The sequence below is a fragment of the Dactylosporangium sp. McL0621 genome (genome assembly GCF_049995355.1).
In the GTDB taxonomy this organism is placed as follows: domain Bacteria; phylum Actinomycetota; class Actinomycetes; order Mycobacteriales; family Micromonosporaceae; genus Dactylosporangium.
In genome coordinates this window covers 6,500,932-6,557,748 of the sequence record NZ_CP188259.1, presented here as the reverse complement: position 1 = coordinate 6,557,748, position 56,817 = coordinate 6,500,932, and the positions used below count along the sequence as shown (strand labels likewise).

Genomic DNA, 56,817 nt, shown 5'->3' with positions numbered 1-56,817 from the left:
TCTTGATGCCCCGGTAGAGGGGCGAGCCGAGCACGGCGAGGTCGGCGTCCGCCTCGGGCGGGGCCGTGGCGGCGGCGTGGCTGCGTGTCATTGGAGTTCCCCCGAATGCTCTTGGATGTCCACGACCGGCGGCTCGAAGCCGTTGAAGTTCGAGGCGTAGACGGTGGTGTAGGCGCCGGCGCTGCCGAGGTGGACCCGGTCGCCGGTGGCCAGTTCGTGTGACAGCTCGACGTCGAAGAGGATCGTGTCCTGGCTGTCGCAGGTGGGCCCGGTCAGCTGGCAGCGCCGCCGGCGCGGGCTGTTCAGCTCGTCGCCGACCGGGAAGCGGAGCTGGTTGGCCGTCTCGAGGCTCTCCATGAGCCCGTTGAAGGCGCCGACGTCCAGGTGTACCCAGCGCCGGCCCAGGCGGTCGGCGACCCCGATGACGGTCGCCACGAGCGTGCCGGCCTCGGCGACGAGGGCGCGGCCGGGCTCGACGACGGCGTGCACCGGATAGCGCAGGGCGGCCAGGCCGGCGTGGATGACCGCGGCGTAGTCCGCCAGCGGAGGGGGGTCGCCGTCGTACCGTGCCGGAAAGCCGCCGCCGAGGTCCACCAGCCGCAGCCGGACGTCCTCGGCCGCGAGCTTGTCCATCAGCTCGCCGACCATCTCCAGCGGCTGGGCCCACGCCCGCGGGTGCATCATCTGCGAGCCGACGTGGAAGGTGACCCCGTACGGGTCGAGGCCGCGGTCGCGGGCGGCGAGCAGCAGCTGCGCGGCGGCGTCCAGGTCGACGCCGAACTTGCCCTCGCTCGGTACCTCGCTGTGCAGGTCGGGCACGGCGAGCCGGACGTACACCGACGCCCCCGGCGCGGCCCGCCCGAGCTTGGCCAGCTCGTCGGCCGAGTCGAAGGCGAACCGGTGCACCCCCGCGGCGAAGGCCCGCTCGATGTGCGTCTCCGGCTTGACCGGGTTGCTGAACAGCACCTCGCCCGCCGGCACGCCGAGCGCGAGCAGCTGCTCCAGCTCGGCCGCCGAGGCGATCTCGAAGCCGCAGCCGAGCCCGGCCAGGTGCCCGACGACCCGCGGGTGCGGATTGCACTTCATCGCGTAGTGCACGGCCACGTCCGGCAGGGCGGCGCGCAGGTCCCGATAGGCGGCGCCGACCCGGGCCAGGTCCATCACGAGCCGGGCGGTCACGCGGATCTCCGGCCGGGGCGCACGGCCGCGGGCCGGGCGGGGGCGGTCTTGCGCGTGGTGGAGCGCGCGCCCGGGGCCGGGCGGGGCGCCGGGCTGCGCACGGGGCGCGCCGGGGCCGGGCGCGTGGCGATGGGCTGCGTGGCCTCGGGGTCGACGACGGCCAGCGGCTGGGTGACCTCGTCGTCGATCACGGCCAGCGGCTGGGTGACCTCGCCGCCGGTGAGCTCGACGGTGTCCTCGTCGGCGCCGGCCGGGACGGTCTCGCGCCGGCGGCGGCGGATCAGCTCGTAGCTGACGATTGCCACGCCGTAGAAGGCGACGTCGGCCATCAGCTTGCCCAGCAGGGTGCCGGTGCCGATGCCGCCGGTGATGTCCGGGCCGAGGTACATGAACAGCGGGCGCAGGGTGGTCGAGTCGAGCACCTCGATCAGTCCGAACTCGGCCAGCAGCAGGCGCGCGGTCGAGGTGGTGGTGCGGCGCAGGTTGTACCCGCGGGCCCGCTCCCGGCGCCACTCCACGGTCGCGATGAGGCCGTAGAAGCCGACGATCTCGCCCGCGGTGCCGGCCAATGCGGCGAGCACCCGATCCGAGAACAAGGCATATATCGCAGCGGTCGCAATAAATGCACTGGCGGTGCCGGCAATTTCCGCGGGGACGTATCGGCGGGCCCACTGCCAGCATTTATCGCGCCATCGCGGGCGCAGCCCAATAGACACTCTCTGCTCGCCCCGTTCGAGCCGACCCCGCACCTGACGCTGTGCCGGGTGAGAAGAATTCACGCCTCACTGCGCCGGGAAAGCTATCACGGACCGTCGATGTCGACAAAACGCTGCCGCACATTACTTTCCGTAGCCGATTTCGGGATAGAACGAATCGGATTCGCGTTCGTGGCATTGATGCTGGTAACCGCGACGCAACTCGTACGTTCGGCCGGGGCGAACCATCCGGACGGCCGTCGGATTCCGGGACAGAAGTAGACGCGTATCGTTAAGCGCGATTTAACGCAGGCCGTTGACGACGAGCGTGCACACGTCGGCCAGCACCGCTTCGCGGCCCGGGCGGTCCCATTCGGCCGCGTGGGCCGGGTCGTGGAAGGCGGCCGTCGCCCAGAAGATCGCGCGCGCGGCGGCCGCGGCGTCGGTGGCCGCGAAGTCGCCCGTGGCGACGCCGTCGGCGACCATGCGCTCGAGCTGGCTCAGCAGCGCGGCGACGTGCTCCGCGGCGACGGTGCTGCTCTCCCCGGCCAGGGCGCGGTAGGTCGCGAACAGCTCCGGGTCGCGGCCGGCGGCCGCGCGCTTGGCCGCGAACATCGCCGAGATCCAGGCCCGCAGGCGCTGCGGGGGCGCCAGGGCGGCGTCGGCGGCGATCGCCTCCAGCGCCGGCAGCGTGCGGCCCACGAAGCGGCGCGTCACCGCCTCGCGCAGGGCCGCCTTCGACGCGAAGTGCCGGTACACCGCGGCGTGGCTGACGCCCAGCGCCCGCGCCACGTCCACGACGGTCGCCTTGGACGGGCCGTGCCGCCGCAGGACCTCTTCGGTGGCGACCAGGATGGTCTCGGCGTCGAGCACGCGGGCGACCCTAGCGCTCGCTGTCGAGCATGGCCATGAGCGGCTTCGCGTACCGGGTGCCGGCGACGGACCGGGGCGGCACCGCGGCCTCGACGGCGGCGAGGTCGGCGGCGCTCAGCACGATCGCGGACGCGTCCACGGCGGAGGCGACGCGCGCCGGGCGGCTGGCGCCGACGAGAGCCACGATGGCGGGGCCGCGCGACAGTACCCACGCGATCGCCAGCTGGGCGACGGTCACGCCGAGGCCGGCGGCGATCGGGCGGAGCCGGTCCACGAGGGCCAGGTTGGCCGGGAGGTTGCCGGCGCCGAACCACGGCAGGTGGCCGACCTCGCCGCCGCCCTGCGTTACAGATTTCAAATTTTGTAATCTGAAAGGAAGGCGAGCACCGCCAGGACCCGCCGGTTCGTGGTGTCGTCGTCGGCCAGGCCCAGCTTGCCGAAGAGCGAGGTGGTGTACTTGCTTATCGCGCTCTCGCTCAGGAAGAGCCGCTGCCCGATCGCCTGGTTGGACAGGCCCTCGGCCATCAGGCTCAGCACGGAGTGCTCCCGCTCGGTGAGCGCCTCCAGGCGCCGCGTCGACGAGCCGCTGGCCAGCAGCTTGGCGATGACCGCCGGGTCCATCGCGGTCCCGCCCGCCGCGACGCGCTCGAGGGCGTCGATGAACTGGTCGGCGTCGAAGACGCTCTCCTTGAGGAAGTACCCGATGCCGCCCGCCCCGTCGGCCAGCAGCTCGCGGGCGTAGAGCTGCTCGACGTGCTGGGACAGGATGAGGATCGGCAGGCCGGGCACCTCGCGGCGGGCGGCCAGCGCGGCCCGCAGGCCCTCGTCGGACTGCCCCGGCGGCATCCGCACGTCGACCACGGCGACGTCGGGCCGGTGGGTCAGCAGCGCCGTGAGGGTCGCCCCGCCGTCGGCCGCGGTCGCGACCACCTCGTGCCCGAACGCCTCGATGAGCCGCACCATGCCGTCGCGCAGCAGGTACAGGTCCTCGGCTACGACGACTCGCACGGCACCGCCATCCGCGCCCGGGTCGGGCCGCCGTCCGGGCTGGTGAGCTCGAGCGTGCCGTCGAACGCGGCGAGCCGGCGGCGCAGCCCGGCGAGCCCGCCCTCGGCCGGCACGGTGGCCCCGCCGCGGCCGTCGTCGCTGACCTCGACCACCAGGTGCGTGCCGTCCCGCCCGATGGCGATGCGGGCCCGGCTCGCCCGGGCGTGCTTGACGGCGTTGGTGAGCAGCTCGGCGACGCCGAAGTACAGCGCCGACTCGATCGGCGGGTCCAGCCGCAGGCGCAGGTCGGTCTCGACGGTCGTCTCGAGCGGGCTGTCCATCGCGAACGCGCGCACCGCGTCGATCAGGCCGCGCTCGTTGAGCACCGGCGGGCTGATGCCCCGCACCAGCTCCCGCAGCTCGCTCAGGGAGGTGGCGGCGCCGGCGCGGGCTTCCCGCAGTACCGCCGCGGCTCTGTCCGGATCGGTGGCCATCAGCTTCTCGGCGGTGGCCAGCGACAGGCCCAGGGCGACCAGGCGGGCCTGGGCCCCGTCGTGCAGGTCGCGCTCGATGCGGCGGATCTCGGCCGCCTGCGCGACGGTGGTGTCGGCGCGCTGGGCGGTCAGCTCCTCGACCCGCCCGGCCAGGCGCATCGCGGGGGAGGGGCGCAGGAACCGGACCGCCACCGGCGCGCCGACCCGCCACGCGAACGGGGCCGCGGCGAGGGCCACGGGCACGCCGAGCAGCCACCACCCCCCGAGGACGGCGAGGCCCAGCGCGACCGGCGGCACCGCCGCGACGACGCCGGCGGCGAACGGGGCGACGAACACGAACGACAGGTCGCGCCGCAGCGCCGGGTCGCCGAGCCGGGTCCGCCACCGCTGCTCCTCGAGCGCGCGCTCGCGGGTGCGGGCGTAGGAGTGGCCGTTCCACCAGTACCCGGTCGACAGCTGGATCACGGGGGCGGGCTCGCGGTACCCGGGCGGGATGACCGTGCCGGTCCACCGCGCGACCAGGGCCCGGACCATGCGGCAGACCGGCCGCACCAGCAGCAGGGTGCCGGCGACGGCCCACAACGCGGGCGCGAACCACGACCACGGGCTGTCGCGCCACAGGTACGCCACCACCACCGCCCCGGCCCAGACGGCCGGGACGAGGAGCGTGACGACGGCGAGGGCGCAGGCCCGCCCGAACCCCACGATCACCTTCATGCCACCACTGTGCACGCCCGGGTGCGCGGGCACGAGTGGGGCTGGACCCACTGAGACGTACGTCCAGCCGCATTACCGCGCGGCCGTCCCGTTCCTAGCTTCAGGTCCATGGAAGACACCGCCCCTCGCCTGTGGTTCGTGGACAACCTCCGCGTCCTGCTCATCTCGCTCGTGGTGCTGCACCACGTGGCCGGCATCTACAGCGGGCTCGACGCCTGGTACTACACCGAGCCGCCGACCAGCGACGCCGAGTCCCTGCTGCTGACCCTGTTCATGCTCGTCAACCAGGCGTGGTTCATGGGCGCGTTCTTCCTGCTCGCCGGCTGCTTCACGCCCGGCTCCCTGGACCGCAAGGGCCCGCGCGCCTTCCTGCGCGACCGGCTGGTCCGCCTCGGCATCCCGTTCGTGGTCTTCTACTTCGCCGTCAACCCGCTGCTGTGGCGCGACTGGCACGGCATCGGATCCGGACCGCTGTGGTTCGTGCTCGCCCTGCTGGTCCTCGACACCGCCTACGCCCTGCTCCGCCCGGCCGGGCCATCGCAGCAACGGCCGCTGCGGTACCGCACCGTGCTCGCCTTCATCGCCGGCCTGGCCCTGGCCACCTGGGCCCTGCGCATCGTCGTCCCGATCGGCTTCTGGGTGCCCGTCATCGACTTCCCGACGAGCGCCTACCTGCCGCAGTACGTGAGCTTCTTCGTGGCCGGCACCGTGGCGGGCGCACCGGGCGGCCGAGTTGCTCGCGGTGGCGCCCGACGGCGCCGAGCGATCCGTTCAAGACCCGGCGGCACCGGGCGCCTGAGACTGCTCGCATGACCGACACCTTCACGCCGGCCCTCGGGCGGCTCGGGCCGATCCGGTTCTACGACCGCGTGGTCGCGTTGACGCGGGAGCGGCTGTGGCGGGCCCTCGCCGCCGCGTACGCCGCGCCGCGCGCCGGGGACGTCATCGTCGACGTCGGGTGCGGGACCGGCACGCTCGCGCTGCTGCTCGCGCGGATCGAGCCGCGGGCCGGGATCGTCGGCGTCGACCCCGACCCGCGCGTGCTGGCGGTGGCGCGGCGCAAGGGCGGGACCGGCGCGGTGCGGTGGCGCGAGGGCCGCGGGGACGCGCTCGTGGCGCTGCTCGGCGCCGGGTCGGCCGACACCGCCGTGTCCAGCCTGGTGCTGCACCAGTGCCCGATGCCGGTGAAGCGGGCCATTCTCGCGTCGATGGCCGGTGTACTGCGACCAGGCGGCCGGATCGTCATCGCCGACTACGGGCGGCAGCGCACCCGGGCGATGCGCCTCGCGTTCCGGACGGTGCAGCTCGCCGACGGCAGGGCCGCTCACGGCGCCGCGACCTCGAGCCGGAGCCAGGCCGCCAGGCTCCCGATCTCGCGCCGGACCGCGGCCGTCTGCGCCTTCGTGAACGGTACGTCCTCGTGCACCGCGTCCACCCGCAGCACGCCCGCGCGGTGGTCGGCGGCCGCGTCGAGCTTGCCGATGAGGCGGTCGCCGTGCAGGATCGGCAGCGCCCAGTAGCCCCAGCGGCGCTTCGCGGCCGGCTTGTACATCTCCAGCTGGTAGTCGAACTCGAACAGCTCGGTCATCCGCTTGCGGTCGTAGACCAGGCGGTCCAGGGGCGAGAGCAGGACGGTACGACCGGAGAAACGGCCCCCGAGCCGCTCCGGGTCCACGCGCCACTCGCCCGGGACGCCCTCGACGACGGCCGGCTCGCCCGCGTCGCCGCCGCGGGCGATGCCCAGGGAGCGCAGGCGGCGCTCGTCGCGGGCGCGGCGGGCCTCCTCCAGCGGGACGACGTCGTCGGGGTAGACGCGCTCGGCGAGGTCCCACAGGCGCTCGGCCCCGCGCCGCCCGGCCGCCGCGACCTCGCCGCGCTGGACCATCGCGTCGAGCATCCGGCCGACGTTGCGGTTGTTCGACCAGCCCGAGGAGCGCCACGACACCACGCACGTGTCGGGCAGCTCCCGCACCGTCAGCGGTCCGTCGGCCCGCAGCCGCGCGAGGATGTCGAGCCGGCAGCCGGTGTTGGCCTCGACCCAGACGCCGAGGCCCTCCTGCCACTCGTGCACCGGCCAGGCGTCCATCTCCGCGCGGTGCAGCGCGATATCCGGCGGTACCAGGATCAGGCCCTGCAGCTCCAGCAGCGCCTGCTCGTCGAGGGCGTCGCGCAGCTCCTGCGGGTCGTACTCCTCGCCGAGCCGGCCCCACAGCACGAGGTCGGCGCTGCGGGCCACGTACGCCGTCGGGTCGTTCTGCAGCTCCCACAGCCCGCGCACGGTCTCGAACAGCCCGGCCGGGCGCTCGGCCGCGAGCAGCTGCGCGCGGACCGCGAGCCGGCGCGCGTCGGCGCGGGACAACGAGTGCATGACCACCGGCCGAGGGTAGAGCTTGGCAAGTGGAACATGGTTCCGCTACGGTTAACGGAACCAGGTTCCGTATCCGGTGAGAGGGGTTCCCGTGGTGAGCTTCGGGATCATGACCGCGCCCATGCAGGTCGAGTACGCCGACATCGTGCGCGTGTGGCGCGAGGCCGACGACGTGCCCGAGCTCGAGCACGCCTGGCTGTTCGACCACCTCATGCCCATCGGGGGCGACCCCGCCGGGCCGATCTTCGAGGGCTGGACGCTGCTGTCGGCGCTCGCGGCGCAGACGCGGCGGCTGCGGCTCGGGCTGCTCGTGACCAGCAACCGGTTCCGTCCGCCGGCGATGCTGGCGAAGATCGCGGCCACCGTGGACGTCGTGTCCGGCGGGCGGCTCGACTTCGGCATCGGGGTCGGTTCGCGGCCGGGCCACCCGCTCGCGCGGCGCGAGTACGACGGGAACGGGCTGCCGTACCTCGACACCGCCGACGCCGTCGAGCGGCTCGACGAGGCGTGCACCGTCATCAAGCGGCTGTGGACCTCAGGCGAGCCGTTCGACTTCGAGGGCCGGCAGATCCGGCTGACGGGGGCGTTCGGCAACCCCAGGCCCGTGCAGCGCCCGCACCCGCCGGTGCTCATCGGCGGCCGCTCGGCGGCGACGCTGCGGCTCGTGGCCCGGCACGCCGACATCTGGAACATCCCCGGCGGCGACCTCGACGAGTGCGTGGCGCGCAGCGCGCTGCTCGACCGGTACTGCGCCGAGATCGGCCGCGACCCGGCCGGGATCACCCGCTCGATCCACCTGCCGGTCGAGTCCTACGAGCGGCCGGAGCCCACGAGGGAGGCGATCGGCGCCGCGGTCGCGGCCGGCTTCGGGCACGTCATCCTCAGCGTGCCGGCGCCGTACCCGGCCGGCGTCGCCCGGTGGGTGGCGGACGAGCTCATCGCCGGCTGATCAGGGGCCGGTGCGGGCGTCGCGGCGGGACTTGAGCAGGGACGCGACGGTCGTGATGGTCAGCGTGCCGACGATGACGCCGAGGGAGAGCGGGATGCCGATGTGCGGGGCCCAGCCGACCGGGTCGCCGCCGTTGACGAACGGCAGCGAGTTGTCGGCGAGGGCCTCGAGGAACAGCTTCACGCCGATGAAGCCGAGGACCACCGCCAGGCCCAGCGACAGGTACACGAGGCGGTCGAGCAGGCCGCCGATGAGGAAGTACAGTTGCCGGAGCCCCATCAGGGCGAACACGTTGACGGTGAAGACCAGGTAGGGCTCGGCGGTGAGTCCGAACACCGCCGGGATCGAGTCCAGGGCGAAGATCAGGTCGGTCGTGCCGATGGCGACGAGGACCGCGACGGTCGGCGTGAGGATCCGGCGCGACCACCGGACCAGCGGGTTCTCCTTGAACTCGTCGCCGTCGGGCTCGCCCTGGGTCGCCAGCTTCACCGCCGTGTACACCAGGAACAGGCTGAAGATGTAGAACACCCACGAGAACCGGCTGATCGCCGCGGCCCCGGCGGCGATGAACCCGCCGCGCAGCACGAGCGCGAGCACGATCCCGACCATGAGCACGCGCTGCTGCTGAGCCCGGGGCACCCGGAACCGCCCCAGAATGATCACGAAGACGATGAGGTTGTCGGCGGACAGGCTGTACTCCGTGAGCCAGCCCGCGAAGAAGGCCCCGGCCGCGTCGCGCCCCCACATGGCCAGCACGAACAGCCCGAACAGCACTGCGAGCGCGATGTAGACACTGACCCAGATCGCCGACTCCCGCACCGACGGCTCATGCGGCCGGCGCGCGACGATGGCCAGGTCGACCAGGAGCATGACGCCCACGCCGGCCAGCGTCGCGGCCCAGACCAAGGCGGTGACGGTCACGACGCACCACCTTACCCGGCGCGGCGAGGGTGACCGGCCCGTTGCCGGGGGTCGTTCCCGGCGCGTCGCCGGTGGGCGGCCGGGGTGATGTGCCGGGCGGGCGTGCCGTGATGCGGCGGCTCCTCACGAACCCCGCCCGGCCGCGCACGCCGGCGGCTGACTTCCGCGTCCAGCGCGCGATCAGATGTCCGGCGGTTCCTGGTCGATTTCGGCCAGGAACCGCTCGGAGCGGCGCGCGAAGAGATGGGCCCCGCGTTCGTCCGATCGGGCGCGGGCTGCTTCGGCGGCGGCACGCACGACGTCGACGGGTTCGCCGCGGGCGTGCAGCAGGCGCGCGCGCAGCAACAGCAGGAGCCCTTCGGCGAAACGCTGGCCGTAGGTGGTGACGGCCCGGTCGGCCCGGTCGAGGGCGGTTGCGGCCCGCCAGGCATGCCGGCCGTACGCTTGGATGATCGGGTCGGCGGACGCCTGTCCTTGCTCGTACGCTCGGCGGGCCCACCTCCCACGGTCCTTCTCGATCGAGGTGTAGGCCCCGACCGGCCGAACGAACAGGAAGTGGACGGCCTCCGTCTCGCGGCCGAGCATGCGGGCCAGGTACTCGGCCCGCTCCAGCAGGTCGAACGTCGAACCGCCGTATCCCGCGTGCCTGCTGGCAACCAGGGTGAGCAGTGACAGCACCGACAGCTCCAGCTCCCGCAGGCCGGCCGTGCGCGCGATCCGGGCGGCCGATTCGAGGTGGCGCCCGGCGGCCGCGAACGCGAGTTTGGTCGCCGCACGGCGCCCGGCACGGGCCAGTGCCTGCGCGGTGCGAGCCGGGCCGGCGGCCCAGAGGTGGTAGGCGAGGCGTTCGGCGACAGACTCGTCGTCCACATGGGTGCGTTCGAGGGCGTCGGCGACCAGCAGATGCAGGTGGACGGTCTGCTGCCGCGTCGTGGTCTCGGTGACCGAACTCGCGGACCAGGTCGTGCGCGAACCGTAGCGAGTCCGGGCTCTCCGGCTTGGTTTCCAGCAGGCCGAGCGCCTGCAGCGGTTCGAGGCGTTGGAGGCAGTCCGCGACGTCGACGCCGCCCGCGGCGGCGAGCAGGGCGAGGTCCACGTCGATCCGACCAGGCACGCACCGCAGCCGGCGACGGTAGTGGCGGAGCAGGGTGAGCGAGCCAAGGCCGCAGAAGGGCCAACCCGGGCTCAGCGGGCCGCGCGCAGCTTCTCCTCGATGGCGGCGGCGAGCTTGTCGGCCGTCTGCTGTACCCCCTTGCCGTAGCCGATGAACAGTTTGTTGGCCAGCGGCACCGCCCAGGCGCCCCGCTGCGCGATGTTGAACACGCGGTAGGTCAGTGCGGCCCCCGCCGGGCCCGGGTCGGCCGCGATCTCCCCGCGGTACCACCAGTGGCCCTGCATCCCCACCACGCCCGGCCGGTGGTCGACGTCGACGTAGGCGCGGCTCTGCGGCGTCAGCATCGACTCGAGCACCCACCCGCCGTCGATCAGCGGCAGGACCGCCGCGAGCGGGGCCGCGATCGGGGCCGTCGCCGTGAACAGGAGCTTCACTCCGCCTCCCGCAGCAGCTCGTCGATGTCGGGCAGGTCGCTCGGGTCGGCCGACCAGGTGAGGCGGCCGGTCCTCAGGTCGGCCAGGAGACCGTCGGTGAAGGCGCGCTCGGCCTCCAGCCGGGAGGCCTCGTACTCCACCTCGACCATGAGAATCCGCGGCAGATGGTCGCGGGTCTCGTCCAGGGCCGCGCGCGCCGCGAGGGCCCGCTCGTGCAGCTGGTTGCGCCGGTGCCGCAGGGCGTCGGCGACCTCGATCGGCGGCAGGCACCCGCAGTACGTGAGCGCGGGCCCGAACAGCGACGAGTCGGTGTCGGGCTGGCTGAGTAACAGGTGCACCCATTCCTGGAGCCGGATGCGGCCCTCTTTGGTCAGCTCGTAGACGGTCCGCTCCGGCCGCGGCCCGTCGCGCGTGGTGTCGACGACGCGCACGTGCCCGGCGGCGAGGAGCCTCTCCACCGCGTGGTACAGGCTGCGGGGCAGGCCCGTCACGAACGTCTTGTGCGTCCGCTCGATCATCAGGTGCATCTCGTAGGTGTGCCGCGCCCCCGTGAGCAGGAGGGCGAGCACGGTCAGCGACGCCATGTCCCGGTCGGCCCTTGCTATGGCAGCTCGCACTATTGCAGTATGCCATAGTAAGGGCGGGCGGGCGACCCGGCGGCGGCGCTGACCGCCGGCGCCGGCTGGGTATGTTGCTGGACCCGGGGGCGGATCGCCAGGCCCAGGCCGACGGCGAGCAGGATCAGGCCGACGGTCATCGCGACGACCATGCTGAAGCGCGACTTCAGCAGGCCGACCGACGCGCCCAGGCCGATGAGGATCAGCACGCCGCCCGCGATCATCAGCGTGATCGACTGCACCGACAGCTTCATGCGGGGAGTATCCACCCGGCGGCGGCCTCGACCGTGTCGCAGGTGTGATCAGGCGGGAGCAAGTCGCGGGGCCAGGGCCGGCCCCCGGCGATCCAGATCGTCGCCAGGCCGGCCGCGCGCCCGCCCGCGATGTCGTCGGCCGGGTTGTCGCCGACCATCCATCCGCCGCCGGCGAGGTCGGCCCCGCACGCGGCGGCCGCGGCGGCGAACAGGGCCCGGTCCGGCTTGCGCACGCCCAGCTCGCCGGAGACGGCCCAGCCGTCGACGGCCCGGTCCAGGCCGGTCCGGCGGATCTTGCCGAGCTGGTTGTCGGCGTGGCCGTTCGTGACGATCCCGACCCGCCGGCCCGCGGCCCGCAGGCCGGTGAGCAGGCTCAGCACCCCGGGCCGGCAGGTGACGAGCTCGGGCATCCGGCGGCGGTACTGCGCCCAGACATCATCGACCAGCCCGAAGCGCGCCCGCACCGCCGCGAAGAAGCCCTCCGAACGGTCCGCTGCCAGGAGCCACTCGAACGCCCCGGCCGGCAGGGAACGGTCGGCGCAGAGCTCGGCCGCCCACCGCCGGAACGCGGCGGACCGGTCGACCAAGGTGTCGTCGAGGTCGAACAGCACCAGGCCGGTCACGGGACGCTAGACCCAGACGGTGGCGAGCCAGACGGCGACGCCCGCCGCGACCAGCAGCCCGATGTTGAGGCCGATCATCCGGGCCTCGCCCCGCGACACGTGCGTGACGATGCCGCCGACCTGGATCAGCACGAGGCCGGCCGCCGCCGCGATCGCGAGCCCGGGCGCGATCCCGGTCAGCGGCGGCAGGATGAGCCCGGCCGCGCCGAGCAGCTCCAGCGCGCCGATGGTGCGCACCAGCGGCATCGGTACCGTGTCGACCCAGCCCATCATCGGCCGCAGCGCCTCCTGGCTCTGGGCCACCTTCTTGCCCCCGGCGTACACGTAGAAGAGTGCGAGCAGCCCGCCGACGATCCAGTACGCGATCTCCATGCCGGCCATGATGCGGCACTATCGGAGGGCGTACAAAAGGCACACGCGTGTGCGTGAGGCACAGGGAGATGTCGTGGAGCAGTTCGAGCACGCATGCATGATCCGGGGCGACGGCGGCCGCACGATCCGGGCCATCCTCGACCAGATCTGCAACAAGTGGACGCTGCTCATCGTGGCGACCCTCGATCAGGGCACCGTGCGCTTCACCGAGCTGCAGCAGCAGATCCCGGGCATCTCCCAGCGGATGCTGACGCTGACCCTGCGCAACCTGGAGCGCGACGGGCTGGTGGCCCGCACGGTGCATGCCGAGGTGCCGCCCCGGGTGGAGTACAACCTGACCGGCATGGGGCAGAGCCTCCTGCCGCCGGCCCTGGCGCTGGCCGGCTGGGCGATGGAGCACGTCCCGCACATCGAGGCCAGCCGAGCCGCCTACGGGAGCCGGACCGGCTGACCCAGCCGCTCGTTCAGCCGCCGCCAGCGCCGCCACTCCCGCGCCGGGACGTCCAGGGCCTCCTCGGCGAAGGCCGGGGCGAGCTCGACGGCCCCCGTCGAGCAGCATCAGCGCGAGCGTGAGGAACGGCCGCGCCTCCTCCTGGACCGGCATCTCAACCGCCGGCACGACATCCGGCGCGACACCTGGCCCGACTTCCCCCCGCGGGCCGTCGCCGCCCTGGCCGAGCTGCCGTTCCGCCCGTGGTGGGAGGCGCTGGCGCCGTAGCGGCACCGGGATGTATCAAACGCGCTCCCCGTCGATCCGTCAGGTCACAGACGTCGATTTGGAGGTTGCGCACCATGCAGACCGTTCGGCTCGGGATCGACTTCGGCACCTCGCACACCGTCGCGGTGCTGGCCCGCCCCGGCGGGCGCGTCGACGCGCTGCTGTTCGAGGCCTCGCCCCTGCTGCCGTCGGCCGTGTACCTCGGCGGCGACGGCACGATGCTCGTCGGCCGCGACGCCGAGCGCAGCGCCCGCATCGAGCCCAGCGCCTACGAGCCGCATCCGAAGCGGCGCATCGACGAGGGCAGCGTCCTGCTCAACGAGCGCGAGGTGCCGGTACCGCGGCTGATCGAGGCCATCCTGCGCCGGGTCGCCGACGAGGCGGTCCGCGTGCTGGGCGGGCCGCCGGGCGCCACCGTGCTCACCCACCCCGCGGGCTGGGGCGCGACCCGGCGGGCGCTGCTGAGCGACGCCGCCGCGGCCGCCGGGCTGCCCGCGGTGAGCCTGGTCGCCGAGCCGGTCGCGGCGGCGATGTACTTCACCGGCGCCCTCGGCCACCGGGTGCCCGAGGGCCACGCCGTCGTCGTGTACGACTTCGGCGGCGGTACCTTCGACGTCAGCGTCCTGCGCCGCACCGGCGACGGCTGGCACGTCGCCGCCGCGGCCGGGCTCGACGACGTCGGCGGCATCGACCTCGACGCCGCGGTGGTCGAGCGGATCCGCGTGGCGGTCGCCGCGCGCGGGCCGGAGCTGTGGCAGCGCCTCGAACGGCCGGGGACCGTCGCCGACCGCCGCCACCGCCGCGCGCTGTGGGAGGACGCCCGGTCGACCAAGGAGCTGCTGAGCCGGGCGGCGACGGCCGGGCTGACGGTACCGCTGCTGGACGTCGACCTGTACCTGACGCGCCCCGAGTTCGAGGCGCTCGCCCGGCCCTGGCTGGACCGGACGGTGGCGCTCACCACGGCGACCCTGTTCGCCAGCGACGTCACCGCCGGGCGGCTCGCGGGCGTGTTCCTGGTGGGTGGCGGGAGCCGGGTGCCGCTCGTGGCCACCCTCCTGCACCAGGCCCTCGGCATCGCGCCGGTGATTCTGGAGCAGCCGGAGATGGTCGTGGCCCAGGGAAGCCTGCTGACGTCGGCGCCGGAACCAGTCCCGGCGCCGACGCCACCCGCGGAACCGCAGCCGGTTCCGGCGTCGACGCCACCACCGGCGTCGCAACCCATTCCGGCGCCGGCGCCACCCGAAACGCCGCAACCAAAGCCGGTTCGCGAGAGAAAATCGGCGCGGTGGGCGCATCTGGCCGCCTTCGCCGCCGTCGCCGCCGTCGGCGGCATCTCACTGCTCGCCCGCGACTCCTACGACGACGTGGCCCCGCCGTTCCTGGCCGGCCTGCTCACCCCGCTCCTGCCCGGCTCCGTGCTCGTCCTCCTGGCCATGGTCGTCGCCATGGTGATCGGCGGCCCGCCCGCCCCGGCGCACCGGGCGCTCGGCCCGGCCGTCGTCGCCGCCGCCGGTACCGTGCTCGGGCTGCTCGTGCTGTGGCCGCTGCGCGACGCCGTCGAGGTGTGGGTCTGGGTGCTCACGGGGTCCGCGGTCGCCATCCTCATCGGCGGCCTCTACGCCGTCGCCCGCCCGGCGCGGCGGGTACGGATCGGGCTGTGGGCCGCGGCCGGCGCCGTGCTGGTGCTGGCCGGCAGCGGCCCGGTCCGGATGCCGTACGTCGCGTTCAACGGCGACCACATGGCCAACGTGCAGCCGCTGAGCGGGGTCATCGCGTACGACGGCGACCCCACCTGGTTCGGCGGGTACCTCTTCGGCGTGGCCCTGATGCTCGCCGCGGCCCTGTCCATCGGCGCCGCCCTGCGCCGGGCGATCGGGCACGCCGCCGGGGTACACCAGAGGATCGGGGCCGTGCTCATCGCCCAGTGCGGCGCGCTGCTGCTGCTCGACGTGGCCTGGCAACGGTCCGAGGACCGCATGGCGGAGGTGACCCACCAGTGGTAATGGTCCACCTTCGTCCGCGTCGACGACGACGGCCTCCCGTGGGTCTGGCTCCTGCTCGCCGTCGCCGCGGTGACCGCCGTCGTCGTACCGTCGCTGGTCCGGTCCGCCCGCGCCCGTCAGTCCGGGGCGGTGAGCGGCTCGAGCAGCTCCGCCGTCGAGCGCTGATCGAAGTGCCGGGCCCAGCCCAGCGGGGTGGCGCCGAAGCGCTGGTCGCGCCGGTCCGGGTCGGCGCCCAGGTCGAGCAGCCGGCGGGCGAGCGCGGTGTCGCCGTTGCCCGCCGCGTGGTGCAGGGCGGTCTCCCAGGCGCCCTCGGCGGGGGCGTCGCCGCGGCCGTAGGCGTTGACGTCGAACCCGAGCCCGGCCAGCAGCGCCACCGTCTCGGCCGAGGCCCGGGCCGCGGCCCACACGAGCAGCCCCGGGTGGCGGCGCCGGGCCTCGGCGGCGGCGCCGGGGTGCTCCGCGGCGACGCGGGCCACCGCCCCCGGGTCGGCCCGGAACGCGGCGGCGACGAGGTCGTGCGCCGGGTCGGGTCCGGGGCGGGGCACCCCACGCTCCCGGAGGTACCCGGCGATGGTGGCGTCGCCGTAGAGCTCGGCCAGCTCGAGCGGCGTGCGGCCGTCGGCCGGGGCCCACGGCGGCCCGTCGTCGGTGAACGGCGCGGCGATGTCGACGCCGTGCCGGTCCAGCAGCCGTACCCGGGCCGCCTGGTGGTGCGTGACGGCCCACCGCAGCTGCACGCGCAGCAGTTGGGCCGGCGTCGGCAGGGTGTCGATGCGGGCCTTCCACGGTCCGCCGTCGCCGGTGCCGAGCCCGTGCTCGAACAGCAGCTCCAGGTGCGAGTCGTCGGGCTCGAACATCCGGTTGTACAGGGCCTGCCCGTCGTTGGGGTCCGCGCCCGCGTCCAGCAGCAGCCGGCCCAGCGCGCGCCAGTGCGGGTGCGGCGGCTGGTGGGCGCGGCCCAGCTCCCCGGCGCCGAAGACCCCCGTCAGCAGCGTGAACGGCATGGGCAGGCCGTCGAAGAGGTACCCGTCGTTGGCGTCGGCCCCGGCGTCGAGCAGGAGCCGGGCGGTCCTGAGCACCGGTTCGGCCGCGATGCCGGGGTCGTGCCGGGAGTACACCAGGCCGAACAGCGGCCGCCAGCCCAGCGGCCCGCCCGGCTGCGACACCAGGCCGGGCCGCGCGGCGAGCAGCCGTCCGACGTCGTCGGGGCGCGCGGCGGCGGCCGCGGCCCAGATGCTGCCGGCGGTCAGGCCGGGGTGCCGCCCGAGCAGCTCGCGCGCCGCCGCCCAGCGCTCCGGCCCGTCCTCCCGGCCGTAGGTCAGGCAGGCGAGCCGGCAGAACTCGTCGGCGGGATGTTGCGCCGGTACCGCCCGGAGCCCGGTGTCCCAGCCGTGCTCGGCGACGGTCCGCACGTAGCGGGTGAGGCGGGGCCAGCTGGCGAACCCGTACTCGCGGGCGACGACGAGCTGGGCCGCGCTGAGCGGCAGGGCGGCGGCCTCGGCGGGCGGCGCGGGGTGGAGCCGGGCGATCCGCGCGACGGCGTCGGCCTCGCCGGCGCGCACCGCCCGTTGCAGGGTGCGGGCCTGGCGGCGGAAGTGCTGCAGGTCGGGTCGTTCGGGCATGCCTCGGGTCGGCACGGCGGACTCCTCTCGTGTGCCTGTGCCCGCTCGTCAGGCCGAAAGGAGAACGATTGTGACGCGTGGTGCGCGCGCCAGGTGGGCTGAGCCCATTCCCGCGGACCGGCGGCTCCCTGGAAGCCGACCCATATTCTAGCGGGCTTCGAACTGCGCGCCGACCGCCGCCGCGATGTCGCCGGGGCTCCGCGTGCCGTCGACCGTGATGACCGTGTAGCCGAGGTCCCGCGCCTGCCCGGCGACGAGCCGGGCGAAGGTCGCGTCGCGCTCCATCCACCGCTCGAACGCCGCCTCGGGGTCGGGGGCCCCGGCGACCAGCGCGCGGGCCCAGGCGCGGTGCCGATAGTGGTGACGCTGGAAGTCCTCGGTGGGCACGATCCAGACCGCCCGCCCGCGCGGCACCGCCAGCCCGGCGAGCAGCTCCGGGAGCAGGGCCGCGCCCTCGGCCACCACGGGCCCGGCGAGCTCGCGCAGCATGAGCGGGAACTCTTCGCGGTACAGCCGCAGGACGTCCTCGACCTGGACGTCGACGGGCTGGGCGAGCCGCTCCCCGACGCTCATCGCGGTGACCTTGCGCATCACCGGCCCGGCGTCGGCGTGCCGGTCGAACGCGTCGTCACAGGAGTACAGCGCCAGCCCCCGCGCGGCGGCGATGAGGCCCGCGACCGTCGACTTGCCCGAGCACGGCGAGCCGCCGATCCACAGGATGGTGTCAGCCGGCGGCATCGGGCAGCTTCGGATACCCGGCGCGCTTCCACTCGGGGCTGTCCGCGAGCTCGGCGAGCCCGTCGCGCTGAGCGGGGGTGCGCGGCGCGGCGACCAGGGCGTCCCAGGGCTCCTCGAGCAGCAACCGGTGCAGGGTGGACTCGTAGAAGTAGGTGCCGCCGTAAGCGAGAACGACGGATTCGTCGGCGCCGTCGTCGGGCCCGGCCCGGTACCGGGCCCACTCGAGGAGCATGCGGATGCGTTCGGCCGGGTCCGGGTACCAGCGCAGGATCGCGATGGCGAGGCGCTCCTGGTGCCGGTCCGGCGAGTGGGTCGCGGCGTCCGCGGCGCGGGTCAGGGCCGGCGGGGCGCAGGCCACCCAGCCGAGGCGGCGACGCTCCAGGGCGGCGGAGTAGCGGGCCAGGTGCTCGCGGACCCGGAGCCGGCCCGGAAGCCCGCGCTCGGCCAGCCAGTCGACGAGGCCGGGGCCGTCGCGCAGCTCCCGTTCGCCGCCGTCGAGCCCGCGCAGGTTGACCTCGTGGTGCAGCGTCCAGCGGGCCACCTCGGCCCCGGCCGCGTCGTGGACGGACACCGCGCCCCAGCCCAGGCATAGGCAGCGCCCCAGCGGCCGGTCGGTGAGCTCGAGCCGGCGGGCCAGCTCGGCGATCTCGTCGCCGGAGACCGTGAGCGGGGGCGCGTCTCCGTCGAGGACGAGCACGGTCGCGGCGGTGCGCAGGATCTGCTCCGGCTGGGTGGTGCTCACGGGAGCTTGAGGTCTCCGATGCGCTGGTCGGGGTCGTTGAGCAGGGCGCTCAGCACGGCAGTGTAGCCGTCCAGGGTCTCCAGCATCGCCGCGCGGGGGTAGATCGTCGGGTTGTAGTTCATCGACGCGCCGCGGCGGTCGTGGCGCACGACCAGGCCCGGCTCGCCGCGCTTGGCCCACAGCCGGGTGGTGTGCTCGTCCAGCGTCGTGCCGGCCGGTTTGCGCGCGCGGGAGCGGTGCTCGCGGCGGTCGGGCGGGGGGTCGTTCGTCGGCGCGGCGGACTGGAACCAGGAGTGGTACAGCAGCAGGAACGGCCACGGGCGCATCGTGTCGAAGCCGGGGTTCACCGCGCGGGCGATCTCGGTGAACGACGCGGTGTGCCGGACCGCCTCGTACATCGCCGCGCGGACCAGGCCGATCCCCTCGGCGAGGGTGGTGTCCGGGCCCATGGTCGTGGCGACGTACACGTTGTTCGTGAACTGCCCGACGAGGTCCTCGGCGCCGGACTCGTCGCGGCCCGCGGTGGCGGTGCCCAGGACCAGCCGCGGCCGGCCGGTGCGGGCGCCCAGCAGGATCCGGTAGGCGGCGAGGTACAGCAGGAACGGCGTGATGCGCTGCGACCGGGCGAAGGCGTGCAGCCGCCCGATGAGCCCGGTCTCGATCGGCCGGCCGAGCGTCGCCTCCGCGGTCACGTCCGGCTGCTGTGGCGAACGCTCGAACGGCCACTCGTCCGGCAGCGGGGTGAGGGTGCGCCGCCAGAACTCGTCCCGGCGGCGCCGATCCGCCGGGCCGAGGTCCGGGTCCGCTGTCGCCGCCGCGTACGACAGCTTCAGCGGGGGCAGCGCCGGGCCGGTGCCGGTGCGCGCCCGGTACGCGGCCCGCAGGTCGCGCAGCAGCACGCCCGTCGACCAGCCGTCGGCGATGAGGTGGAACAGGGTGACGGCGACGATGTGCCGGTCGGGCGCGGTCCGCAGCAGTACGACGCTCCACAGTGGACCGCGCTGCAGGTCGAAGGCTCGGCCGCGCTCGTAGCCGAGGATGCTCCCGCGCAGCAGGTCGCGCCGCGACGCCGGCTCGGCGGTGAGGTCGGTGAACGCGAGCGGCGGCTCGATGCGATCCGGAATACGTATCAGCGGATCGATGCCGACCGAATCAAATACGATTCTCAACGCGTCGTGGCGGGCACATACATCGCCCACGGCCGACCGAAAAGAATTGACGTCAATCGACTCGTCCCACGTTGCTGTCTCGAAGACGTTGTATCCCAGCACGCCCGGGTCCGACGGTGCGAAGCAGGACACGAACTCCCACAGCGCCTCCTGGCTACGCGCCAGCCGAGACGCCCCCCGACTCATGGTCACTGAGCTTTGCGGCGCGCCGTCGGTCTTGTCAAGGGCGGAAGAGGCATTGACGTTTTCGAAAAAACTCGGCCGCCGGGAAAGGCTCGACGATCACGGAGGGGTGAATTACCGTCTTCGGCGTGGCTATCGGGGGATGGCGCCTGCTCCGCAGTGCGGCTAATGCACGGACCGTCGTGGCGGTCGACTTCACCCTGGCCAAGGTCCGGGCCCAGGCCAACTTCGGCGACCTGGCCCCGCACCTGCCGGACGACTGGGCGGTCTGGGGCAGCGACGAGACGGGCTGGCCGGCGGCGCCCGGCGACCCCGCCACGCACCTCGCCGGGTGGCGCGCCCGGACCGCCGCGCTGGGAAACTTTCACGCCGTCCTCGGATTCTGCGCGGGCGCCGCGCTCGCCGGGGCCCTGGCCGGGCCGGACCGGCGGCTGGTGCTGTTCGACCCGGTGGACGTGGACGCCCGCACGATCGCCGGGCATTACGCCGCGGCCGTACGCCGCATGGGGGCCGAGCCCGGGGCCGAGCCGGGCGCCGACGCGGACGACCTCGCCGAGCGCTACGCCGTGGTGGCCCGCAAGACCCTCGGCGAGCAGGGCGTGCCGGACTCGATCGCGGCCGACCTGTGCGCGCGGGTCGCGGCCAACCTGCGGTACCTGGCGATGGGCCGGGCCGCCGGCCTCGGCGGACTCGCGCCGGACCTCGTCGTGCTCTCCCGCGACCACGAGCTGCCGCCCGTCCTGCAGGGCCGGCCGCAGCTGCGCCTCGACGTGCCGCAGGAGAACCTGCTCGCCGACCCGGCCGCGGCCCGCGCGGCGGTGGGGGCATGAGCGCGCTGAGCCGCAAGGAGGAGGCGTTATGGCTGTTCCAGCGCCTCGCCCCCGGCGTCACCGTCGACAACCAGCCGCTCGCGATCCGCACCTCCGCGCCGCTCGACCCGGCCGCCCTGGAGTCCGCGGCCGCTGAGATCCTGCGGCGGTACCCGGCCCTGCGCACCCGCTTCCCGCAGCGCGACGGCGTGCCCTACCGCGAGCCCGCCGACCCGGACCGCGCGACCGTGCCCGTCGCCGTGCTCACCGCGCCCGCGGCCAAGCTCGGCGCCGTGCTCACCGAGCTGGCCCTGCGCCCGTTCGACCTCGCCGCCGAGCTGCCCCTGCGGGTGTACGGCATCGCCCTGGACGAGGGCGGCAGCGTGCTCTGCCTCGTGTCGCACCACATCGTCTTCGACGGGGCGTCGGGCGGGCTGGTCATGCCCGACCTCGCCACCACCTACCACCGGATCGCGAACGGCCAGGCCCCGCCGCCGCCCGCAGCCGGGGCGCGGCTCGAGGAGCCGCCGCCCGCGCCGGACAGCGTGCGGTACTGGCTGAGCCGCCTCGCCGGCGTCGACCCCGCCCGCCTCGCGCTCCCGTCGGCCCGCCCCGAGCCCGCCCGGCCCACGTTCGCCGGCGCCCAGCTCGAGCGCGACCTGCCCCCGGCCCCGCTCGCGCGGCTGCGCGCCCGGCTGCGGGTCACCGACAACATGGCGCTGCTGGCCGTGTTCGCCACCCTGCTCGCCCGCCACGGCGCCGGGCCCGACCTCGTCGTCGGCGTCCCGGTGAACCTGCGCCGCCAGGGCACCCGCGACGCGGTCGGCTACCACGTCAACACCCTGCCGGTCCGCCTCACCGTCGACCTGGGCCGCGGCTTCGACGCGCTCGCCGCGCAGGTCCGCGACCGCATGGCCGAGGCGCTCGACCACGCCGGGGTGTCCTTCGAGCACCTGCTCGGCGGCCTGCCGAACGGCAGCTGGCGCGCGCCGCTGTTCCGGCACATGTTCAACTTCCTCCCCCCGGCCCAGAACGCCCCGCCCGGCGAGCTGCCCGACGCCGAGTGGGTGCCGGTCGACCCCGGCGCCAGCCGCCACGACCTGCAGTTCGTGGTGGTACCCGCGGCCGGGCTGGTGACGCTGCAGGCCGTGTACAGCACCGAGGTCCACGACGAGGCGACCGTCCGCGCGCTCGCCGGGCGCTTCGAGCTGCTGCTGGCGGCGGCCGCGGCCGAACCGGGGCGGCCCCTCGCGGAGCTTCCGATGTGGACGGACGCGGAGCGTGCCCTCGTCGCGCGGGCCAACGCGGGCGCCGGGCGGCCGGTACCGACGCCGACCGTCGCCGCCCGGATCGCCGCCCGGCACGCGCAGGACCCCGACGGGCCCGCGCTCGTCGACCCCGGCGGCACCGTCCACACCCGGCGGTCCCTCGCGGGCCGGGCCGCCGCCGTCCGGGACCGGCTCGCCGCGCAGGGGATCGGCCGCGGGGACGTCGTCGCCGTGTCGCTCCCCCGCGGCGCCGGCCTCGCCGCCGCCGTCCTGGCCGTGTGGTCGCTCGGCGCCGCGTACCTGCCGGCCGACCCGGGCCAGCCCGCCGGTCGCCTCGCGGAGCAGCTGGAGCGGGCCGGGGCGCGGTACACGATTGACGCCGCCGGTAGCGCCACGTGCGACGACACGGCCGGGCTGTACGCCGGGCTCGCCGCCGTCGCCCCGGACGACCTCGCCTACGTCATCTTCACCTCCGGCTCGACCGGGCGGCCCAAGGGCGTCGAGATCCCGCACCGGGCCCTGGCCAACCTCGTGCGCCACTTCGCCGCCGAACTGGCCGTCGTCGCGTCCGACCGGGTGCTGTGGCTGACCACGTTCGGCTTCGACATCTCCGCGCTGGAACTGTTCCTGCCGCTCGCGTACGGCGGCGGCGCCGTCGTCGCGCCCGACGAGGCCCAGACCCGCCCGCCGCTCATGCTGCGGCTCGTCGCCGAGCACGACGTCGCCGTCGTGCAGGCCACCCCGACCATCTGGCGGCTGGCCGCCGGGTCGGTCCGCGACGAGCTGCGCGGCCGGCGGCTGCTGTGCGGCGGGGAGCCGCTCAGCGCCGCGCTCGCCGAGCGGCTGCTGCAGACCGGCGGCCGGCTGTACAACGTCTACGGCCCGACCGAGACGACCATCTGGTCCGCGAGCGCCCCGATCGCCGCCGGCGTCGCCGACCCGGTGGGCATCGGCGCCCCGATCGCCGAGACCTCCTTCCACGTCGTCGACGAGCACGGCCAGGACGCCCCGCCCGGCCTCGTCGGCGAGCTCTGCATCGGCGGCACCGGCCTGGCCCGCGGCTACGCCGGCGCGCCCGACCTGACCGCGCGGCGCTTCCCCGACGACCCGGTCCGCGGCCGGCTGTACCGCACCGGCGACCTCGCCACCTGGCGCGACGACGGCACCGTGACCCTGCTCGGCCGGGCCGACCGGCAGGTGAAGCTGCGCGGCCGGCGGATCGAGCCCGGCGAGGTCGAGGCGGCCCTGGAGCGCCACCCGGCCGTCACCGCCGCCGCCGTCGTCCTCGCCGGCGACCCGCAGGGCGACGGGCGCCTCGTCGGCTACGTACAGCCCGCGACCGTCGACGTCGAGGACGTGCGCCGGCACGCGCGCGAGCACCTGCCGTACTACCTCGTCCCCGCCGGCCTCGTCGCGCTGGACGCCCTGCCGCGCAACGCCAACGGCAAGGTCGACCACCGGGCGCTGCCCGAGCCGCCCGCCCCGGCCGAGCCGGTCCGCGCCGAGCCGTCCGCGGCCGCCGGGCCGCTGGTCGAGCTCTTCCGGGAGATCCTCGGCCGCGCCGACATCGGCCCCCACAGCAACTTCTTCACCAGCGGCGGCCACTCGCTGCTCGCCGCGATCCTGGCCGCCCGCATCGGCCGGGGCGTGTCGCTGCTGGACGTGTTCGACGCGCCGACGCCGGCCGAGCTGGCGGCCCGCCTGGAGGAGGCCGAATGAGAACCGTGCCCGACCTGTTGCGGCAGTCGGCCCGGCTCGTGCCGGACCGGCCCGCGATCGTCCTCGACGGCGGCGAGACGCTCACCTTCGCCGAGCTCGACGCCCGCTCCAACGCGTTCGCCCGCGGCCTGCGCGAGCGCGGCGTCGGCCACGGCGACCGGGTCGCCCTCGCGCTCGGCGGGGCGGCCTGGCCCCGGTACGCGACCGCCTACTTCGCCACCCTCAAGCTCGGCGCCGTCGCCCTGCTCACCGGCGCCCGCTTCGGCGAGGACGAGCTGGCCCGGATCGTCGCCGGCTACCGGGTGGCGCACGTCGTGCGGCCCGGCGACGACCTCGGCGCCGGGCAGCCGGCCGGCCCGCTCGTCGCGGCCGTCGCGCCCGGCGACGCGGCCGAGGTCGTGTTCACCTCCGGCACCACCGACCGGCCCCGCGGCGTCGTGGCCACCCACGCCAACCTGCTGCGCGCCCAGGTCGCCTGGCCGAGCGCGGTGCGCGCCAACCAGCCGTGCGCGCACGCCCTGCCGGTCGGCTCCGTCGCCGCCCAGGCCGTGCTGCTCAACTGCGTCGGCGGCCAGCACACGCTGCTCGCCCAGGCCGCCTTCACCGTGCCCGGGTTCACGGCCATGGTCGCCCGGGAGCGGGCGGTCACCGTCTGCCTGGTGCCCGCCATGGGGCACTGGCTGGTGCGGGCCGCGCCGGGCGAGGCGACCCCGATGCCGTCGGTGAAAGGGGTCAGCTTCTCCGGGGCGCCTTTGCCGGTACCCATCATGGCCGACCTCGCCACCGTGTTCCCGAAGGCCGCGTTCCACAACTTCTACACGTCCACCGAGACGTACCCGGCCCGCGTCGCCACCCGCTTCGACCCGGCCCGCCCGGAGGCGGTGGGCCGGCCGGTCGGCTCCAGCGCCGTGCGCGTCACCGGCCCCGGCGGCGCCGAACTGCCGCCGGGGGAGGCCGGCGAGGTGTGGCTGCGGGCCGGGGGAGCGCCGCCGCGGGAGCTGCTGGACGCGGGGCCGGTCGAGGTCGCCGGCGGCTGGACGCGCACCGGCGACCTCGGCTACGTCGACGCCGGCGGCACGCTGTACCTCACCGGCCGCGCCTCCGACGTCGTCATCGTCGGCGGGTTCAACGTCTCCACCGGCCGCGTGGAGCAGATCCTCAGCCGCCACCCGGCCGTGGCCGAGGCGGCCGTCTGCGGCACCGGGCACCCGGTGCTCGGCGAGATCGTCGCCGCCTTCGTGGTCCTGAGGCCCGGCGGGGCGGACGCCACCACCGCCGCGGACCTGCGCCGGTTCGCGGCCGAGCACCTGACCCGGCCCGAGGTGCCCGCCGTCGTCCGGATCGTCGACGACCTGCCCCGCAACGAGGCGGGCAAAGTCGTGAAGCGGGAGCTGCCGGCCGCGCCGGTCGAGTTCGCCGAGCCGGAGACCGGCCTGGAGCGGGACCTGGCCGCCGTCTGGGCCGAGGTGCTGGGCACCGCCGCCGTCGGTACGACCGACAACTTCTTCGAGATCGGCGGCGACTCGCTCGCCGCCACCCGGATCGCCGCGACCGCCCGCGAACGCCTCGGTGTCGACGTGGACACCATCGCCGTGCTGGAGGCGCCGACCGTCGCCGAGCTGGCCCGGTACATCCTGGAAAGGGAAGCCCGATGAGCGCACCTGTGGATCTGGACACCGCGGCGAAGGTGCTGCGCGAGCACCCCGGCGTGACCGCTGTCGCGCCGCTGCGCGGGCCGGACGGGCGCCGCATCCTCGCCGTCGTGCCCGGCCTCGCCACCGCCCCGGTCGACCTGCGCGACCAGCTGTGGGACGCCGTCGACCCGGCCGAGCTGCCCGACGTGCTCGTCGTCGTCGACGCCCTGCCCGCCGACGCCGCCGCGCTGGACACCGAGGGCCCGGGCAGCCACACGTTCCGCCGGCCGTCCACCCCGACCGAGGAGGACCTCGCCGAGATCTGGGCCGAGACCCTGGGCCGGACCCGGGTCGCCGCCGACGACAACTTCCTCGACCTGGGCGGCGACTCGATGACCGCCGCGCTGCTGCTGGACCTCACCAACGAGCGGCTCGAGACCGACCTGACCCTCGGCGACCTGCTGTCGGCGCCGTCCCTCGCCGCGGTCGCCGGGCTCGTCGACCGCGCCCGCGCGTCCTCATGACCACGACCGAGGCCGTGTACGCCATCGTCGACGAGGTCCTCGAGCGCCCCGCACGCCCCGACGACGACCTGTACGACCTGGGGTTCGACTCGCTGCTCATCGCCCGCACCGCGGCCCGGGTCCGGGAGCGGCTGGGCGTTGACCTGCCCCTGGCCGAGTACTTCAACGCGGGCACCGTCGCCGAGCTCGCGGCGGCCGTGGAGGCGCGCGCATGAGGGCCCCGGTCACCCCGGCCCAGCAGCGCCTGTGGTTCCTGGCCCAGGTCGACCCGGACGCGCTCGACTGGCACATCCCGCTCGCCTACCGGCTCCGCGGCCCCCTCGACGCCCCCGCCCTGGCCGCCGCGCTCGGCGACGTCGTGGCCCGCCACGGCGCGCTGCGCACCCGGTTCCCGCTCGACGGCGCCGGCCCGGTCCAGGAGGTCCTCGACGGCTGGCGGCCGGACGTCCCCATCCGCACCACGACCGCCGCCGGGGCCGGCCCGGCGGTCGCCGCGCTCGCGAACACCCCGTTCGACCTCACCGCCGCCCCGCCGATGCGCGCCGCGATCCTGCGCCTGACCGAGGACGAGCACATCCTGGTCCTCGTCCTGCACCACATCCTGGCCGACGCCTGGTCGATCGGCATCCTGCGCGACGAGCTGGCCAAGGCGTACGCCGGGGCCGGCCTGCCCGGCCTCGCGACCCAGTACGCCGACCTCGCCCGCGCCCCGCGCCCGGACGGCACCGAGACCCTCGCCTACTGGGCGGAGCAGCTCGCGGGCGCCCCGGTGCTGGACCTGCCGACCGACCGGCCCCGCCCGCCCCGGCGCGGTACCGCGGGCGCGTTCGACGGCTTCGAGCTCGGCCCCGGCCGCGCCGCCGACCTGCGCACCCTGGGCCGGGCCGGCCGCACGACGCCGTTCATGACCCTGTTCGCCGCGTACCTCGCCCTGCTCGGCCTCGCCACCGGCCAGGACGACATCAGCGTCGGCACCCCGGTCAGCGGCCGCGACCGGACCGACGCCGAGCCGCTCATCGGGTACTTCCTCGACACCGTCGTGCTGCGCGGCGACCTGGGCGGCGACCCGACCTTCCGGGAGCTGCTGGGCCGGGTGAAGGCGACGGCGCTGGAGGCGTACCAGCACCGCGACGTGCCGTTCGAGGACCTCATCGCGCGCCTGGACGTGCGGCGCGACCCGGCCCGCACCCCGCTGTTCGACACCATGTTCGTCGTGCACGGCGGGGCCGAGGACCACGGGCTCGCGCTGCCGGGGATCACGGCCGAGTACGTCGACCCGGGCCACCGCGCGGTCAAGTTCGACCTCACCTTTGAGTGCTTCGCCGGCGGCGGCGAGCTGAAGGTCGTCGCGCAGTCCCGCCGCGACCTGTTCGACCCGGCGAGCGTGGCCGCCCTGGTGCGCCGCTACGGCGAGCTGCTGCGGCGGGCCGCGCAGGACCCGGACGCGCGCCTGTCGGAGATCTACGCCGCGATGACCGAGGCCGAGCAGGGCCCCTGGGCCTGCGCCCGCTCCACAGTGGACCGGCGGACGCTCGACCTCATCGACTTCGGCTCCAACGCCCCGGCGATCGTCCACGGCGACGCCCGGGTGTCCTATGCGGAGCTCGGCGCCCGCACACCGGAGCTGGGGGAGCACGGCGGCCTGGTCGCCGTCCAGCTCCCGCCGGGCATCGACCTGGTCGCCACCATGCTCGGCGCGTGGCGGGCCGGCGCCGGCTACCTGCCGCTCGACCCCGACGCCCCGCCGCGGCGCGTCGAGGAGCAGCTCGCCGACAGCGGCGCGGGGGTCGTCGTCACGCCGGACGGCGCTCGCGCGACCGGTGGCCGCACGACGGCCAAGCCGATGGCCTACGCCATCTACACCTCCGGCTCCACCGGCCGCCCCAAGGCCGTCGCCGTTCCCCCGGCGGCCCTCGCCGCCCGGGTCGCCTGGATGCGCGAGCGCTACGCGCTCACCCCGGCCGACCGGGTCCTGCAGTTCGCGTCGCCGTCCTTCGACACGTTCGCCGAGGAGGTGTACCCGTGCCTCGCCGCCGGCGCCACCCTCGTCGTCCCCACCGGCGCCCGCGCCGAGCTCCCGGACTTCCTCGCCACCCCGCAGGGGCAGTCGGTCACGGTGCTGGACCTGCCCACCTCCTACTGGCACGAGCTGTGCGCCGACCCGGCCGCCGTCGCCTGGCCGCCCGGCCTGCGGCTGCTGATCCTCGGCGGCGAGCAGGTCCGACCCGACGCCCTCGAACGCTGGTTCGCCCACCTCGGCGAGCGGGTCGAGGTCGTGAACACGTACGGCCCGACCGAGGCCACCATCATCGCCACCACGGCCCGGCTCACCCCGGCCGACACCACCGGCCGCCCGCCGATCGGCCACCCCATCGGCGACACCTGCGTCCACATCACCGGCCTGGGCGGCGCCCCGGTGCCCGACGGCGTCGCCGGCGAGCTGGTCATCGGCGGCCCCGGCGTCGCCGACGGCTACCTCGGCCGCCCGGAGCTCACCGCCGAGCGGTTCGCCGACCTCGGCGGCGTCCGGCACTACCGCACCGGCGACCGGGCCCGCCGCCGCCCCGACGGCGCCTACGAGTTCCTCGGCCGGGCCGACGAGCAGCTCAAGGTCCGCGGGTACCGCATCGAGCCGGGCGAGGTCGAGGCCGCCCTGCTGACCCACCCGGCGATCGGGCACGCGGTCGTCTCCGCGGGCGGCGACGGGCGGCTCGTCGCCCACCTGGTGACCGCGCCCGGCGCGGCGGTCCCCGGCCCCGGCGCGCTGCGGGCCCACCTGGGCGAGCTCCTGCCGCCGTACCTGCACCCGCGCGCCTACGCGACCCTCGACCGGCTGCCGATGACCCGCAACGGCAAGGTCGACCGGGCCGCGCTCCCGCCCGTGGCCGTGGCCGCGGGGGAGGGCCGCGCGCCCGAGGGCGACGGGGAGCGGCTCGTCGCCGAGGTCTGGGCGGAGGTCCTCGGGGTGGCACGGGTCCGGGCCAACGACGACTTCTTCGACCTCGGCGGGCACTCGCTGCTCGCCACGCGGGTCGCCGCGCGGCTGCGGGCGAGCGCCGGGGTCGAGGTACCGCTGCGGACGATCTTCCGCCACACGACCGTCGCCGCCCTCGCGGCCGCGGTCGAGGAGCTGCTCCTGGCCGAGATCGCGGCGCTCGACGACGACGAGGTCCGGCGGCTCCTCGCCGGGGACGCGCGATGATCGGCCCCGGAGCCCGGATCATCGACGCGGTCACCGGCGACGAGTACGCCGGCGACCGGCTCGTCACCGCCATCGCCGCCGAGCCGCTGCCCGCGACCGGCGTGGTGGTGTGCCCGATGCGCGCCGACGCGCCGTCGGTCCTGCGCTACCTCGGCGCCCGGGCCGCCGGCCGGCCCGCGCTCGTGTGCGACCCGGCCGCGGCCGCCGAACTGACGCAGCGCTTCGGGCCGGCCGTGGAGCTGCACCCCGACCTTGCGCTCATGCTCGCGACATCGGGCTCGACCGGCCGCCCCCGGCTCGTGCGGCACTCCGGCGCCGCGGTCGCCGCGGCCGCCACCGCGATCGTCAAGGCGCTACACATCGGCGCCGACGACACCGCCATCACCAGCCTGCCGCTGTTCCACACGCTCGGCCTCAGCGTGCTGCACAGCCACCTGCTCGCGGGCGCCACCGTCGTGCTCGAGCCCCGCGGCGTGCTCGACGCCGGCTTCTGGGGCAGCGTCGAGCGGCACCGGGTCACTGCGGTCACCGGGGTCCCGCACACGTTCGAGCTGCTCGCCCGGCTGCCGTGGGACCCGGCGCGCAGCCCGGGCGTGCGCAGCCTCGCGGTGTCCGGCGGGCGGCTGCGCGACGCGCTCGTCACCCGCTTCGCCGGCGCGATGACCGGGGCCGGCGGCGCGTTCTACTCGATGTACGGCCAGACGGAGGCCGGCTCCCGCATCTGCGTCCTGCCGCCGGAGCACCTGCCGGCCAAGGCCGGCTGCGTCGGGCCGCCCGTCGACGGGATGCGCCTGGCCATCGCCGCCGACGGGGAGGTGGTGTGCCGCTCGGCGACGGTGATGATGGGCTACGCCGACACCGCCGGGGACCTGGCCCGCGGCGACGACTGCGGCGGCGTGCTGCGCACCGGTGACCGCGGCCGCCTCGACGCCGACGGGCACCTGTGGCTGTCCGGGCGGCTGAACCGCATCGGCAAGGCGTACGGCGTGCGCGTCGACCTCGACGCCGTCGAGCACGCCGCCGCGGCGCTCGCGCCCGCCGCGGCCCTCGCCGGCGACGACCGGATCCTCGTCTGGTGCGAGGGCCTGCCCGCCGCCCGCGCGAACGAGGTGGCCGCGCTCGTCGGCCGCGAGCTCGGCATCCACCGCACCGCGGTGCGCGTGACCGCGATCGACCGGCTGCCGCGCCGGGCCAACGGGAAGGTGAACTACGATGCGCTCCCCGTATGAGGAGCTGGGGCTCGCCTTCGGCGACGCCATGGTGCCGTACCTCTACGGCACGGACTGCACGCCCGCGCTCGCCGCCGCGGTCCTCGAGCGGCTCGGCGACGTCGACGCGATCCTGCTCGTCCTCGACGACGGGGTGCGCGGGCACGCCGACGCGGTCGCCGCCGAGCTCGCCCGCCGGGTGCGGGTGGAGCCGGTGGCGGTCGAGGCGGCCGAGCGGCACAAGACCCTGCCGACCGTGCACCACCTGCTGGAGACGGCCGTGGCCCGGGGACTGACCCGCCGGTCCGCGGTCGTCGCGATGGGCGGCGGCACCGTCGGCAACCTCGCCGGGCTGGCCGCGGCGCTGCTGTTCCGCGGTACCCGCCTGGTGCACCTGCCGACCACCCCGGTCGCAGCGTTCGACGCGACCGTCTCGCTCAAGCAGGGCGTGAACCTCAGCGCCGGCAAGAACCTCGCCGGCACCTACTTCGTGCCCGCGCTCATCGCCTGCGACCTGGCCTGGCTGTCCACCATGCCCCGCCACGACCTGCTGACCGGCCTCGCCGAGATGGTCAAGAACGTGCTCGTGGCCGCGCCCGGCCTGGAGCCGAAGCTGGTGCGGGCGCTCGAGGAGCCGCGCCTGGCGCTGCGGGCGCTGCTGGAGATCGGCGTCGAGGCCAAGGCGCCGTACGTGGCCGCCGACCCGCGCGAGCGGGGCGGGGCGCTCATCTTCGAGTACGGCCACACCGCCGGCCACGCCGTCGAGTTCGTCAGCGGCGGCGCGATCCGCCACGGCGAGGCGGTCGCCTGGGGCATGCTCGTCGCCGCCGAGGTCGCCCGCCGCCACCACGGCCTCGCGGCCGACGACGTCGCCGCCCACCACCGGCTCGTGGCCCGGCTCGACCTGCCCGGCGCGGCCACCCGCCTCGACGGCCTCGGCCGCGACGCGATCCGCGCGGCGCTCGCGGCCGACAACAAGCGCGGCTACGGCCCGTGCGCGCCCGGCGAGGTCCTCATGGTGCTGCTCGACTCGGTCGGCCGCACCGTGCCCGGCCCCGCCGGCGGCCCGCCGCTCGTCCCCGTCCCCATCGAGGCCGTCATGGACGCCTTCGAGACCGTAGCGATGAACGCCCTGGAGGCGGTATGAGCGCTCGACTTTTTCGTCACCGGTCCTCACGGGACTCCCGATGAGCGACAAGGGTCTGTCCGTCGTGATCCCGGTCAAGGGCCGGGTGGCGCAGATGCGGCGGCTGCTGGAGAGCCTCCGCCCGGCCGCCGACGCCTGCGCGGAGCCGGTCGAGGTCATCGTCGTCGACGACTCCGGGCCCGCCGACGCCGAGGCCCACCAGGACAGCTGCGCGAGTCTCCAGGCCCGGTACCTGCGCGGACCGAGGCACGTCGGGGCCAAACGCAACGACGGCGTGCGCGCCGCCGCCTACGACCTGATCCTGTTCATCGACTCCGACTGCCTGGCCACCGAGCAGCTGCTCCAGCGGCACGTGCAGACCCTGCGCAACGCCGGCGAAAGCGTCGGGGCGGTCGCCGGCCCGACCTTCGTGCAGGGCGCCGACAACGCGATGTTCCGCATCATGTCCCGCTCCAAGCTGCTCAACTCCGCCTTCGAGTGGCCCGCGCAGGCGCGCCAGGTCGGCTGGGCCACCACCTGCAACCTGGCCGTGCGGCGCGAGGCCTTCGAGGCCGTCGGCGGCTTCGCCGAGCGGCCGCTGACCGTCGTCGGCGGCGAGGACGTCGACCTCGGCCTGCGCCTCACCGAGGCCGGGTACGCCATCGTCTGCGACCGCGAGGCCGTCGTCGTGCACGACAAGAGCAGCATCGAGTCGCTCGGGACGGTGTGCCGGCGCCTGATCACGTACGGGCAGTCCGGCCAGTGGCTCCTCGACGTCCACGCGCGCCGGGGCCGGCCGAAGCTGAACCGGGTCAGCACGCTGTCCGCGACCGCCGTCGCCGGGCCGCTGCTCCTCCCGGCCGTCGCGGCCGTCCTGCTCGCCGTCGACACCCGGGAGCGCCTCGGCGACGACGCCCCGACCGTGCGGGCCCTGGCCGAGTCGATCGCCTGCGCCGGCCTCGACTGGTGCTTCGACCTGGGCGAGTTCATCGCCGCCTGGCAGCTGGGCCGGCCCGACCGCCTGTTCACCGGCTTCGGCTGGACCGACGACCCGGCGTTCGTCTGGAACCGCGAGCCCGCGAAACGGTACGGGGGCTGAGCGTGCGCTTCCACGGCCGGGTCGCCGTTACCCCGCACGACGTCGCCGGATGTTCAGACTGAGGAGCCGTTGTGTCCACTGATGTCGAGCTCTCCGCCGCCCGCGCCGAGCTGCTGCGGCGCCGGCTGCAGGCCCGCCGCCCCGAGGCCGCCGCGCCCGCGGTGCCGCGCCGCGCCGACGACGTACACCCGCCGCTGTCCTTCGCCCAGGAGCGGCTGTGGTTCATGGACCAGCTCGCCCCCGGCACGAGCGCCTACACCGTCCCGATCACAGTCCGGCTCCGCGGCCCCCTCGACGCGCAGCGGCTGCAGGCGGCCCTGGACGCGGTCGTGGCGCGCCACGAGACCCTGCGCACCCGGTTCGTCACCGACGCCGACGGGCGGCCGGCGGCGGTCGTCGACGAGCGGGTGAGCGTGCCGCTGGAGACGCACGCCGAGCCCGGCGAGGCCGCGGTGCGCGCGATCGTCGCCGAGCACGGCGCCCGCCCGTTCGACCTCACCACCGGCCCGCTCGCCCGCGCCGCGCTCGTCCGGATCGCGGAGCGGGAGCACGTCCTCGCGGTCGTGCTGCACCACATCGGCTCCGACGGCTGGTCCATCGACGTGTTCCTGCGGGACCTGCTCAGCGCCTACGACGGCCACGACCTCGCGCCGCTGCCGGTGCGCTACGGCGACTACGCGGCCTGGCAGCGGGCCCGCTACGCCGGCGCCGTGCTCGAGCGCGACCTCGACTACTGGCACGGGCAGCTCGCCGGGGTGGCGCCGCTGGACCTGCCGACCGACCGGCCCCGCCCGCCCGAGCAGCGCTTCGAGGGGGCCGGGCACGTCCTGCGGTACGGCGAGCCGCTCGCCCGCGCCGTCGCCGAGCTCGGCCGCCGCTTCGGCGCCACCCCGTACATGACGCTGCTCGCCGCGTACCAGACGCTGCTGCTGCGGTACTCCCGCCAGGACGACTTCGCCGTCGGCTCCACCGTCGCCGGCCGCACCCTGCCCGAGCTCGAGGGCGTGGTCGGCCTCTTCGCCAACGTGCTCGCCCTGCGCGCCGACCTGTCCGGCGACCCGACCTTCGCCGAGCTCCTCGGGCGGGTCCGCGACCGGGTCCTGGACGCGTTCGACCACCAGGAGACGCCGTTCGACCGGCTCGTCACCCACCTGCGCATGCCCCGCGACGTGTCCCGCTCGCCGGTGTTCCAGGCGACGTTCACGATGCTCAACTACGCCCGCGGCGGCCTGCCCGACGCGGGCCTGGAGCTCGAGCCGTTCCCGATCGACGCCCGGCAGACCCGGTTCGACCTGGAGCTGTACCTGTTCGACCCGGACGCCGGCGGCCTGTCGGGCTTCTTCACGTACAACACCGATCTCTTCGAGCCCGCCACGATCGTGCGGATGGGCGGGCACCTCGAGGCCATCCTGCAGGCCGTCGTCGCCGATCCGGACCGGCGGATCGGCGCGATCCCGATGCTCGGCCCGGACGAGCGCGCGTTCGTCGTCGACGCGGCCAACGCGTCCACCGTGGACATCGGCCCCGCTAGGACCCTGCACGGGCTCGTCGAGGAGCAGGCGCGCCGGACCCCGGACGCGCCCGCCGTCGTGTTCGAGGGGCGTTCGATGTCGTACCGCGAGCTGGACGGCCGGGCCGACGCGCTCGCCGCCCGCCTGCGCGACGACGGGGCCGGCCCGGGCCGCATCGTGGGCGTGCACGCCGAGCGCGGCCCGCAGCTCGTCGTCGCCCTGCTCGCCGCGCTGAAGTCCGGCGCCGCCTACCTGCCGCTCGACCCGGACAACCCGCCCGAGCGCACCGCGTTCATGGTCAGCGACGCCGAGCCGGTCGCGGTACTGTCCACGGTGGACCTCGACGGGCCGCCGGGGACACCGCTGGAGCCGCTGGCCGGCCCGGACGACATCGCCTACGTCATCTACACCTCCGGCTCCACCGGCCGGCCCAAGGGCGTGCCGAACTCCCACCGGGCCATCCACAACCGGCTCGACTGGATGCAGCGCGCCTACGGCCTCGGCCCCGACGACTCGGTGCTGCAGAAGACCCCGATCGGCTTCGACGTCTCCGTCTGGGAGCTGTTCTGGCCCCTCATCGCCGGCGCCCGGCTGGTGCTGGCCCGGCCCGGCGGCCACCGCGACGCCGCCTACCTGCGCGACCTCATCGCCGCCGAGAACATCACGACCGTCCACTTCGTACCGTCGATGCTCGCCGTGTTCCTGGCCGAGGACGGGATCGAGGGCTGCACGGGCCTGCGCCGGGTCATCGCCAGCGGCGAGGCGCTCCCGGTCGACCTGGCCCGCACCGCGCTGGAGCGGCTCGGCTGCCCGGTCTACAACCTCTACGGGCCGACCGAGGCGGCGATCGACGTCAGCTGGTGGGAGTGCACGCCGGCCGCCCTCGCAGGGCGGGCGCGGGTGCCGATCGGCCGCCCGATCCAGAACATCCGGCTGTACGTGCTCGACCCGGCCGGCGAACCGGTGCCCGTCGGCGTGCCGGGGGAGCTGCACATCGCCGGCGTCGGGGTCGCGGCCGGGTACCTGAACCGGCCCGAGCTCACCGCCGAGCGCTTCAAGGACGCGCTGGGCGAGCGGGTGTACGCCACCGGCGATCTGGCCCTGCGCAACCCGGACGGTTCGCTGGAGTACCTCGGCCGCCTCGACGACCAGGTGAAGCTGCGCGGGATGCGGATCGAGCCGGGGGAGATCGCGGCCGTCCTGCGCGCGCAGGCCGGGGTGCGGGACGCGGCCGTGGTCGTGCGCGAGGACCGGCCCGGGGACCAGCGCCTGGTCGCGTACGTGGTCGGCGAGGGGCTCGGCGACCTGCGGGCCGCGCTCAAGCGGGTGCTGCCGGACGCGATGGTGCCGGCCGCGTACGTGACGCTGCCCGCGCTGCCGGTGACCGCCAACGGCAAGCTCGACCGGCGCGCCCTGCCCGCGCCCGTCGCGCCGGCGGCGGCGTCGTTCGCCGAGCCGGCCACCCCCACCGAGACCGCGATCGCCGGGGTGTGGGCCGCGGTCCTGGGCCTGCCCCGCGTCGGCGCCGGCGACGACTTCTTCGACCTCGGCGGCCACTCGCTGCTCGCCACCCAGGTCGTGGCGAAGCTGCGCAGCCTCCTGCCCGCGCCGGTCAGCGTGATGGACCTGTTCAAGCACCCGACCGTGCGCGGGCTGGCCGCGCTCGTCGACACCCCGGAGGACGAGCGGGGACCCAAGCGGCTGCTGTACGAGCTGACGAAGCCGGTGCCGCGGGCCGGGCGGGTGCTCACGCTCGTGTGCATGCCCTACGGCGGCGGCAGCGCGATCGTGTACCAGCCGCTCGCCGACGCGCTCCCGGCCGGCCACTCGCTCTTCGCGCTCGCCATCCCCGGCAACGACGTCGGCCTGGAGGAGCAGGGCGCCGCCTTCGACGCCCTCGTCGCCGACACCACCGCCGAGATCCTGGAGCGCGTCGAGGGCCCCGTCGCCGTCTACGGCCACTGCGGCGTCGGCGGCGCCCTCGCGGTCGCGGTCGCGGTCGCCCTGGAGGCGGCCGGCCGCGAGGTCGAGACGCTGTTCATCGGGGCCATCTTCCCGTTCGCCCGCCCCCAGGGCCGGTTCGCGAAGCTGCTCAGCCGGTTCGAGCGCCTGCGCAGCGACCGCATGTACGCCAACTGGCTCACCTCGGTCGGCATCGACCTCAGCGACCTCGGCCCGGACCAGGTCCGCGCGATGGTGCGGGGCATGCGCCGCGACAGCGAGGCGGCCGAGGAGTTCTTCACCGAGCTGTTCCGCCGCGGCACCACCCGGCTGCGGGCGCCGATCGTGTCGGTCGTCGGCGAGCGCGACGACGCGACCATGTACTACCAGGAACGCTACCGCGAGTGGCACTTCCTGAGCGGGACGACGGCGCTGTACGTGCTCGACGAGGCCGGCCACTACTTCCTCAAGTGGCGCGCGGCGGAGCTGGCGGCCATCCTGACCGCCCGCCGCCCGTTCGCCGCCGACCCCGCCGACCCCGCCGACCCCGCCGACCCCTCCTTGGCCGTCACCGGCACCTGGCGGCTGGCCGATGTCTCCGTCCGCGAACGGGTCGAGCCCGCGGCCGGGCCGGCGCCGAGCATGCGCCGCTTCACGGGCGTGGCCGCCAGCCAGTTGGTGTCGATGCTGGGCACGGCGATGACGGAGTTCGCGGTCCCGGTCTGGATCTTCCTGCACACGCACTCGCTGTTCGACCTGGCGCTGTTCTCCACGGTCGCGCTGGTGCCGGGCATGCTCGTGCTGCCGTTCGCGGGCACCCTCGTCGACCGGCACAGCCGCCGCGCGGTCATGCTCGCCGGCGACGGCGCCGCGCTGCTGATCCAGGGCGTCTTCCTGGCCCTGCTGCTCTCCGACACGCTCGCGATCTGGCACATCTACGTGCTGCTGTCGGGCCTGTCGGTGGCGCTGACCTTCCAGCGCCTGGCCTACAGCTCGGCGGTGCCGCAGCTGGTGCCGAAGCGGTACCTCGGCCACGCCAACGGCATGGTCCAGGTCGGCGCGGGCGTCGCGCAGTTCCTGGTGCCGGTCGTCGCGGTCGGCGTGATGGCCGCCATCGACCTGGACGGCATCCTCGCGCTGGACGTGATCAGCTACTCGGTCGCGCTGGTCGTGCTGGCACTGGTGAGGTTCCCGGCGCTGATGGGGTACCGCCGCCGCGAGCCGATCGCGCAGGAGATCCGCGGCGGGTTCCGCTTCGCCATGGGCACCCCCGGGTTCCGCTCCATGCTGCTGTTCTTCGCCGTCACGAACCTGTTCCTGGGCCCGTCGCTGATCCTCGTGCAGCCGCTCGTGCTGAGCATCGCCGACCTGCGGGCGGTGACCCAGGTCGCGGTGGCGGGCGGTGCGGGCGTCGTGACCGGCGGCCTGATCATGGCCTTCTGGGGCGGCCCGGCCCACCGGCGCATGCGCGGCGTCATGCTCTCGGCGCTGACGTTCGCCGCGTTCGCCACCCTGACCGGCGTGCACCGCTCGATCCCGCTCATCGCCGTCGGCGTCTTCGGCATGTTCGTGGCCCTGACGGTGATGAACGCCATCTACACCACGATCATCCAGGTGAAGATCCCGCCGCGGGCCCACGGCCGCGTCTTCGCCGTCAACACGGTCTTCGCGTTCGCGACGCTGCCGCCGGCCTTCCTGGTGATCGCCCCGGCGGTCTCGTCGGCGCTGGGCCTGGGCCCGAGCTACCTGCTCTTCGGCGGCGCGATGGCGGCGATCGTGCTGGCCGCGATGCGGTACCGCCCGCTGGCCCGCTTCGACGCCGAGGTACCCGACACCGAGCCGGAGGACCTGATCGGCCTGAACGAGCTCAACCGGCGCACCCCGAAGTGACGAGCGTCTAGTCCCGCAGCGCCGCGGTGAGGTCGACCTCGACGAGCTGCCCCCGGTAGCCGAGCGAGGCCACGCCCAGCAGCGTGCTCGCGGAGGTGAAGGCCGGCGCCAGGGCCGAGGCGTTGAGCTGCCGCCAGACCGCGGCCAGGACGGCGCTGTCCGCGCTGACGACGTAGACGACCGACCGGACCACGTCGCCCGGGGCCGCCCCGGCCGCGTCCAGCACCGCCAGGCAGTTGGCGATCACCTGGTCCGTTTGCGCCGCGTGGTCGCCGGGCGCGCCGACGACCTGGCCCGACAGGTCGAGCGGACACTGCCCGGCCAGGTGCGCGAGCCGACCGGCGTCCGAGATCGTCACGTGGCTGTAGCCGGCCGGCTTGTGCACGGCCGGCGGGTTGCGCTTCTCGATCACGCCTCATTGTCGCGGGTCTAGGGTCGCCGGGTGAGGATCGCCGACGAGGTTGCGATAGTTGTTCTGACCGACGGTGCCGGGCGGGTGCTGATGCAGCACCGCAGTCACGATGCGCATGTGGAGCCGGGCCGGTGGACGCCCCCGGGCGGGCGGCTCGAGTCCGGGGAGGACGCCGCGAGTGCCGCCCACCGCGAACTGTTCGAGGAGACGGGGTTGACCGCAGTCCTCGAGTTCGACCGGGTGGTGGACCAGGTCGGGGCCGACGGGGCGGTGGTCCGGTTCCATGTGTTCACCGGCCGCACCGACGCCCGTCAGGAAGATGTCGTGCTGGGCGAGGGACTGGCGATGCGGTTCCTCACGGCCGAGGAGATCGCCACGAAGGACCTCGTCAGCATGGCTCACAGGTTCTTCGGCCCGGTGGGACGATGATCAGATTGCGCCGATTGTGCGTTTGATCAACGGGCGCGAAACGATCTTCACTTCCTTAGTCATCGTTTGATATCAATCTCCCCGACCCACTCCTTCACCCCTGGAGTACGGCGTGCGGAGATTCCGTCTCGTTTCCCTCGTCCTCAGCGCGGCCACCGGTCTCGGTGTCGCGCTCGCCATCGCCGCGCCCGCCAGTGCGGCCGCCGCCGACCGGTACGTCGCCCTCGGTGACTCCTACGCCTCCGGCGTCGGGGCCGACAGCTACACCTCCGAGAGCGGCTCCTGCCAGCGCAGCACCAACGCCTACCCCGCCCTCTACAACACCGACGTCAAGCCCGCCGCCTACAAGTCGGTCGCCTGCTCCGGCGCCACCACCGCCGACGTGGTGAACGGGCAGCTGTCCGCGCTCACCACGAGCACCACCCTGGTGAGCGTCACCGTCGGCGGCAACGACGTCGGGTTCACCAGCATCATGACCACCTGCGTGCTGCAGGGCGAGGCCGACTGCGTCGCCGCGGTCTCGGCGGCCGAGGCCAAGGTGCGCAGCGACCTGCCCGGCAAGCTCGCCGGGGTCTACAACGGGATCAAGGCCAAGGCGCCCTCGGCGCGGGTCGTGGTCGTCGGGTACCCGGTGTTCTACCAGCTCGGCACGATCTGCGTGGGGCTGAGCGCCAACTCGCGGGCGAAGATCAACGAGGGCATCAACCTGCTCGACGACACCACGAAGTCGGCCGCCGCCGCGGCGGGGTTCACGTTCGCCGACGTGCGGTCCGCGTTCGTCGGGCACCAGCTGTGCAGCTACGGCGAGAAGTGGCTGCACGCGCTGAACTACGTCAACCTCACGGTGTCGTACCACCCGACGGCCGCGGGCCAGTCGGGCGGCTACTACCCGGTGTTCCGCTCGGCCGCCGGCTGAGCAGACGCTTCGGCGCGCGGATGATCGGGTCATGGTCCCGCCACGGCGGGTCGGGCTCGGCCAGCTCCAGCCGCGGGAAGGCGCCGAGCAGGGCCGTCAGCGCCGCGCGCGCGGTCAGGCGGCTCAGCTCGGCGCCGGGGCAGTAGTGCCGCCCCAGGCCGAACGACAGATGGGGGTTCGGCCGGCGGTACACGTCGAAGCGGTCCGGGTCCGCGAAGCGCGCCGGGTCCCGGTTCGCCGCGGCGGTCATCGCCACGAGCTCCGCGCCCGCGGGGATCGCCCGGCCCGCCAGCTCGGCGTCGCGGGTGGCGCGGCGCAGCACGCCGAGGACCGGCGGGGCGAACCGCGCGCCCTCCTCGACCGCGCCGGCGGCCGGGGCGGGCCACAGCCCCCGGCTCAGCAGCGCGTGCAGCGTGTTCACGATCAGGTTCTGGGTCGTCTCGACGCCGGCGAACAGCAGCATCACGCTGTGGGCGGGCACGTGCCCGTCCGCCGCGCCCCAGGCCGCTCGCAACGCCGACGGGATGGGGGCGTCGTCCGAGAAGGACCCCGGCGTGATCGAGGCGATCGCGTCCAGCCCGGCCCGGCGGGCGTCCGCGTCGCGGGCGTACGCGTCGGCGTGCTCCAGAATCCGGGCGCGGGCCAGGAACGCCTCCGTCGGCGGCCCCGGCGCGCACAGCAGCCCGGCGATGACCCGCGCGGCGAGCGGGTGCGCGAAGTCGGCGAGGGCGTCGAACCCCGCCCCGGGCAGCGGGTGCGCGGAGTCGGTAAGAGCGTCGGACCCGGCCCCGGGCGGTGGGTGTGCGGAGTCGGCGAGGGCGTCGGACCCGGCCCCGGGCGGTGGGTGTGCGGAGTCGGCGAGGGCGTCGGACCCGGTCCCCGGCGGTGGGTGTGCGGAGTCGGCGAGGGCGTCGGACCCGGCCCCGGGCAGCCGGGCGGCGAGGTCGCGGGCCAGCTCCGTGATCGGCCCGGCCAGCGGGGCGATCGCGTGCGGTGCGAGGGCGCGGGCCAGCGGCGCCCGCCGGGCCGTGTGCTCGGGCGGGTCGAGGAAGAACAGCCAGCGGGCCGACCATGCGCCGAAGTCGGCGAGCCGGGCGCGGTCGGCGGCGGGGACCGCGGGCGCGACCGCGGACGAGAACGTCGCCGGGTCCTGCAGCACCGCGACCACCTCGGCGTGGCCGGACACGATGAACCGGCGCAGCCGACCGTCCCAGGCGACCGGGTCCGTCATCGCCGGCGCGGCGCTATGAGCTCCCGCACCGCCTCGAGCGCCCGCGGGTAGCGCGCGTCGAAGTCGCCGTCGAGCACCGCGTACGGGCGGCCGAGCCGGATCAGCTCGCGCTCCACGGCGGCGTGGAACTCGCGCCGCTCGGCCGGGGCGTTGTGCCGGCTGTCGCCGTAGTACGGCACGTCGGGAGCGCACAGCAGGTACAGATCCTGGCTCTGCTGCTCGGCCGCCGCGACCAGCCACGCCGGGGCGGTGCCGAACAGCCGCTCGCTCCACAGCCGCGCCGAGAGCAGGTCGGTGTCGCAGAACACCGCGAGGCGGGACCGGCGGGCGAGCGCCTCCTGGGCGGCGAGCTGGCCGTGCGCGGCGAGGGCGAGGTCGGCCGGGCCGAAGTCCGGGCCGAGGGTGCGCAGGCGCTCCGGCACCCACACCGTGTCGAACTGCCGGGCGAGCTTCTTCGCGAGGGTCGTCTTGCCGGTGGACTCGGCCCCGATGAGGCAGACGCGGCGGGAGTACCAGGCCCGGACCGGCGGCGGCAGGTACTGCTCGTAGTCCCACGGCCCGTTGCGCACCGACGTGCCGGAGACCGGGACGGCGAGCCGGTCGACGCCGACGAACGTGGCCCCGAGCTTCGCGGCGAACCCGGGGCCCCACGGCTCGGCGCTGAAGAGATAATCCGGTTGTACCTCGGCCAGGATGCGCGGCACCCACTCGTCCTGCCCGCCGCCGATCGCCGTGACCGGCAGGCCCGGGAACAGCTCGGCCATCCAGCCGCTGCGCACCTCCCACGGGATCGGGTCGTCGTCGGCGATGCGCACGAACAGGTGCAGACGCTCGGCGTGGGCCCGGGCGAACTCGACGAGGTACCGGTGGCCCTCGTGCACGGGCAGGAACCGGCCGAGGACCACGCCGGTGCGCTCGCGCGGGCCCGGCTCCGGCCCGAACTGCTCCGGCGTGGCCCGCCGCTGTTCCCGGGCGAGCGCGGCGGCGGCGTCGAGCTCGGGCTCGCCGGGCACGGGCTCGGCGGCGGGCTCGTCGTCGTAGTAGACGAAGCTCCCGCCGTACCAGGCGATCGGCGGCGGGCTCGCGGCGACGGTCACCCCCGAAGGGTACGACGGCCCGTCATCCGGCGGGATAGGGCACCGCGGCCCGGGCGGTGTGCAGGGCGCCGGCCCACCAGGCGAGCTGGTCGAGCAGCGTCTTGGCGTAGCCCGCGGCCTCCGGGTCGAGCGGCTCGCCGTCGCGCCAGGTGTGGAAGTACGCCGGGAACGCCAGCCCGTCGCGGATCGTCACCGCGTGCAGCTCGGTGAGCACGTTCTCCAGGTGCAGCACCGCGTGCCGCCCGCCGGCCGCCCCGCCGTAGCTGACGAACGCGACCGGCTTCGCCGTCCACTGCGTGAAGTGCCAGTCGATCGCCGCCTTCAGCGCAGCCGGGTAGCTGTGGTTGTACTCCGGCGTCACGACCACGAACGCGTCGGCGCGCTCGAGCGCGGCGGTCAGCGGGGCCATCCCGGCCGGGCGCGGGTACTGCTCGCCCGCGAACTTCGGCGGCACCGAGGGCAGCTCCAGCGGCAGCTCGACGCCGGCGAGATCGGCGACCTCGACCGCGAACGCGCCGTGCGTGCGGGCCTGCGCCGCGACCCACTCGGCGACCGTGGGCCCGAAGCGCCCTTCCCGGACGCTGCCGACGATGATCAGGAGTCTGTGCGTGTTGGTCATGCCACTACCGTCGCGCGCCTGAGGATCCCCAACCAGACCGCGGTGAGAGTGGTACCGCCACTGCCCCGCTATCGTCACGCGTAGTACAGCCTGCCGTACACCTGCAGCTACTCGCCGAGCGACAACGTCGATGCGATCGTCGTGAGCTCCTCGACGTAATACAACGACCCCGACTTCTGGGCCGGCTGGGGCCCGTGCGTGGACCTGTACGCGCCCGGCCGCGAGATCCCGGGCCCGTGGATCGGCTCGAACCAGGCGCTGGCGCCGCTGGCGGGGCAGGACGGCACCTCGTTCGCGGCCGCCCACGTCGCCGGCGCGGCCGCGCTGATCCTGCAGGACCACCAGGGCTACACCCCGGCGCAGGTGCGCAACGCGCTGGTGCAGGGCTCCGCGGTCAACCTGCTGCGCAGATGGTCGTCGACCCGATCGTCATCGCGGCCGAGATCGTGCCCGCGCTGCAGACCGTCGTCGCCCGCAGCGTCGACCCGGCCGAGCCCGCGGTGGTCTCCTGCACCGACGCCTCTGGGGCGACCTGCCCGAGGCCGACCTGGCGGCGGCCGGCCGCGTGCTCGACACGGTCCTGAACCGGGCGACCGGGCTGCTGCCGGCGGCATAATCGGCTGGTGCAGAACCCCTTCCGCGACACCGCGTGGGCGTGCCGGCCGGCGCCCGCCGCGGTGACGGACTTCCACCGGAGCCTGCCCGGCTACGCGCCGACCCGCCTGGCCGCCCTGCCCGCCCTGGCGCGCGCCGCCGGGATTTCGCGGCTGTACGCCAAGCAGGAGTCCAATCGCCTCGGCCTGCCCGCGTTCAAGGCCCTCGGCGCGTCCTGGGCCATCCACCGGGCGCTGCACGAGCACCGGCCCGCCGGCCCGGTCACGATCGTCACCGCGACCGACGGCAACCACGGCCGCGCCGTCGCCCACTTCGCCCGCGCCTTCGGCCACCGCGCGACGATCTACGTCCCCGACGGCGTGTCCGCGTTCGCGGTCGAGGCCATCCGCGGCGAGGGCGGCGAGGTCGTGCACGTCCCGGGCGACTACGACACCGCGGTCCGGGCCGCGGCGGAGGCTCCCGGCGGGCTGCTGGTGCAGGACACGGCCTGGGCCGGGTACGAGGAGATCCCGGCCTGGATCGTCGACGGCTACTCGACCCTCTTCGCCGAGATCGACGAGCAGCTGGACGGCGAGCCGGACCTGGTCCTCGTGCCCACGGGCGTCGGCTCCCTGCTGCAGGCGGCGCTGACGCACTACCGCAGCCGCCCCGGCGCGGTGCGGGTCGTGAGCGTCGAGCCGGCCACGGCCGCGTGCGTCCGGGCGAGCGTCGCCGCCGGCCGGCCGGTCACCGTGGCCACCGCGACGACGAACATGGCCGGCCTGAACTGCGGCACCGTGTCGGCGCTGGCCTGGCCGTACATCCGCGCCGGCCTCGACGCGTGCGTGACCGTGGACGACGGGGCCGCGGCCGCGGCCGGGCGGGAGCTGGCGGCGCACGGCGTCGACGCGGGCCCGTGCGGCGCGGCCCCGCTGGCCGCCCTCGACGTCCTGCGGGCCGGGGCGCTGCTGCCGCCGGACGCCACCGTGGTGCTGCTCGTGACCGAGGGGTCCGCCGCGGCCGGGGCGTAGTACCGCGGGCGTAGCCGGGAACGGCCGACATACGCTCACGGATGTAGGCGCGGACGGGACCGGGGTGGGCTTCCAGAACGCGCCCGTGCTCATAGCATCGGTGCGTGGAGGCGTCGCGGTGGGATCGGGGGCTGCCGCTGCGGGTCGCGGCGGTGCAGCTCGTCGCCGTCTACGTGGCCACGCAGCGGGATTCACCGCGGCGCCCGCTCGACCTCGTCGCCGTCGCGCTGCTGCTGGCCGGGCCGGCGCTGCTGACCGGGCGGCACCGGGCGCCGGTCCTGACCCTGGCCGCGAGCTTCGCCCCGCCCGCGCTGTACTTCGCGCTCGGCTACCGCTACGCGCCCTGCATGATCGCGCTCGGCGCGGCGATGGTGTCCGCGGTGCGCCACGAGCGCCGCGCCGCCGCGTGGGTCACGACCGGGGCCGGGCTCGCCGGGTACGTCCTGCTCGGCCGCCTGCTCGACCGGGCGGACGGGCCCGGCCCGGTCGCCGTGACCGCGATCGCCGCCGTGCTCGCGCTCGTGCTCACCGCCGGCGAGGTGGCGCGCGTGCGCGGCCAGCGCACCCGGGAGCAGCGCCGGGCCCGGATCGCCGAGGAGCGCCTGCGCACCGCCCGCGACCTGCACGACGTGCTCGGGCACCAGGTCTCCCTCGTGACCGTGCACGCCAACCTCGCGCTGCGCATCCTCGACCGCGAGCCCGGCCCCGGCGACCTCGAGCGCGTCCGCGCGTCCCTCGCCGCCATCAAGGACGTCAGCCGCGCCACGAAGGCCGACCTGGGCGCGATCCTCACGACGCTGCGGGCCGGCCCCGGCGGCGAGCGGCGCCCACCGGCCGGGCTCGACCGCCTCGACGAGCTCCGCGCCCAGTCGGCCGCGGCCGGGCTGGCGGTCGACGCGGTCACGACCGGCGAGCCCCGGCCGCTGCCGAGCGCGGTGGACCTGGCCGCGTACCGGATCGTGCAGGAGGCCGTCACGAACGTGCGCCGGCACTCGGCGGCCGGGTCGGCGACCGTCCGGCTCGGCTACGGCCGCGACGCCCTGGACATCGAGGTGACCGAGGGGCACGGCCTGGCCGGGATGCGGGAGCGGGCCCGGTCCGTCGGGGGCTGGGTGCGGGTCAGTGCGTGGCTGCCCTACGGGGAGGCGCCGTGATCCGCGTCGTGCTCGCCGACGACCAGGCCATGATGCGCGCCGGGCTGCGGGCGCTGCTGGAGGAGAGCGACGACATCCGCGTCGTCGGGGAGGCCGCGGACGGGCACGAGGCCGTGCGGCGTACCGCGGAGCTGCGGCCCGAGGTCGTCGTCATGGACGTGCGCATGCCGGCCCTGGACGGCATCGAGGCGACCCGGGCGATCCGCGCCGACGCCCGCATCGCCGGCGTGGGCATCCTCATCGTCACCACGTTCGAGCTCGACGAGTACATCTTCGCCGCCCTCCGCGCCGGGGCCGGCGGGTTCGTCGTCAAGGACAACGAGCCCGACGACCTCCTGCGCGCGGTGCGGGCGGTGGCCGCGGGCGCCTCGATGCTCGCGCCGAGCGTCACCGGCCGGGTCGTGCGCGAGTTCGCCGCCCACGCCCGGGACCGGCCGCCGTCCGGGACGCTGGACCGGCTCACCGAGCGCGAGCGCGAGGTGATGGCGCTGGCCGCGCAGGGCCTGACCAACCACCAGATCGCCGGGCGGCTGTACCTCAGCGTCGCCACGGTGAAGACCCACCTGTCGCGGCTGATGGCGAAGCTCGGCGCCCGCGACCGCTCGCACGTGGTCGTCATCGCCTACGAGACGGGCCTGGTCCGGCCGGGCTGGACTTCGCGTGGCGCAGCTCGCGGACGTACCGGCTGAAGCGCTGGCCGACGAGGTGCACGCGGTCGCCGGGCGCGTAGTCGAGGTGGCGCACGGCGGCCAGCTGGCCCTGGAAGTCGCCGGCCGCGCCGCTCGGCCCCCGGCGGTCCCGGCCGCCGGCCAGGGCCCGGTGCACCAGCCACGGCGTGAGCCGGTCGGCGGTGCCGTCGTCGACCACGAAGGAGTAGGACGCGGGCAGGTCGGCCACGCCCATGGAGTCGACCGGGACCTGGCTGTTGAGCGTCACGTCGAGCACCGTCCCGGTGAGGCGGACCGGGCGCAGCAGCTCGTAGGCCGAGCGCGCGATGCGGAACAGATGCCGGAGCACCTGGAACCCGGCCAGCGCCAGCACGACCGTGCGGGGCGCGAGGGCGTCGACGCGCAGCGCCAGCACGGCCACCAGGGACCACACCGGCAGCGACAGGGCCGACCAGATCAGCCGCGCGCGGGCGTCGACGCGGCCCAGCGGCTCCAGCAGCCGGCTGGGGCGCCGGTAACGCACCCGCACGAGCCGGCCGGTGCCGGTGACGTCGGACCACAGCTCGTCGTCGCGCCCGACGGTCTCGAAGTCCAGCACGTCGGCCGCGTGCCGGAACACGCCGAGGGCGACACCGTAGGCCAGGTACCGGTCCCAGACCGCGACCGCCTCGGGCGGCAGGTCGCGCAGGCTCTCGTGGGCGCGCAGCCAGGCCGCGACCCCCAGCCAGTGCGCGGCCACCGCGCGGCCCTGGGCGGTGATGCGGTCGCGCTCGTCGACGACCACCGTCTCGAGCAGGAACAGCGGCAGCCACGCGAAGGCGGCCAGGCACGCCCACGCCGGCAGCCATGAGCCGGCCGGCATCAGCGGGACGACCGCCAGCGCGAGCAGCGCGCCCGCGACCACGGCGGCGATCGGCATGAACCGCTCCGACCGGCTGACCAACCCGAGCCGGCGGGCCTCGAAGCGCGCCTCCCGGGCCAGCCACCCGAGCCACCGCCGGCCCCCCGAGGCGTGCCGTTCCAGGAGCAGCTCCACCGGTACCGACTGATCGCCCGCCACCCGCGCCACCCGCTCGTACACGCGCCGCTCGTGCGGGGCGAGCCCGTCCGGCCGCGGCCCGCGGATTCGCACCCGCACCGTGTCGCCGGCCGCGAAGAGCTCCAGCGCCCGCCGGGCCGCCAGGTCGACCAGGGTCGCGCTCGCCCCGTGCGTCGGCTGGAGCCGGTTCACCAGCAGGTTGACCACGGCCGGCGGCTCGTCGCGCAGCTCCGGCGTCGGGGGCCCGGGCACGATTGCCCGCGGCCGCGAGCGGAGCGCGGTCACGAGACGCACGAAACCCAGATAGCCGGCCACGACGAGCACCGCGTATCCGAGCGACACGAGCAGCGGAGGCATCGGCGAACAGCGTAGGCCCGCCCGGCAACCCTGCTCACGGATTCGGTCCGGCGAACGGACCGGGGGCGGCGCCGACCGGTTGAGCCGGCGGCACCGAACGGGGCGAAGGTCGCCGGATTCCGTGTGCCGGACTTGTGACGGTGCCCCCGGCTTTCATAGATTGACGGCAAGACCGCGCGACCTACGAGCGTCACGCCGAAACCACCGGGAGTTCGATGAGTACGCAGGGCTGGGGCGGCGCGGGCGGCGAACCCTGGGAGCAGGCGATGCACAACGTGCAGGCCGCCTACCGCAACGCGCGCGTCACGTACGCCGAGCCCGACGAGTTCGCCGACGACAGCGTCACCTGGAAGCAGCTGCGGCCGCACACCGTCCGCGCCGCGAACGTGGCCCTGGTGCTGTCGCTCGTCACGTTCGTCATCGTGTGCTGCACCTGCGGCCTGTTCGCGAACATCGGCTCCAACGCCCAGGACGTGGACACGCTGACCGCGGTCGGCGGCGCCTCCTTCGTGGTGCCGGCCATCGTCATCGCGCTGGCGTTCATCGCCTGGATCGTGTCGCTGTTCTTCCCGATCAAGGAGCCGATCGCCGAGTACGCGCTGCTGGTGGAGAACCGGGCCGCGGCCGCGCCGGCGGTGTACGGGTACATGCTGCAGTCCGCGGCCCAGCGCGCGCTGCCGTTCCCGATGGCGCCGGTGCGCATCGCCGGGCAGTACCTCATGTCGTTCGGCGACACCCGGCTGCAGTCGCTCGTCGCCGTGCAGACCTACGGCACCGACCTGTACTTCGGCTGGACCATGTGGCGCTCGCGCTCGACGATCATCCTGATCGGGCACGCGCTGCGCGACGGGTTCCGCGCCATGGCCGGCGGTGCCTCGTACCGCTCCGCCATCAACGGCGGCCGCATCCGGGCGCTGCGCGAGATCACGCACAGCATCACCCGCCTCGGCGTGCAGTCGGCGATCGCCGGGCTCGCCGCGACCGAGGAGACCAACCGGCTCGTCGCGACCACGCCCGAGGCCCCGATGCCGCCCGGCAGCCAGATCGCGCCGCCCGCCATCGCCCCGGCCATGGTCGTCCCGACGCATCAGCCGCCGGTGACCGGCGGCTGGCCCCAGGTGCAGCCGGGCTACCCGACGAGCGCCCCGCCCAGCAGCGCGCCGCCCGCCTCCGGCCCGCCGGCGTCCGGCCCGCCGTACTACGGAACCCAGCCGCCGCAGTGACCGGAGCGCTCGTCCCCGCGCCGTACCTGCTCAACGGGCCCGGCCGGGTCTGGGGCTGGGTCGCGCTGCGGGTCACCGCGGCCGTCGACCTCGCGCGCCGCTCGGAGTACGCCCGTCTGGACGTCTCCGAGCGGCTCGCTCGTGCCGTCGGTGAGCAGGCCGCCTACCTCGGGCAGTTCCTCGCGCTGCCGGAGACCGAGTCCGTCGCCCTGCGCCTGCTGCACCTCGAGCCCGGGCGCATCGAGGTGTACCTGCTGGGCCGGGTCGAGCAGCCGAACGCCGACCGGGCCCTCGCCGCCGCCCGCTCGCTCGCGGCCACCCTCGCGAACGTGCCCGAGCACGTGCGGGCCGAGCCGTTGTTCGAGGCCGAACGGGTCCGCGAGGTGCTCTCGCCCTTCGTGCCCGCGCCCGGCGGCCTCGCCCAGGTGCACAAGCGCATCCGGCTGGCCCGGCCCGAGCGCGTCGACGCCGGCGTGCCCGCGTACATCGCCGTCGAGCCCTTCGGCCGCCAGCCGCACGGGTGGGAGAGCCTGCTCGAGGCCGTGCGGCTGCACCCGTCGCCGCTCGCCCTGTCGGTGGAGCTGACCGCCGGGGCGGTGCCGCAGGCGCTGCGGCGGCTGCTGGAGACGGAGACGACGCGGTACCGCCGCCTCGCCCAGCCCAACGAGATCCCGGCCGACGTCGGCGGCCAGATCCGCATGCCGGCCGACGGCGGCGCGGTCGTCATCGAGCCCTACTACCTCGACGCGCTGCGGCGCTACGACGGGCGCGCCTTCCGCTTCGCGGTCACCATCGCCAGCCCCGAGCCGCTGCCGGAGACCCTCGCCGGGCACGTCGCCGCGACCCTGAGCCCCGCGCCCAAGGCCCAGCCGGATCGCGACGACCCGCAGACCGTCCTCAGTGGACACACGGTGGCCCGCCCGGCGGGCCCGGCCGAGCACGACGCGCTCGTGCGCGCCTTCACCACCCTGCAGCCGTTCGAGTGGGGCGGCGGGGAGCTCGACGCCGTGCTGCGGGCCGAGTCCGCGCCCGGCCGCGCCTCGGCCCGCGACGCGCTGCGCCAGCTGCGGCTGCTCGTCGACCGCGACGAGGCCGCGAGCCTCTTCCGGCTCCCGCTCGCGCTCGAGGGGCACACCCCCGGCATCCCGGTCGTCGCGCCCCGCGACCCCGTCCGGGTCGTCAACGCCCCGAGCGGCCCGGCGCTGCTGCTCGGCCGCCAGCCCGGCGCGAGCACCGGGGGCGAGGTCGGGCTCGCGGTCGAGGACCTGCCGCGGCACGGCTTCATCGTCGGCACGCCCGGGTCGGGCAAGACGAACACCGCGCTGCACCTGTGCCGGCAGCTGCGCGGCCACGGCGTGCCGTTCGCCGTCATCGAGCCGGTGAACTCGGCCCTGGACGACTACCGCTGGCTGGCCACCCTCGAGGACTTCGACGACCTGCTCGTGTTCACCGTCGGCGACGACGAGGTGGCGCCGCTGCGGCTCAACCCGTTCCAGGTCCCCGACGGCGCGACCGTGAACTCCCACGTGTCAAACCTGCTCGCCTGCTTCGAGGCCGCGTTCGGGCTCTGGGACCCGCTGCCGTTCCTGTACCGCCGCGGGCTCGTGGAGACGTACCGGCGCCGCGGTTTCCACGCCACGCACCGCGCCCGGCCGGCCGACGGCGAGCGGTGGCCGGTGCTGCCCGAGTTCGCCGGGGTCCTCGCGGAGGTCGTGGAGCAGCTCGGGTACGCCGGCGAGACCCACGCGAACATCGACGCCGCGGCCCGCCTGCGCGCCGAGGCGCTCGTCGAGGGCGCCTGCGGCACGACGCTGAACTGCCGCCGCTCGTACGACATCGGCACCCTCATGCGCCGCCCGGTCGTCTTCGAGCTCGCCGGTGTCGGCGACAATGCCAAGGAGCAGTCGCTCATCACGCTGCTGATCGTCACCGCGATGCGCGGCTGGTACCGCCAGCACCGCCGCTCCTCGGACACCCCGCACGTGGTACTGCTGGAGGAGGCGCACCGCGTCTTCCCGCGCGCGACGCCCCAGAACGGCGCCGGCGACCAGAAGGAGGGCAACGCCCAGGCCCTCGCGGCCGAGCGCATCGCCCAGGGGCTGGCCGAGGACCGCAAGTACCGCCAGTCGTACCTGCTCATCGACCAGCAGGTGGGCAAGGTCGCCGAGGACGCGTACAAGATCACGAACCTGAAGATCATGCACCGGACCTCCGCCGAGGAGGACCGCGAGCTGCTCGGCTCGACCATGGGCATGCACGAGGACCAGATCGAGTCGGCCGCCGCCCTGCGCCCGTTCGAGGCGATCGTGTCGCACAACGCGCTCGACCAGGCGGTGCTGGTGGCGGTACCGGACGTGCGCGCCCAGGACGCGGCGCACCGGGGCCTGCCGGAGGCGCCGCTCGCCGACGACGTCATGGTGAACGCCCGGTTCGAGGCCTGGCGGGCGGCGGAGCCGACCGTCGACGACGCGCTCGCGCCCTACGCGGAGTGCGTCGAGTGCCGGCACCGCTGCACCTTCCGCCCGCGGGCCGAGGCGGTGCTCGGCGGGGCCGAGGGCAAGGACGCCGCGGGCCGGCTGCTCGGGTCGATGGGGACGTCGGCGTGGTTCGGCTCGATCTCCTCGCGCCTCGACGACCTCGGCGGGAACCCGCCGCCGCCCCCGTCCGGCGCCGACCCGGCGGCCTGGCGGCAGGACTACCGTGTGTGCGTGTTCGTACACGCGTTCCGGAGGCGGTACCCGCCCGCGGTGTGGACCGACAACGACCGGCGATCCTCGGTGAACTGGGCCCGGGACGTACGCAAGGCGGTGGACGGCGGTGAGTGACCGGTTCGGCGACCTGACGCCCCTGCAGCCGGAGTCCGGGGCGGGCGCGGCGGGCGGTGACACCGTGCCGGCGCGGGGGATCGACTCGTTGCCGCAGTCGCCGCTGGAGGGTACGGCGGGGCTTGGGGAGGCGCCGGGCATGGGCGGCGGCCGCGACACGGTGCCGTTCCGGGGCGACTCGACCCCGCTGCCGGACGCCCCGGACTCGTCGGTTCCCGGTTTGGGGGATGCGGCGCCTGGTCCTGGGGATTCGGCCGTTCCCGGTTCGGGGGACGCGGCGCCCGGTCTTGGGGATTCAGCCGTTCCGGGGTTGGGGGATGCGGCGCCTTCGCTCGGCGACGCGGCGCCCGCCATGGCCGCGCTCGACGGTGGCGCGGGGCAGACGCTGGCCGAGGCCGTCCACGCGGTCGAGGGCGCCACGGAACTGGACGGAGCCGGCCCGGGCCTGGAGCGCGACCTCGGCGAGTTCGTGGACGGCGCCGGCCAGGGCTGGGACATCCAGTCCCCGGCGGACATCTTCGGCTCGGGCCCCGACGCGGGCGAGCGGATGCCGGACGACCAGCCGGGCCGCTACGACGGCGACGTCTTCGAGAACCAGCTGGACGGCGCCCTGGCGAAGGGCCTGAACGTCGTGGTCGACACCAGCGGCCTGTCGAAGGACGCGAACGCCGACGCCCGCCGCCGCGCGGACGAGCGCCCGGACTGGGCGGGCCGGGTCCGGTTCGAATGACGACGTACGGCCGAACTCCCGTAGCGTGGCCCACCGACGCACGCACGCGGGCCGACCTGGAGCGCCACCTGTCCGCGCCCGGCCGGTTCGGCGGCGCCAACGCGGACCTGCGCGGCGCCGACCTCACCGGCCTCGGCCTCGGCGGCGCGGACCTCACCGGCGCCACCCTGACCGGCGTCCGCCTGGTCCGCGCCGACCTCGGCCGCGCCCGCCTCTCCGGCGCCGACCTGACCGCCGCCAACCTCTCCGGCGCCGACCTGACCCGAGCCCGGGCCGACCGCGTCAACGCCCCGGGGGCCGCCTTCCGCGCCGCGAACCTCTTCGCGGCCGACCTGGTCGCCGCCGTCCTCACGGGCGCCGACCTGCGCGACGCCCTGCTCAACTCGGCCACGCTCATCGGCACCGACCTGCGCGGCGCGGACCTGCGCGGCGCCTCGCTGCGCCACTGCGTGCTCGGCACCGCCCGTACCCCGCTGCGCCTGTCCGGCGCCCGCCTCGACGGCGCCGCACTGACCGGCGCCACGGGCTGCGTGACGGGCGCCGCGGCGATCGGCGCCGAGGTCCTGTCCGGCCCGGCCCTGGCCGCGTGGCTGGCCGCACGGTCCGCCCAGGTCGACGTGGCCCGGGGGGCACTCTTCTGACGGCTCGGTGTGTGATGCTGGGCGCGTGATCGTCGAGTTCGAGGCCGAGCTCTGGGAGTGGGACGCCCGCCCCGGGGAGTCCTGGGTGTTCGTCAGCCTCCCGCCGGAGCCGTCGGAGGAGATCCACGAGCTGACCGCCGGCACGCGGCGCGGCTTCGGCTCCGTGCGCGTCCGCGCGCAGATCGGCACCACGGCGTGGAGGACCTCGATCTTCCCGGGCAGCGACGGCGCGTACGTGCTGCCGCTGAAGAAAGCCGTCCGCACCGCCCGGCGCCTGAGCATCGGCGACCGCGCGACCGTGACGATCGAGCTGGTCGACACGCCGTAAGCGCTTGAATGTGAGCAAGTCTCGCGGCACCCTGGACCGGTTCGCCGATCATGATCGACCAGGGAGTGCCGCCGTGGACCCGGAGTTCCGCCGCGATCCGTGGCGTGAGGTCCGCCGGGCCCCGGCCTGGCTGTCGCTCGCCACGACGTGGATCGCCCTGCTGGCCGGCGCCGCCCACCTGTTCCACGCCTCGGGCCGGGTGGTCTGGGTCGCCGGCTCGGCGGTGCTGGTCGCCGCGTGCGTCTACGGCGTCCGGCTGCTGCGGGCCCGGGACCGCGAACGCCAGGCCGCCCTCGCCCGGCGGACGATGGCGCTGTGGGCCGTGGGCCTCCTGGCGGTGGTCGTGGCCGCCAGGCTGTGACCGCTCGGCGGTGGGCCGGCGGCGTGCGGAGCCTCGGCGCGCCACTGCGGGGCCGGTCGCCCCGACAGTCAGCAGGCCGGCGCGTTCCGGACGGACCACCAGCGCTCGCGCAGCTGCGGCAGGGCGGCGAAGGCGCCGGAGACGTCGACGCCCGGGTTGATGGCGTTCGTCACCTGACTCACCGAGCTCATCGCCTCCGTCCTGATCGGCAGGGCGACGGCGTCGCCGACGGCGCCGGTGAAGCCCGACACCGCCAGGTCGCCCGGCCGGACCGGGGCGCCCGCCAAGACGTCCTGCACCACGGTGCCGGCCACGTTGGCGCCGCTGCCGAGCGCGACCGTGACGCGCTTGGCGAATCCGCCGAGCGCCCCGGTGGCGCCCGCCGCGCCGGCCATCCACAAGTTGACGTCGCCGGTGAAGGCCTTCTGGATGATGACGTTCGAGTCGGCCGACATCAGCGCCATACCCACCGGGGTCCCGACGCCGGTGAGCACCATGGCCCCGCCGGCCACGTACTCCCAGTTGTCGTCGATCCAGTCGTCGGTGCGGTCCCAGAGGTTGCGGCCCATGCGGTCGCGGTACTGCCGCAGCTCGTCGTCCGTCACCGGCCGCAGCCCGAGCGGGTCGGCGAGCGCGAGCGGACTGTTGCCCGCGTAGTGGTACGGGTTGCCCGCGACCGCCGTGCCCGCCACCGGGTCGAGCGGGTCGGGCTGCAGGAACGCGCGGGTGCCCGGCTGGTAGACCCGGTGCCGCAGCCACACCAGGCCGCCGAACTCGATCTCGCCCCACGGGCCGACCTGCGGCGCGGGCGTGGGTTCGGCGCCGGCCCCCCAGGCGTCACGCGGCCCGCCGACCGTGCCCTGCCAGTCCGGCCGCAGCCGGAGCGCGTCCGTGGGGGTGGCGAGCGCCCACGGGGTGCCCAGGCCGACGACGGCAACGTCGCCGACGAACGAGAGCGGGGCCAGCGGATCGGCCGAGTCCCACAGCAGCGCGACCCCGCCCACCTCGGCGAGCTCGCCGAGCGCGTCCACGGTGACGGGCACGGTGGCGCCGCCGGAGTCACGGACACCGGTCAGGCGACCGGCGGCGTCCCAGTCGTAGGCGCGGGACCACTCACCGGTCCGCTCGAGGGTGCGGCGACCGGCGGCGTCGTACGCGTATGTCGTCTCGGCGCCGGCCTCGAGGCGGGCCAGCAGCTGCCCGGCCGGGTCGTACCGGTAGCGGACCTCGGTCGCCGGGCCGCGCTCGAGCTCGAGGCGGCCGTTGGCGTCGTAGGCGTACGTGGCGTCGCCGGCCGAGATCAGCTGCCCGGCCGGGTCGTAGCCGAAGCGGAGCGTGACCCCGTCGGTGGTGCTCGCCACGACCCGGCCGTCCGGGTCCCGCAACAGCTCCGTCAACCGGACCACGCCGTCGGTCTCGACCCGGTGCCCGACGAGGTCGCCGTCGCGGTAGTGCCACCACTGCCGCAGCCGGTCTCCGGTGACCCGCAGGAGGCGGCCCGCCGGGTCCCGCTCGAGCGTCAGGGCGCCCAGCGCCGGATGGTGCAGCCCGGCGACGAGCCCGCCGTCGTCGTACGTGTACCTGGTGCGGGAGCCGTCGGGGTACACCATCGCGGTACGGCGCCCGTCGGCGTCGTAGGTCCAGCGCTCGGCGAGCCCGTCGCGGCGGCGCTCGACGAGCCGTCCGTCGTGGTCCCAGCGCAGCCGGTGCAGGAACAGGCCGGGCTCGTTGACCTCGACCGCGCGTCCGAGCGCGTCGCGCCGGACGGTGACCGGCGGGCGGCCCGGGCCGGCGAACGAGTCGAGGCGCCCCGCGGCGTCGTAGGTGCAGTGCAGCTCGTGGCCGGACGCGTCGGCGTACCCGCTGGGCCGCCCCGCCGCGTCCCGGCTCAGGGTGACCGTGCGGCCCAGCTGATCGGTCTCCGCGACGAGCCGTCCGGCCTCGTCGTACCGGCGCACGACGGTGCCGCCGAGCGCGTCCACCACGCCGACCAGCCGGTCGGCGTCGTCGTAGCGGTAGGCGGTCCGGCCGCCGTTGGCGTCGACGGCCGCGGTCAGGCGGCCCGCCGGGTCGTACTCGAACCGCCGCGCTCCGGCGACCCGGTCGGTGACCGCCACGACCCGGTCGGCGTCGTCGTAGGTGTAGCGGACGGTGCCGCGGCCCGGGGCGGTCGCGGCGACGAGCCGGGCGCCCGCGTCGTAGGTGAACCGTTCGGCCGTGCCGGCGGCGTCGACGCGCTCGACGAGTAGCCCGTCGGCGTCGTACCGCCGCCGGGTGCGACGGCCCGCGCCGTCGGTGTGCGACTCCAGGCGGCCGCAGCGGTCGTACGTGTACCGCTCGACGCGCCCCGACGGCCGGGTGACCTCCGCGAGCCGGCCGCCGCCCGTGTAGGCGAACCGGGTGATGCCGCCGGCGGCGTTCGCGACGGCGACGCGACGGCCGCACCGGTCGTACTCGGCGCGGGTGCGCGTGCCGTCGGCGAGCCGCTCCACGAGCAGCCGGCCGTCCGCGTCGTACTCGTACGCGTGCGCCGCCAGCCCGTCGTGGACCGTGACCGGGCGCCCGGCCGGGTCGACCGTCATCGTGCGGCGGACGCCGGTCGGATCGGTCTCGGCGACGACGTTGCCGTTGGCGTCGTACTCCCACCGCCACGCCGCTCCCGTCGGGTCGACCGTGCCGACGAGCCGCGACATGCCGTCGTGGTGCAGCTCCCACCGGGCGCCGTTCGCCCCGGTGACCTGGGTGACGTTGCCCAGCGGGCCGTACTCCCGGGTCATGACCCGGCCCAGCCCGTCCACCGTCGCCGTCGGGTGGCCGTGCGGGCCGTAGGTGAACTCGCGCCGGTTCCCGGTGGGCTCGACGACCGCGGCGAGCCGCCCACCGGCCGTGTACTCGTACCGCCACGTGCTGCCCGACGGCAGCCGTCGCCGCGTCAGCCGCCCGTGCCGGTCGTACTCCAGCGTGGTGCGCCGGCCTTCGGGGGTCACGACCGCCGTCACCCGGCCGGTCGCGTCGCGCTCCAGCGTCGCGGTGTTGCCGTCCTCGTCGGTGATCGCCACGACCTCGCCGTTGTGGTCGAACCGGAACCTCGTCCGGACGCCGTCGGGGTCGGTGACCTCGTGGACGAGCCCGCCCGCGACCCGCAGCCGGGTGACGCCGCCCTCGGCGTCGGTGATCTCCCAGGGCACGCGTTCGTCGCCGTCGTAGCGCAGGCGGGTGCGCCCGCCGGTGGCGCCGGTGGCCTCGACGACCCGGTCGTGATCGTCGTAGCGCAGCGCGATGGAGCCGCCGCCGGGGCGGACCTGCCGGACGAGCCGGGATCGCTCGTCCCACTCGTTGACCGTCACGGACCCGTCCCGCTCGGACACCGTCACCGGGTTCCCGCGGGGGTCGTAGGTGACCGAGAAACGGTGTTCGTGGGCGTCGACCAGGTTCAGCAACCGTCCGGCGCGGTCGTGG

Annotated in this window: 51 protein-coding genes and 2 pseudogenes (2 of these 53 cut by a window edge); 28 read left to right on the top strand and 25 right to left on the bottom strand. The window is 75.2% G+C overall.

Features of this window, described 5'->3' with window-relative positions; translation table 11 throughout:
* From ACPPVO_RS31005 to ACPPVO_RS30975, 7 genes are all read right to left on the bottom strand, one after another.
* Positions 1–91: the 5' end (the start) of a putative bifunctional diguanylate cyclase/phosphodiesterase gene (locus ACPPVO_RS31005; RefSeq protein WP_426502077.1), read on the bottom strand. Its footprint begins 2,255 nt before the window's first position; only the first 91 of its 2,346 coding nucleotides appear in the window; it begins with the start codon at positions 89–91; its stop codon lies off the left edge, out of view.
* Positions 88–1,179: a type III PLP-dependent enzyme gene (locus ACPPVO_RS31000; protein ID WP_426502076.1), complete on the bottom strand. Its 1,092-nt coding sequence runs from the start codon at positions 1,177–1,179 to the stop codon at positions 88–90. Before ACPPVO_RS31000 ends, ACPPVO_RS31005 begins: the two co-directional genes overlap by 4 nt.
* Positions 1,176–1,775, bottom strand: coding sequence for a hypothetical protein (locus tag ACPPVO_RS30995; protein ID WP_426502075.1), 600 nt, complete (start codon positions 1,773–1,775; stop codon positions 1,176–1,178). Before ACPPVO_RS30995 ends, ACPPVO_RS31000 begins: the two co-directional genes overlap by 4 nt.
* Before the next feature lie 402 nt (positions 1,776–2,177).
* Positions 2,178–2,747, bottom strand: coding sequence for a TetR family transcriptional regulator (locus tag ACPPVO_RS30990; RefSeq protein ID WP_426502074.1), 570 nt, complete (start codon positions 2,745–2,747; stop codon positions 2,178–2,180).
* Between the two features lie 10 nt (positions 2,748–2,757).
* Positions 2,758–3,105, bottom strand: coding sequence for an aldo/keto reductase (locus ACPPVO_RS30985; RefSeq protein ID WP_426502073.1), 348 nt, complete (start codon positions 3,103–3,105; stop codon positions 2,758–2,760).
* A complete protein-coding gene (locus tag ACPPVO_RS30980; RefSeq protein WP_426502072.1) occupies positions 3,102–3,755 on the bottom strand; it encodes a response regulator transcription factor in 654 nt (217 codons plus the stop codon). Before ACPPVO_RS30980 ends, ACPPVO_RS30985 begins: the two co-directional genes overlap by 4 nt.
* Positions 3,740–4,945, bottom strand: a complete 1,206-nt coding sequence (locus ACPPVO_RS30975; protein WP_426502071.1) for a sensor histidine kinase — start codon at positions 4,943–4,945, stop codon at positions 3,740–3,742. Before ACPPVO_RS30975 ends, ACPPVO_RS30980 begins: the two co-directional genes overlap by 16 nt.
* A gap of 108 nt (positions 4,946–5,053) precedes the next feature.
* Between ACPPVO_RS30975 and ACPPVO_RS30970 the strand changes: the two genes are divergently transcribed.
* Both ACPPVO_RS30970 and ACPPVO_RS30965 read left to right on the top strand, forming a co-directional pair.
* Entirely contained in the window at positions 5,054–5,758 is a 705-nt protein-coding gene (locus ACPPVO_RS30970) for an acyltransferase family protein (protein WP_426502070.1), read from the top strand.
* Positions 5,755–6,222: pseudogene (locus ACPPVO_RS30965) on the top strand (class I SAM-dependent methyltransferase); the annotation flags it as partial. The gene ACPPVO_RS30970 and the pseudogene ACPPVO_RS30965, both read left to right, overlap by 4 nt.
* A gap of 47 nt (positions 6,223–6,269) precedes the next feature.
* On the opposite strand, the gene ACPPVO_RS30960 reads toward ACPPVO_RS30965, so the two are convergent.
* Positions 6,270–7,313, bottom strand: coding sequence for a DNA glycosylase AlkZ-like family protein (locus tag ACPPVO_RS30960; protein ID WP_426514728.1), 1,044 nt, complete (start codon positions 7,311–7,313; stop codon positions 6,270–6,272).
* Positions 7,314–7,407: 94 nt separating this feature from the next.
* On the opposite strand from ACPPVO_RS30960, the gene ACPPVO_RS30955 reads away from it, so the two are divergent.
* Positions 7,408–8,262 carry an LLM class flavin-dependent oxidoreductase gene (locus ACPPVO_RS30955; RefSeq protein WP_426502069.1) on the top strand — a complete coding sequence of 285 codons (855 nt, stop codon included), beginning with the start codon at positions 7,408–7,410 and terminating at the stop codon, positions 8,260–8,262.
* Here ACPPVO_RS30955 and ACPPVO_RS30950 read toward each other — a convergent pair whose 3' ends face one another.
* The 7 genes from ACPPVO_RS30950 to ACPPVO_RS30920 all read right to left on the bottom strand — a co-directional run bounded on the left by ACPPVO_RS30950 (position 8,263) and on the right by ACPPVO_RS30920 (position 12,597).
* On the bottom strand, positions 8,263–9,183 hold the full coding sequence (locus ACPPVO_RS30950; protein ID WP_426502068.1) for a TerC family protein: 921 nt from the start codon (positions 9,181–9,183) through the stop codon (positions 8,263–8,265).
* A gap of 180 nt (positions 9,184–9,363) precedes the next feature.
* Positions 9,364–10,053 (bottom strand): hypothetical protein, encoded by a 690-nt coding sequence (locus tag ACPPVO_RS30945; protein ID WP_426502067.1) that lies wholly within the window; start codon positions 10,051–10,053, stop codon positions 9,364–9,366.
* A 315-nt stretch (positions 10,054–10,368) separates the two neighbouring features.
* On the bottom strand, positions 10,369–10,731 hold the full coding sequence (locus ACPPVO_RS30940) for a hypothetical protein (protein WP_426502066.1): 363 nt from the start codon (positions 10,729–10,731) through the stop codon (positions 10,369–10,371).
* The gene (locus ACPPVO_RS30935) at positions 10,728–11,348 is read right to left on the bottom strand and encodes a PadR family transcriptional regulator (protein ID WP_426502065.1); all 621 of its coding nucleotides are present in this window, start codon (positions 11,346–11,348) and stop codon (positions 10,728–10,730) included. Before ACPPVO_RS30935 ends, ACPPVO_RS30940 begins: the two co-directional genes overlap by 4 nt.
* Positions 11,348–11,602: a hypothetical protein gene (locus tag ACPPVO_RS30930; RefSeq protein ID WP_426502064.1), complete on the bottom strand. Its 255-nt coding sequence runs from the start codon at positions 11,600–11,602 to the stop codon at positions 11,348–11,350. The genes ACPPVO_RS30935 and ACPPVO_RS30930 overlap by 1 nt, the downstream gene beginning before the upstream one ends.
* On the bottom strand, positions 11,599–12,225 hold the full coding sequence (locus ACPPVO_RS30925; protein WP_426502062.1) for an HAD family hydrolase: 627 nt from the start codon (positions 12,223–12,225) through the stop codon (positions 11,599–11,601). Before ACPPVO_RS30925 ends, ACPPVO_RS30930 begins: the two co-directional genes overlap by 4 nt.
* 6 nt (positions 12,226–12,231) lie before the next feature.
* A complete protein-coding gene (locus ACPPVO_RS30920) occupies positions 12,232–12,597 on the bottom strand; it encodes a DoxX family protein (protein WP_426502061.1) in 366 nt (121 codons plus the stop codon).
* A gap of 73 nt (positions 12,598–12,670) precedes the next feature.
* Between ACPPVO_RS30920 and ACPPVO_RS30915 the strand changes: the two genes are divergently transcribed.
* Together ACPPVO_RS30915 and ACPPVO_RS30910 are read left to right on the top strand one after the other, a co-directional pair.
* Positions 12,671–13,048 (top strand): winged helix-turn-helix transcriptional regulator, encoded by a 378-nt coding sequence (locus tag ACPPVO_RS30915; RefSeq protein WP_426502060.1) that lies wholly within the window; start codon positions 12,671–12,673, stop codon positions 13,046–13,048.
* Positions 13,049–13,389: 341 nt separating this feature from the next.
* Positions 13,390–15,318, top strand: a complete 1,929-nt coding sequence (locus ACPPVO_RS30910) for an Hsp70 family protein (RefSeq protein WP_426502058.1) — start codon at positions 13,390–13,392, stop codon at positions 15,316–15,318.
* Positions 15,319–15,434: 116 nt separating this feature from the next.
* Here the strand turns inward: ACPPVO_RS30910 and ACPPVO_RS30905 are convergent, their stop codons facing one another.
* From ACPPVO_RS30905 to ACPPVO_RS30890, 4 genes are all read right to left on the bottom strand, one after another.
* Positions 15,435–16,955, bottom strand: coding sequence for an ankyrin repeat domain-containing protein (locus ACPPVO_RS30905; protein WP_426502057.1), 1,521 nt, complete (start codon positions 16,953–16,955; stop codon positions 15,435–15,437).
* A gap of 132 nt (positions 16,956–17,087) precedes the next feature.
* Positions 17,088–17,678: a hypothetical protein gene (locus ACPPVO_RS30900; protein WP_426502056.1), complete on the bottom strand. Its 591-nt coding sequence runs from the start codon at positions 17,676–17,678 to the stop codon at positions 17,088–17,090.
* Positions 17,665–18,420 carry a hypothetical protein gene (locus ACPPVO_RS30895; RefSeq protein WP_426502055.1) on the bottom strand — a complete coding sequence of 252 codons (756 nt, stop codon included), beginning with the start codon at positions 18,418–18,420 and terminating at the stop codon, positions 17,665–17,667. Before ACPPVO_RS30895 ends, ACPPVO_RS30900 begins: the two co-directional genes overlap by 14 nt.
* Positions 18,417–19,775, bottom strand: coding sequence for a condensation domain-containing protein (locus ACPPVO_RS30890; RefSeq protein WP_426502054.1), 1,359 nt, complete (start codon positions 19,773–19,775; stop codon positions 18,417–18,419). The genes ACPPVO_RS30895 and ACPPVO_RS30890 overlap by 4 nt, the downstream gene beginning before the upstream one ends.
* A gap of 179 nt (positions 19,776–19,954) precedes the next feature.
* Between ACPPVO_RS30890 and ACPPVO_RS30885 the strand changes: the two genes are divergently transcribed.
* The 10 genes from ACPPVO_RS30885 (at position 19,955) to ACPPVO_RS30840 (ending at position 37,703) form a co-directional block, all read left to right on the top strand.
* The gene (locus tag ACPPVO_RS30885; RefSeq protein WP_426502053.1) at positions 19,955–20,602 is read left to right on the top strand and encodes a hypothetical protein; all 648 of its coding nucleotides are present in this window, start codon (positions 19,955–19,957) and stop codon (positions 20,600–20,602) included.
* A complete protein-coding gene (locus ACPPVO_RS30880; protein ID WP_426502052.1) occupies positions 20,599–23,568 on the top strand; it encodes a non-ribosomal peptide synthetase in 2,970 nt (989 codons plus the stop codon). The genes ACPPVO_RS30885 and ACPPVO_RS30880 overlap by 4 nt, the downstream gene beginning before the upstream one ends.
* Positions 23,565–25,223, top strand: a complete 1,659-nt coding sequence (locus ACPPVO_RS30875; protein WP_426502051.1) for an AMP-binding protein — start codon at positions 23,565–23,567, stop codon at positions 25,221–25,223. The genes ACPPVO_RS30880 and ACPPVO_RS30875 overlap by 4 nt, the downstream gene beginning before the upstream one ends.
* Entirely contained in the window at positions 25,220–25,726 is a 507-nt protein-coding gene (locus ACPPVO_RS30870) for a phosphopantetheine-binding protein (RefSeq protein WP_426502050.1), read from the top strand. The genes ACPPVO_RS30875 and ACPPVO_RS30870 overlap by 4 nt, the downstream gene beginning before the upstream one ends.
* Positions 25,723–25,941 (top strand): acyl carrier protein, encoded by a 219-nt coding sequence (locus ACPPVO_RS30865; RefSeq protein ID WP_426502049.1) that lies wholly within the window; start codon positions 25,723–25,725, stop codon positions 25,939–25,941. The genes ACPPVO_RS30870 and ACPPVO_RS30865 overlap by 4 nt, the downstream gene beginning before the upstream one ends.
* A complete protein-coding gene (locus tag ACPPVO_RS30860) occupies positions 25,938–28,928 on the top strand; it encodes a condensation domain-containing protein (RefSeq protein WP_426502048.1) in 2,991 nt (996 codons plus the stop codon). The genes ACPPVO_RS30865 and ACPPVO_RS30860 overlap by 4 nt, the downstream gene beginning before the upstream one ends.
* Positions 28,925–30,157 (top strand): AMP-binding protein, encoded by a 1,233-nt coding sequence (locus tag ACPPVO_RS30855; protein WP_426502047.1) that lies wholly within the window; start codon positions 28,925–28,927, stop codon positions 30,155–30,157. Before ACPPVO_RS30860 ends, ACPPVO_RS30855 begins: the two co-directional genes overlap by 4 nt.
* Entirely contained in the window at positions 30,141–31,283 is a 1,143-nt protein-coding gene (locus ACPPVO_RS30850) for a 3-dehydroquinate synthase family protein (RefSeq protein ID WP_426502046.1), read from the top strand. Before ACPPVO_RS30855 ends, ACPPVO_RS30850 begins: the two co-directional genes overlap by 17 nt.
* Before the next feature lie 40 nt (positions 31,284–31,323).
* A complete protein-coding gene (locus tag ACPPVO_RS30845) occupies positions 31,324–32,361 on the top strand; it encodes a glycosyltransferase family 2 protein (protein WP_426502045.1) in 1,038 nt (345 codons plus the stop codon).
* 71 nt (positions 32,362–32,432) lie between these two features.
* Complete coding sequence (locus ACPPVO_RS30840) at positions 32,433–37,703, top strand: non-ribosomal peptide synthetase/MFS transporter (protein ID WP_426502044.1); 5,271 nt, start codon at positions 32,433–32,435, stop codon at positions 37,701–37,703.
* Between the two features lie 7 nt (positions 37,704–37,710).
* Here ACPPVO_RS30840 and ACPPVO_RS30835 read toward each other — a convergent pair whose 3' ends face one another.
* Positions 37,711–38,115 carry a RidA family protein gene (locus ACPPVO_RS30835; RefSeq protein WP_426502043.1) on the bottom strand — a complete coding sequence of 135 codons (405 nt, stop codon included), beginning with the start codon at positions 38,113–38,115 and terminating at the stop codon, positions 37,711–37,713.
* 30 nt (positions 38,116–38,145) lie between these two features.
* Here ACPPVO_RS30835 and ACPPVO_RS30830 point away from each other — a divergent pair, with 30 nt between their 5' ends.
* Both ACPPVO_RS30830 and ACPPVO_RS30825 read left to right on the top strand, forming a co-directional pair.
* Positions 38,146–38,544: an NUDIX domain-containing protein gene (locus ACPPVO_RS30830; RefSeq protein ID WP_426502042.1), complete on the top strand. Its 399-nt coding sequence runs from the start codon at positions 38,146–38,148 to the stop codon at positions 38,542–38,544.
* Between the two features lie 112 nt (positions 38,545–38,656).
* On the top strand, positions 38,657–39,460 hold the full coding sequence (locus tag ACPPVO_RS30825) for an SGNH/GDSL hydrolase family protein (RefSeq protein WP_426502041.1): 804 nt from the start codon (positions 38,657–38,659) through the stop codon (positions 39,458–39,460).
* Here the strand turns inward: ACPPVO_RS30825 and ACPPVO_RS30820 are convergent.
* Genes ACPPVO_RS30820 through ACPPVO_RS30810 form a run of 3 tightly spaced genes read right to left on the bottom strand, consistent with a single transcriptional unit; the run spans position 39,384 to position 42,407 of the window.
* Positions 39,384–40,691: a cytochrome P450 gene (locus ACPPVO_RS30820; RefSeq protein ID WP_426502039.1), complete on the bottom strand. Its 1,308-nt coding sequence runs from the start codon at positions 40,689–40,691 to the stop codon at positions 39,384–39,386. The two genes, ACPPVO_RS30825 and ACPPVO_RS30820, sit on opposite strands and share 77 nt — an antisense overlap.
* Positions 40,688–41,788 carry an AAA family ATPase gene (locus ACPPVO_RS30815; protein ID WP_426502038.1) on the bottom strand — a complete coding sequence of 367 codons (1,101 nt, stop codon included), beginning with the start codon at positions 41,786–41,788 and terminating at the stop codon, positions 40,688–40,690. The genes ACPPVO_RS30820 and ACPPVO_RS30815 overlap by 4 nt, the downstream gene beginning before the upstream one ends.
* 22 nt (positions 41,789–41,810) lie before the next feature.
* A complete protein-coding gene (locus ACPPVO_RS30810; RefSeq protein WP_426502037.1) occupies positions 41,811–42,407 on the bottom strand; it encodes an NADPH-dependent FMN reductase in 597 nt (198 codons plus the stop codon).
* 198 nt (positions 42,408–42,605) lie between these two features.
* Between ACPPVO_RS30810 and ACPPVO_RS30805 the strand changes: the two are divergent.
* The 5 genes and pseudogenes from ACPPVO_RS30805 to ACPPVO_RS30785 form a co-directional block, all read left to right on the top strand.
* Positions 42,606–42,737: pseudogene (locus ACPPVO_RS30805) on the top strand (S8 family serine peptidase); the annotation flags it as partial.
* A gap of 80 nt (positions 42,738–42,817) precedes the next feature.
* Positions 42,818–42,991, top strand: coding sequence for a hypothetical protein (locus tag ACPPVO_RS30800; RefSeq protein ID WP_426514932.1), 174 nt, complete (start codon positions 42,818–42,820; stop codon positions 42,989–42,991).
* Between the two features lie 39 nt (positions 42,992–43,030).
* Positions 43,031–44,032, top strand: coding sequence for a pyridoxal-phosphate dependent enzyme (locus ACPPVO_RS30795; protein WP_426502036.1), 1,002 nt, complete (start codon positions 43,031–43,033; stop codon positions 44,030–44,032).
* Between the two features lie 104 nt (positions 44,033–44,136).
* Positions 44,137–45,186, top strand: coding sequence for a sensor histidine kinase (locus tag ACPPVO_RS30790; RefSeq protein WP_426502035.1), 1,050 nt, complete (start codon positions 44,137–44,139; stop codon positions 45,184–45,186).
* Complete coding sequence (locus ACPPVO_RS30785; protein WP_426502034.1) at positions 45,183–45,875, top strand: response regulator; 693 nt, start codon at positions 45,183–45,185, stop codon at positions 45,873–45,875. Before ACPPVO_RS30790 ends, ACPPVO_RS30785 begins: the two co-directional genes overlap by 4 nt.
* On the opposite strand, the gene ACPPVO_RS30780 is transcribed toward ACPPVO_RS30785, so the two are convergent.
* The gene (locus ACPPVO_RS30780; protein WP_426502033.1) at positions 45,802–47,250 is read right to left on the bottom strand and encodes a DUF2207 family protein; all 1,449 of its coding nucleotides are present in this window, start codon (positions 47,248–47,250) and stop codon (positions 45,802–45,804) included. The genes ACPPVO_RS30785 and ACPPVO_RS30780 overlap by 74 nt on opposite strands.
* 215 nt (positions 47,251–47,465) lie before the next feature.
* Here ACPPVO_RS30780 and ACPPVO_RS30775 point away from each other — a divergent pair, with 215 nt between their 5' ends.
* The 6 genes from ACPPVO_RS30775 (at position 47,466) to ACPPVO_RS30750 (ending at position 53,358) form a co-directional block, all read left to right on the top strand.
* On the top strand, positions 47,466–48,473 hold the full coding sequence (locus ACPPVO_RS30775; protein ID WP_426502032.1) for a hypothetical protein: 1,008 nt from the start codon (positions 47,466–47,468) through the stop codon (positions 48,471–48,473).
* A complete protein-coding gene (locus ACPPVO_RS30770; protein ID WP_426502031.1) occupies positions 48,470–51,298 on the top strand; it encodes an ATP-binding protein in 2,829 nt (942 codons plus the stop codon). Before ACPPVO_RS30775 ends, ACPPVO_RS30770 begins: the two co-directional genes overlap by 4 nt.
* On the top strand, positions 51,291–52,028 hold the full coding sequence (locus ACPPVO_RS30765; RefSeq protein ID WP_426502030.1) for a hypothetical protein: 738 nt from the start codon (positions 51,291–51,293) through the stop codon (positions 52,026–52,028). Before ACPPVO_RS30770 ends, ACPPVO_RS30765 begins: the two co-directional genes overlap by 8 nt.
* The gene (locus ACPPVO_RS30760; protein WP_426502029.1) at positions 52,025–52,669 is read left to right on the top strand and encodes a pentapeptide repeat-containing protein; all 645 of its coding nucleotides are present in this window, start codon (positions 52,025–52,027) and stop codon (positions 52,667–52,669) included. Before ACPPVO_RS30765 ends, ACPPVO_RS30760 begins: the two co-directional genes overlap by 4 nt.
* 25 nt (positions 52,670–52,694) lie before the next feature.
* The gene (locus tag ACPPVO_RS30755; RefSeq protein ID WP_426502028.1) at positions 52,695–52,997 is read left to right on the top strand and encodes a DUF1905 domain-containing protein; all 303 of its coding nucleotides are present in this window, start codon (positions 52,695–52,697) and stop codon (positions 52,995–52,997) included.
* A gap of 73 nt (positions 52,998–53,070) precedes the next feature.
* Positions 53,071–53,358 carry a hypothetical protein gene (locus ACPPVO_RS30750; protein WP_426502027.1) on the top strand — a complete coding sequence of 96 codons (288 nt, stop codon included), beginning with the start codon at positions 53,071–53,073 and terminating at the stop codon, positions 53,356–53,358.
* 68 nt (positions 53,359–53,426) lie between these two features.
* Here the strand turns inward: ACPPVO_RS30750 and ACPPVO_RS30745 are convergent, their stop codons facing one another.
* Positions 53,427–56,817, bottom strand: the 3' portion of a protein-coding gene (locus tag ACPPVO_RS30745; RefSeq protein WP_426502026.1) for a DUF6531 domain-containing protein. It continues 1,148 nt past the right edge of the window; the window shows 3,391 of its 4,539 coding nt (coding positions 1,149–4,539); its start codon lies beyond the right edge, outside the window — the gene reads right to left on this strand; the stop codon is at positions 53,427–53,429.

Coding starts and splice junctions, on each gene's coding strand:
- ACPPVO_RS30865 (WP_426502049.1), top strand. CDS start 25,723: ATGACCACGACCGAGGCCGTGTACGCCATCGTCGACGAGGTCCTCGAG.
- ACPPVO_RS30780 (WP_426502033.1), bottom strand. CDS start 47,250: ATGCCTCCGCTGCTCGTGTCGCTCGGATACGCGGTGCTCGTCGTGGCC.
- ACPPVO_RS30930 (WP_426502064.1), bottom strand. CDS start 11,602: ATGAAGCTGTCGGTGCAGTCGATCACGCTGATGATCGCGGGCGGCGTG.
- ACPPVO_RS30960 (WP_426514728.1), bottom strand. CDS start 7,313: ATGCACTCGTTGTCCCGCGCCGACGCGCGCCGGCTCGCGGTCCGCGCG.
- ACPPVO_RS30880 (WP_426502052.1), top strand. CDS start 20,599: ATGAGCGCGCTGAGCCGCAAGGAGGAGGCGTTATGGCTGTTCCAGCGC.
- ACPPVO_RS30855 (WP_426502047.1), top strand. CDS start 28,925: ATGATCGGCCCCGGAGCCCGGATCATCGACGCGGTCACCGGCGACGAG.
- ACPPVO_RS30860 (WP_426502048.1), top strand. CDS start 25,938: ATGAGGGCCCCGGTCACCCCGGCCCAGCAGCGCCTGTGGTTCCTGGCC.
- ACPPVO_RS30800 (WP_426514932.1), top strand. CDS start 42,818: ATGGTCGTCGACCCGATCGTCATCGCGGCCGAGATCGTGCCCGCGCTG.
- ACPPVO_RS30920 (WP_426502061.1), bottom strand. CDS start 12,597: ATGGAGATCGCGTACTGGATCGTCGGCGGGCTGCTCGCACTCTTCTAC.
- ACPPVO_RS30975 (WP_426502071.1), bottom strand. CDS start 4,945: ATGAAGGTGATCGTGGGGTTCGGGCGGGCCTGCGCCCTCGCCGTCGTC.
- ACPPVO_RS30810 (WP_426502037.1), bottom strand. CDS start 42,407: ATGACCAACACGCACAGACTCCTGATCATCGTCGGCAGCGTCCGGGAA.
- ACPPVO_RS30870 (WP_426502050.1), top strand. CDS start 25,220: ATGAGCGCACCTGTGGATCTGGACACCGCGGCGAAGGTGCTGCGCGAG.
- ACPPVO_RS30910 (WP_426502058.1), top strand. CDS start 13,390: ATGCAGACCGTTCGGCTCGGGATCGACTTCGGCACCTCGCACACCGTC.
- ACPPVO_RS30775 (WP_426502032.1), top strand. CDS start 47,466: ATGAGTACGCAGGGCTGGGGCGGCGCGGGCGGCGAACCCTGGGAGCAG.
- ACPPVO_RS30890 (WP_426502054.1), bottom strand. CDS start 19,775: ATGAGTCGGGGGGCGTCTCGGCTGGCGCGTAGCCAGGAGGCGCTGTGG.
- ACPPVO_RS30970 (WP_426502070.1), top strand. CDS start 5,054: ATGGAAGACACCGCCCCTCGCCTGTGGTTCGTGGACAACCTCCGCGTC.
- ACPPVO_RS30850 (WP_426502046.1), top strand. CDS start 30,141: ATGCGCTCCCCGTATGAGGAGCTGGGGCTCGCCTTCGGCGACGCCATG.
- ACPPVO_RS30875 (WP_426502051.1), top strand. CDS start 23,565: ATGAGAACCGTGCCCGACCTGTTGCGGCAGTCGGCCCGGCTCGTGCCG.
- ACPPVO_RS30820 (WP_426502039.1), bottom strand. CDS start 40,691: ATGACGGACCCGGTCGCCTGGGACGGTCGGCTGCGCCGGTTCATCGTG.
- ACPPVO_RS30760 (WP_426502029.1), top strand. CDS start 52,025: ATGACGACGTACGGCCGAACTCCCGTAGCGTGGCCCACCGACGCACGC.
- ACPPVO_RS30845 (WP_426502045.1), top strand. CDS start 31,324: ATGAGCGACAAGGGTCTGTCCGTCGTGATCCCGGTCAAGGGCCGGGTG.
- ACPPVO_RS30900 (WP_426502056.1), bottom strand. CDS start 17,678: ATGCCGCCGGCTGACACCATCCTGTGGATCGGCGGCTCGCCGTGCTCG.